The sequence below is a fragment of the Natronospira elongata genome (assembly GCF_034931365.1).
Lineage (GTDB): Bacteria > Pseudomonadota > Gammaproteobacteria > Natronospirales > Natronospiraceae > Natronospira > Natronospira elongata.
In genome coordinates, this window is record NZ_JAYGII010000015.1 from 1 (window position 1) to 57,671 (window position 57,671).

51 protein-coding genes and 2 tRNA genes (1 of these 53 running past the window's edge) are annotated in these 57,671 nt (G+C 61.2%); 12 read left to right on the forward strand and 41 right to left on the reverse strand.

Annotated elements, in window-relative coordinates; genetic code table 11:
- Positions 1-228 (forward strand): SDR family oxidoreductase (locus VCB98_RS08085; RefSeq protein WP_346051545.1); only part of this gene is annotated, 228 nt, incomplete at its 5' end.
- Positions 229-345: 117 nt separating this feature from the next.
- Positions 346-1,146: a hypothetical protein gene (locus VCB98_RS08090; RefSeq protein WP_346051547.1), complete on the forward strand. Its 801-nt coding sequence runs from the start codon at positions 346-348 to the stop codon at positions 1,144-1,146.
- Positions 1,147-1,167: 21 nt separating this feature from the next.
- On the opposite strand, the gene VCB98_RS08095 is transcribed toward VCB98_RS08090, so the two are convergent.
- The 3 genes from VCB98_RS08095 to VCB98_RS08105 form a co-directional block, all read right to left on the reverse strand.
- Positions 1,168-3,018 (reverse strand): choice-of-anchor B family protein, encoded by a 1,851-nt coding sequence (locus VCB98_RS08095; protein ID WP_346051549.1) that lies wholly within the window; start codon positions 3,016-3,018, stop codon positions 1,168-1,170.
- 68 nt (positions 3,019-3,086) lie between these two features.
- Positions 3,087-5,192, reverse strand: coding sequence for a prolyl oligopeptidase family serine peptidase (locus VCB98_RS08100; RefSeq protein WP_346051551.1), 2,106 nt, complete (start codon positions 5,190-5,192; stop codon positions 3,087-3,089).
- 28 nt (positions 5,193-5,220) lie between these two features.
- Entirely contained in the window at positions 5,221-5,934 is a 714-nt protein-coding gene (locus tag VCB98_RS08105) for an endonuclease III domain-containing protein (RefSeq protein ID WP_346051553.1), read from the reverse strand.
- 26 nt (positions 5,935-5,960) lie between these two features.
- On the opposite strand from VCB98_RS08105, the gene VCB98_RS08110 reads away from it, so the two are divergent.
- Positions 5,961-6,590 carry an FkbM family methyltransferase gene (locus VCB98_RS08110; protein ID WP_346051555.1) on the forward strand — a complete coding sequence of 210 codons (630 nt, stop codon included), beginning with the start codon at positions 5,961-5,963 and terminating at the stop codon, positions 6,588-6,590.
- Here VCB98_RS08110 and rluB read toward each other — a convergent pair.
- The 5 genes from rluB to VCB98_RS08135 form a co-directional block, all read right to left on the reverse strand.
- Positions 6,571-7,494 carry a 23S rRNA pseudouridine(2605) synthase RluB gene (gene rluB, locus VCB98_RS08115; RefSeq protein WP_445353995.1) on the reverse strand — a complete coding sequence of 308 codons (924 nt, stop codon included), beginning with the start codon at positions 7,492-7,494 and terminating at the stop codon, positions 6,571-6,573. The genes VCB98_RS08110 and rluB overlap by 20 nt on opposite strands.
- Positions 7,388-8,455: an SMC-Scp complex subunit ScpB gene (gene scpB, locus VCB98_RS13950; RefSeq protein ID WP_374729202.1), complete on the reverse strand. Its 1,068-nt coding sequence runs from the start codon at positions 8,453-8,455 to the stop codon at positions 7,388-7,390. Before scpB ends, rluB begins: the two co-directional genes overlap by 107 nt.
- Positions 8,456-8,477: 22 nt before the next feature.
- Positions 8,478-9,485 (reverse strand): segregation and condensation protein A, encoded by a 1,008-nt coding sequence (locus VCB98_RS08125; RefSeq protein WP_406672117.1) that lies wholly within the window; start codon positions 9,483-9,485, stop codon positions 8,478-8,480.
- A gap of 2 nt (positions 9,486-9,487) precedes the next feature.
- Entirely contained in the window at positions 9,488-10,705 is a 1,218-nt protein-coding gene (locus VCB98_RS08130; protein ID WP_346051557.1) for a tryptophan--tRNA ligase, read from the reverse strand.
- A gap of 98 nt (positions 10,706-10,803) precedes the next feature.
- Positions 10,804-11,427 carry an L-threonylcarbamoyladenylate synthase gene (locus VCB98_RS08135; protein ID WP_346051560.1) on the reverse strand — a complete coding sequence of 208 codons (624 nt, stop codon included), beginning with the start codon at positions 11,425-11,427 and terminating at the stop codon, positions 10,804-10,806.
- Between the two features lie 92 nt (positions 11,428-11,519).
- Between VCB98_RS08135 and VCB98_RS08140 the strand changes: the two genes are divergently transcribed.
- The 3 genes from VCB98_RS08140 to VCB98_RS08150 are packed head-to-tail and all read left to right on the forward strand — an operon-like array spanning position 11,520 to position 12,980.
- Positions 11,520-11,819: a YciI family protein gene (locus VCB98_RS08140; protein WP_346051562.1), complete on the forward strand. Its 300-nt coding sequence runs from the start codon at positions 11,520-11,522 to the stop codon at positions 11,817-11,819.
- A gap of 14 nt (positions 11,820-11,833) precedes the next feature.
- A complete protein-coding gene (locus VCB98_RS08145) occupies positions 11,834-12,112 on the forward strand; it encodes a BolA family protein (RefSeq protein WP_346051563.1) in 279 nt (92 codons plus the stop codon).
- Positions 12,113-12,155: 43 nt separating this feature from the next.
- Positions 12,156-12,980 carry a peptidylprolyl isomerase gene (locus tag VCB98_RS08150; protein ID WP_346051565.1) on the forward strand — a complete coding sequence of 275 codons (825 nt, stop codon included), beginning with the start codon at positions 12,156-12,158 and terminating at the stop codon, positions 12,978-12,980.
- Between the two features lie 90 nt (positions 12,981-13,070).
- On the opposite strand, the gene VCB98_RS08155 is transcribed toward VCB98_RS08150, so the two are convergent.
- From VCB98_RS08155 to smc, 4 genes are all read right to left on the reverse strand, one after another.
- Positions 13,071-13,538 (reverse strand): DUF1499 domain-containing protein, encoded by a 468-nt coding sequence (locus VCB98_RS08155; RefSeq protein WP_346051567.1) that lies wholly within the window; start codon positions 13,536-13,538, stop codon positions 13,071-13,073.
- A gap of 187 nt (positions 13,539-13,725) precedes the next feature.
- The gene (gene ligA, locus VCB98_RS08160; protein WP_346051569.1) at positions 13,726-16,053 is read right to left on the reverse strand and encodes an NAD-dependent DNA ligase LigA; all 2,328 of its coding nucleotides are present in this window, start codon (positions 16,051-16,053) and stop codon (positions 13,726-13,728) included.
- Entirely contained in the window at positions 16,053-16,988 is a 936-nt protein-coding gene (gene zipA / locus VCB98_RS08165; RefSeq protein WP_346051571.1) for a cell division protein ZipA, read from the reverse strand. The genes ligA and zipA overlap by 1 nt, the downstream gene beginning before the upstream one ends.
- A 125-nt stretch (positions 16,989-17,113) precedes the next feature.
- Complete coding sequence (smc, locus tag VCB98_RS08170; RefSeq protein WP_346051573.1) at positions 17,114-20,617, reverse strand: chromosome segregation protein SMC; 3,504 nt, start codon at positions 20,615-20,617, stop codon at positions 17,114-17,116.
- Between the two features lie 200 nt (positions 20,618-20,817).
- Here smc and queF point away from each other — a divergent pair, with 200 nt between their 5' ends.
- The 5 genes from queF to VCB98_RS08195 all read left to right on the forward strand — a co-directional run bounded on the left by queF (position 20,818) and on the right by VCB98_RS08195 (position 26,797).
- A complete protein-coding gene (gene queF, locus VCB98_RS08175; RefSeq protein ID WP_346051575.1) occupies positions 20,818-21,207 on the forward strand; it encodes a preQ(1) synthase in 390 nt (129 codons plus the stop codon).
- A 172-nt stretch (positions 21,208-21,379) separates the two neighbouring features.
- Positions 21,380-21,964 carry an RNA polymerase-binding protein DksA gene (gene dksA / locus VCB98_RS08180; protein WP_406672111.1) on the forward strand — a complete coding sequence of 195 codons (585 nt, stop codon included), beginning with the start codon at positions 21,380-21,382 and terminating at the stop codon, positions 21,962-21,964.
- An 86-nt stretch (positions 21,965-22,050) separates the two neighbouring features.
- Positions 22,051-22,974 (forward strand): tRNA glutamyl-Q(34) synthetase GluQRS, encoded by a 924-nt coding sequence (gene gluQRS, locus VCB98_RS08185; protein ID WP_346051576.1) that lies wholly within the window; start codon positions 22,051-22,053, stop codon positions 22,972-22,974.
- Positions 22,975-23,849: 875 nt separating this feature from the next.
- Positions 23,850-25,805: an acetate--CoA ligase gene (gene acs, locus VCB98_RS08190; protein ID WP_346051577.1), complete on the forward strand. Its 1,956-nt coding sequence runs from the start codon at positions 23,850-23,852 to the stop codon at positions 25,803-25,805.
- Positions 25,806-25,825: 20 nt separating this feature from the next.
- The gene (locus tag VCB98_RS08195) at positions 25,826-26,797 is read left to right on the forward strand and encodes a hydrolase (protein ID WP_346051578.1); all 972 of its coding nucleotides are present in this window, start codon (positions 25,826-25,828) and stop codon (positions 26,795-26,797) included.
- A gap of 60 nt (positions 26,798-26,857) precedes the next feature.
- On the opposite strand, the gene pnp is transcribed toward VCB98_RS08195, so the two are convergent.
- The 29 genes from pnp to rlmE all read right to left on the reverse strand — a co-directional run bounded on the left by pnp (position 26,858) and on the right by rlmE (position 57,333).
- Positions 26,858-28,951 carry a polyribonucleotide nucleotidyltransferase gene (gene pnp / locus VCB98_RS08200; protein WP_346051580.1) on the reverse strand — a complete coding sequence of 698 codons (2,094 nt, stop codon included), beginning with the start codon at positions 28,949-28,951 and terminating at the stop codon, positions 26,858-26,860.
- 25 nt (positions 28,952-28,976) lie between these two features.
- The gene (gene rpsO, locus VCB98_RS08205) at positions 28,977-29,246 is read right to left on the reverse strand and encodes a 30S ribosomal protein S15 (RefSeq protein ID WP_346051581.1); all 270 of its coding nucleotides are present in this window, start codon (positions 29,244-29,246) and stop codon (positions 28,977-28,979) included.
- Between the two features lie 201 nt (positions 29,247-29,447).
- The gene (gene truB, locus VCB98_RS08210) at positions 29,448-30,365 is read right to left on the reverse strand and encodes a tRNA pseudouridine(55) synthase TruB (protein ID WP_346051583.1); all 918 of its coding nucleotides are present in this window, start codon (positions 30,363-30,365) and stop codon (positions 29,448-29,450) included.
- Positions 30,355-30,750, reverse strand: coding sequence for a 30S ribosome-binding factor RbfA (rbfA, locus tag VCB98_RS08215; protein WP_346051585.1), 396 nt, complete (start codon positions 30,748-30,750; stop codon positions 30,355-30,357). Before rbfA ends, truB begins: the two co-directional genes overlap by 11 nt.
- A 10-nt stretch (positions 30,751-30,760) precedes the next feature.
- Positions 30,761-33,373, reverse strand: a complete 2,613-nt coding sequence (infB, locus tag VCB98_RS08220; protein ID WP_346051587.1) for a translation initiation factor IF-2 — start codon at positions 33,371-33,373, stop codon at positions 30,761-30,763.
- A gap of 96 nt (positions 33,374-33,469) precedes the next feature.
- The gene (gene nusA, locus VCB98_RS08225) at positions 33,470-34,987 is read right to left on the reverse strand and encodes a transcription termination factor NusA (RefSeq protein WP_346051589.1); all 1,518 of its coding nucleotides are present in this window, start codon (positions 34,985-34,987) and stop codon (positions 33,470-33,472) included.
- A 30-nt stretch (positions 34,988-35,017) separates the two neighbouring features.
- Entirely contained in the window at positions 35,018-35,458 is a 441-nt protein-coding gene (rimP, locus tag VCB98_RS08230) for a ribosome maturation factor RimP (protein ID WP_346051591.1), read from the reverse strand.
- Positions 35,459-35,646: 188 nt separating this feature from the next.
- Positions 35,647-35,723: transfer RNA gene (locus VCB98_RS08235), tRNA-Met, on the reverse strand.
- Between the two features lie 143 nt (positions 35,724-35,866).
- A complete protein-coding gene (gene nuoN, locus VCB98_RS08240) occupies positions 35,867-37,309 on the reverse strand; it encodes an NADH-quinone oxidoreductase subunit NuoN (RefSeq protein ID WP_346051593.1) in 1,443 nt (480 codons plus the stop codon).
- Positions 37,310-37,329: 20 nt separating this feature from the next.
- Positions 37,330-38,844 carry an NADH-quinone oxidoreductase subunit M gene (locus VCB98_RS08245; RefSeq protein WP_346051595.1) on the reverse strand — a complete coding sequence of 505 codons (1,515 nt, stop codon included), beginning with the start codon at positions 38,842-38,844 and terminating at the stop codon, positions 37,330-37,332.
- A gap of 24 nt (positions 38,845-38,868) precedes the next feature.
- Positions 38,869-40,821: an NADH-quinone oxidoreductase subunit L gene (gene nuoL / locus VCB98_RS08250; RefSeq protein WP_346051597.1), complete on the reverse strand. Its 1,953-nt coding sequence runs from the start codon at positions 40,819-40,821 to the stop codon at positions 38,869-38,871.
- 85 nt (positions 40,822-40,906) lie between these two features.
- Positions 40,907-41,212 carry an NADH-quinone oxidoreductase subunit NuoK gene (nuoK, locus tag VCB98_RS08255; RefSeq protein WP_346051599.1) on the reverse strand — a complete coding sequence of 102 codons (306 nt, stop codon included), beginning with the start codon at positions 41,210-41,212 and terminating at the stop codon, positions 40,907-40,909.
- 35 nt (positions 41,213-41,247) lie between these two features.
- Complete coding sequence (locus VCB98_RS08260; RefSeq protein WP_346051601.1) at positions 41,248-41,847, reverse strand: NADH-quinone oxidoreductase subunit J; 600 nt, start codon at positions 41,845-41,847, stop codon at positions 41,248-41,250.
- A gap of 55 nt (positions 41,848-41,902) precedes the next feature.
- Positions 41,903-42,391 carry an NADH-quinone oxidoreductase subunit NuoI gene (nuoI, locus tag VCB98_RS08265; protein ID WP_346051603.1) on the reverse strand — a complete coding sequence of 163 codons (489 nt, stop codon included), beginning with the start codon at positions 42,389-42,391 and terminating at the stop codon, positions 41,903-41,905.
- A 7-nt stretch (positions 42,392-42,398) separates the two neighbouring features.
- The gene (gene nuoH, locus VCB98_RS08270) at positions 42,399-43,457 is read right to left on the reverse strand and encodes an NADH-quinone oxidoreductase subunit NuoH (RefSeq protein WP_346051606.1); all 1,059 of its coding nucleotides are present in this window, start codon (positions 43,455-43,457) and stop codon (positions 42,399-42,401) included.
- Positions 43,458-43,491: 34 nt separating this feature from the next.
- Positions 43,492-45,870: an NADH-quinone oxidoreductase subunit NuoG gene (gene nuoG, locus VCB98_RS08275; RefSeq protein WP_346051608.1), complete on the reverse strand. Its 2,379-nt coding sequence runs from the start codon at positions 45,868-45,870 to the stop codon at positions 43,492-43,494.
- 59 nt (positions 45,871-45,929) lie between these two features.
- Positions 45,930-47,258 (reverse strand): NADH-quinone oxidoreductase subunit NuoF, encoded by a 1,329-nt coding sequence (gene nuoF, locus VCB98_RS08280; protein ID WP_346051610.1) that lies wholly within the window; start codon positions 47,256-47,258, stop codon positions 45,930-45,932.
- A 5-nt stretch (positions 47,259-47,263) separates the two neighbouring features.
- Positions 47,264-47,725: an NADH-quinone oxidoreductase subunit NuoE family protein gene (locus VCB98_RS08285; RefSeq protein ID WP_346051663.1), complete on the reverse strand. Its 462-nt coding sequence runs from the start codon at positions 47,723-47,725 to the stop codon at positions 47,264-47,266.
- Positions 47,726-47,760: 35 nt separating this feature from the next.
- Positions 47,761-49,014, reverse strand: a complete 1,254-nt coding sequence (locus VCB98_RS08290) for an NADH-quinone oxidoreductase subunit D (RefSeq protein ID WP_346051611.1) — start codon at positions 49,012-49,014, stop codon at positions 47,761-47,763.
- Positions 49,007-49,720, reverse strand: coding sequence for an NADH-quinone oxidoreductase subunit C (locus VCB98_RS08295; protein ID WP_346051613.1), 714 nt, complete (start codon positions 49,718-49,720; stop codon positions 49,007-49,009). Before VCB98_RS08295 ends, VCB98_RS08290 begins: the two co-directional genes overlap by 8 nt.
- 13 nt (positions 49,721-49,733) lie before the next feature.
- Positions 49,734-50,213, reverse strand: a complete 480-nt coding sequence (locus tag VCB98_RS08300; RefSeq protein WP_346051615.1) for a NuoB/complex I 20 kDa subunit family protein — start codon at positions 50,211-50,213, stop codon at positions 49,734-49,736.
- Positions 50,204-50,560, reverse strand: a complete 357-nt coding sequence (locus tag VCB98_RS08305) for an NADH-quinone oxidoreductase subunit A (protein WP_346051617.1) — start codon at positions 50,558-50,560, stop codon at positions 50,204-50,206. Before VCB98_RS08305 ends, VCB98_RS08300 begins: the two co-directional genes overlap by 10 nt.
- Positions 50,561-50,792: 232 nt before the next feature.
- Positions 50,793-50,879: transfer RNA gene (locus VCB98_RS08310), tRNA-Leu, on the reverse strand.
- A 92-nt stretch (positions 50,880-50,971) separates the two neighbouring features.
- Positions 50,972-51,343, reverse strand: coding sequence for a preprotein translocase subunit SecG (gene secG / locus VCB98_RS08315; protein ID WP_346051619.1), 372 nt, complete (start codon positions 51,341-51,343; stop codon positions 50,972-50,974).
- A 13-nt stretch (positions 51,344-51,356) separates the two neighbouring features.
- On the reverse strand, positions 51,357-52,121 hold the full coding sequence (gene tpiA, locus VCB98_RS08320) for a triose-phosphate isomerase (protein ID WP_346051622.1): 765 nt from the start codon (positions 52,119-52,121) through the stop codon (positions 51,357-51,359).
- A gap of 206 nt (positions 52,122-52,327) precedes the next feature.
- Positions 52,328-53,683 carry a phosphoglucosamine mutase gene (gene glmM / locus VCB98_RS08325; RefSeq protein ID WP_346051624.1) on the reverse strand — a complete coding sequence of 452 codons (1,356 nt, stop codon included), beginning with the start codon at positions 53,681-53,683 and terminating at the stop codon, positions 52,328-52,330.
- 28 nt (positions 53,684-53,711) lie between these two features.
- Positions 53,712-54,548 carry a dihydropteroate synthase gene (gene folP / locus VCB98_RS08330; RefSeq protein ID WP_346051626.1) on the reverse strand — a complete coding sequence of 279 codons (837 nt, stop codon included), beginning with the start codon at positions 54,546-54,548 and terminating at the stop codon, positions 53,712-53,714.
- 132 nt (positions 54,549-54,680) lie between these two features.
- Positions 54,681-56,618, reverse strand: coding sequence for an ATP-dependent zinc metalloprotease FtsH (ftsH, locus tag VCB98_RS08335; protein ID WP_346051628.1), 1,938 nt, complete (start codon positions 56,616-56,618; stop codon positions 54,681-54,683).
- Positions 56,619-56,706: 88 nt separating this feature from the next.
- Positions 56,707-57,333 carry a 23S rRNA (uridine(2552)-2'-O)-methyltransferase RlmE gene (gene rlmE / locus VCB98_RS08340; RefSeq protein WP_346051630.1) on the reverse strand — a complete coding sequence of 209 codons (627 nt, stop codon included), beginning with the start codon at positions 57,331-57,333 and terminating at the stop codon, positions 56,707-56,709.
- Positions 57,334-57,416: 83 nt separating this feature from the next.
- Here rlmE and yhbY point away from each other — a divergent pair, with 83 nt between their 5' ends.
- Positions 57,417-57,671: the 5' portion of a ribosome assembly RNA-binding protein YhbY gene (gene yhbY, locus VCB98_RS08345; protein WP_346051632.1), read on the forward strand. Its footprint extends 87 nt past the window's final position; the window shows 255 of its 342 coding nt (coding positions 1-255); it begins with the start codon at positions 57,417-57,419; the stop codon falls past the right edge of the window.

Here is a 57,671-nt window from a genome sequence, read left to right on the forward strand (position 1 = left end):
GGCACCGAAGGGCTGATGGAAGTATTGGCGGACGAGTTGGAGAACAAGGAAAATCTGCGCGTGAACGCCATCAACCCCGGCGCAACCCGTACCGCCATGCGCGCCGATGCCTACCCGGCCGAGGATCCCCAGACCCTGCCCACGCCGGAAGACATCATGGGCACTTATCTGTTTCTCTTCGGTGGTGAAAGCCGGGGCATCACAGGCCGCTCCTTTGACGCCCAGTAAGCGCTAAGATGATCCGCCCCGCTTGGCGCCGGGGTCTGGGCTGGGGTAGGATTTTCAGCAAGTTGATTGAGCACTCGGCCTTCGCTTGCCACCGGCGTCCTTGTCGAGGAGGGGTCCATGAAATCCACAACACTGTCCACCATCATGCTGGCCGCGGCTGGCCTGGCGATGTCGGGCTGCTTCGACAGCAACTACGGCAATGACATCAATCCCACCCAGGTGGGGTACTGGCCGGCGGAAATCAATTGCTTCACCATCGCCGAGGAGCCGGCCGATCTTGATGATGCGGATCCTGCCGCCACCCCCCGCAGTGACCGTACCGCCGAGCTGCTTGCCCTGCAGGCCACCGGAGAGCTGATCGCGCCGGAAGACGTCTACCAGCGGGTAGTAGTGGAATTGACCGGCATCCGCGATCGCTTCCCCAATGCCACCGACCACGAGGCTATCGGCTGCTGGGACCCCAGCCGCCTCCTGATTCGCTTCGAGGCCGAAACCCAGGCCGAGGTCAACGATGAGCAATACCAGGACTGGGATGATCTCAATGACATCTTCAGTCTTGGCGAGGTGGATTATCGGGAAGAGATCAACATCAATGTGCTGAAGTTTGACGGTCGCTTCAATCCCGGCCGTCTGGCCCGGGAGTACAGCAGCCTTGATGGAGCCATCTACACCGCACCTGCCACGGGGCTGGAGGATGGCAATGACATCTGCCTTTCTATCCGTGAAGACAAGCACTTCTATATCTTCAAACAGGGCTGGGGCAGTTGCCTGGGTGGCTGTGAGAACCGCAGTTTCCTGGGCGTGCAGGTGGACAGCTCCGGCAACATCGAACAGGTGGGGCAATGGGCCGGCGGCGGCCAGGCCCCCGGCTGGTTCAGAAACGCTCGGGACTGTCGGGCCTTCCTGCCCTGGGATTGAACAGGCGAAACAGGCCCTGATTCAGGGAAAAGCCGGCCCGCGCATGGGGGCCGGCTTTTTTCTTCGGCTCAGGCAATACAGGACGGCAATCAGGAACAGGCCGGGCAAGAGGGGATCCTGGCGTTGATTGCCGGCCAGACTGCAGCCGCTGCCGGACCCGGAGCCCTGCCCTTCACCGCTGATGGTGTCAGTGGCTTCCGGCAGCGATGAGTGAACCCGGCTCGCCGTCGTATCCGGATGCCGCCACTCACTGCTGGCCATGACGATCAGGTCGGGGTCGGGCGCCTCACTGGCACGGGCTTCCAGATCGAAAACCAGGGACGCCCCTGACGCCAGCTCACCGTCCCGGCAACGCAGCACATGATCGGCCAGTTCGCAATTTCCAGGCCCATCATCCACCAGCGATAACTGCCCACTCACCGGCAGACTGGCGACCACGGCCAGTTCACTGACGTCTTCCGGCCCTCGGTTCTCGACCGTGACACGGAATTGTCCCGCCAGGACCCGGCCGTCGCCCGCCACTGCGGTACCCTCGTCGATCTCAAGAAGAATATCGGCATGACCCGCCTGGGCCTCGGGCAAACGAGGCTGTGCGATGAACAGACCGTCGCCGATATCGGTAAAGACGACAATGCCACTCTCGAACCAGGGATAGTTGCTCCAGCTCCCCTCAAAGCGCGGCGAATCGGTCCCGGGCTGCACATCAAACCAGGCATACTCCACCGGACGCGACGGCGTGGAAATATCCAGAATACGCAAACCGCTGGTGTAATTGCTCTGAAAGAGATAATCGCCCTTTACGTAATTGTTATGGGCGATGGCGGCACTGGGTCCGTAATATTCATCCACCAGCTCGGGATTGCCGAGGTCGGAGACATCCCAGACCAGAGTCCGGGTTCGACTGTCGGAAATCATGTTCCCGGCCGCATCCCGACTCCAGTTGTCCAACTCATCGTTCATGTAGAACCAGTGCTGGTCTTCACTCAACCAGCCCTGATGGGTGTACCCCACCCTGGGATAATCCGTGCTGGAAATGATCTCGCCACTGGAGGCCTCGGTCATATCCACGATGGTCAGGTGGTCTTCGTTGCTGTTGAAACAGACCTCCTGACCCTGAAAGGCCATATCCGGCCCCTCATAGACCACGCACTGGGCATCATGGGTGTAACCGTCTGCATGAAACTCGCCGATTCTCTCGGGCGCAGAAGGATCACTGACGTCAATCACGATCGGACCGCCGCTGCGACCATCCGAGGTCGCACCCACCACATAGGCGCGCCCGCTGTCCCGATTGAGCTCGATATTATGGGCATTGCCGAAATCAGGCAGATGGGCGGTTTCCTCGAAGACATACGGCGGATCTTCAAGGGTGCGCAGCTGTCGCAGGTCGAAAACCTGCAGGCCGTGATCAGGCTCCTCACTGACGATGAAGGCATGGTCCTGAAAGACCTTGATATCTCGCCACAGCGAACCGTCGCCCGCGCCTTCCGGTGGATCGGTGCAGTCATCATGGCAAAGAATTGATCCGCCCTGCCCCTGTACCGTGAGACTTCTTGTGGGCAACTCACCCAGATAGACCGGATTGGCCGGGTCGTCGAGATCGATGAAGCTGGTGCCGCCAAAACGGCCGACGATGGCGTATTCACGGCCGCTTTCCGGATCCGTCCAACCCCAGACATCGTTCAGGGATGGCCCGCCCATGGCATCGGCCGGCATGAAGGCCAATAGATCGATTCGACTACAGGGGTGGCCCGCCGCTTCCCCGTCCACGCAGTCCGCCGGACCAACGATGCCTGCGGGCTCTTCATGGGCATGAAGGGAGAGCGGAAACAGAAAGGCGAGAGCAAGAAAGCCAAGCGGAGAACGCAACATGGTCATGGCCTCGTGGCAAGAACACCCCGTGCCTCGCCTGGACGAGACACGGGGCACTACTGACAGAATCAGTCCGACTGTTCGCCTGCGCCAGCGTCCAGACGTTCATGCAGATAAGCATAGATCAGGCCGGAGAGATGGGCACGCTGTTCCAGATTGGCGGCGCCGCCATGCCCCCCTTCGATATTCTCGTAATAGAGCACGTCGTGCCCCATGTCCTTCATCTTCGCTACCATCTTGCGAGCATGGGCCGGGTGGACCCGATCATCCCGCGTGGACGTCGTGAAAAAGACACGGGGGTAATCCGTCTCTGCATCCAGATTATGGTAGGGGGAATACTCGCGAATGTACTCCCACTGATCCGGGTCATCCGGGTCGCCATACTCGGCCATCCAGGACGCGCCGGCCAGCAGCTTGTGATAGCGCTTCATGTCCAGCAGCGGCACCTGGCAGACCACGGCATTGAACAGGTCCGGGCGCTGGGTAAAGGCCGCACCAACCAGGAGTCCGCCATTGCTGCCACCCTGGATCCCCAGCTTCTCGGCACTGGTGATACCTCGATCGATGATGTCCTCGGCAACGGCGATGAAATCATCGAAGGCCCGTTGGCGGTTTTCCTGCAAGGCCGCCTGGTGCCAACGGGGCCCGAACTCACCACCGCCTCGGATGTTGGCAAGCACATAGACGCCGCCCCGCTCCAGCCAGCTCTCTCCAATGACACCGGAGTAGAAGGGTGTGCGGGCAATCTCGAAACCACCGTAGGCGCCCAGCAGCGTGGGCATGGGGTCACCGTCCTCGTGGTCCTTGGGGCGGACCACAAAGTAGGGAATCCGGGTACCGTCGGCGGATTCGGCCTCGTGCTGCTCGACCCGGTAGCCTTCGGCATCAAAACGGGCCGGCTCGGCGCGGGCCACCTCGTGCTCATCACTGGCCGCATCGGCCTGATAGAGGGTCGAGGGAGTAAGGAATCCGGTGTAGTTGTAGAAGAAGGTATCGCTGCTGTCGTCGGTGGTCACCACCGACAGGGTCCCCATGTCGGGCGTGGACAATGGGCTCTTGTGCCAACCCTCATCATCCCGGTGAAAACTCAGCATGCGGCCCACCACATTATCGAGAATACCGACAATCACCCGGTTTTCGGTAGTACTCACACCCGCCAATGCCTCGCGGGGGCCCGGCTGGTAGAGGACATGGAAGTCCGGCTCACCGCTGCGAATGGCATCCATGTCCGTGGTCAGCAGGGCACCCTGGGCATAGGTCTTGTCACCCACTTCCCAGTCCGACTTCAGCTCCACCAGCAACTGACCATCAAGAATGCCGGCCAGTGTGGCATCATCCGGGACATCAATGCGGTGGGTTTCACCGTCTTCAAAAAGATAATAATGGCGGGTAAAGAAGCCCACCGAGCGAACGATCATGTCATAGGGGGTGTCGCCGTCCCAGAAACGAGTCCCGCTGACGGCCACATCGCTTTCCTCGCCTTCAAAGACCAGTTCGGCCTCTTCCACCGGCGTACCCCGTTCCCAGAGTCGCACCTGACGGGGATAACCGGAGCTGGTGAGACTGCCATCACCCCAGTCGGTGCCCACAAAGACACTGTCCCGGTCACGCCAGCTGATCTGGCTCTTCGCCTCCGGGAGCACAAAACCATCTTCCACGAATTCCCGCTTTTCCAGATCAAACTCCCGCCTTACCGCGGCATCGGCCCCGCCACGGGACAGGCCAATGATGCAACGATCATAATCCGGGTAGCGACAACTGGAACCGGCCCAGACCCAGTTTTCGTCTTCGGCCTCGGCCAGGGCATCGACATCCAGGATGATGTCCCAGTCGGTGTCATCACTGCGATAAGACTCACGGCTGGTGGTCCGCCAGATGCCGCGAACATGGTTGGCATCACGCCAGAAGTTGTAGACCTGCCCCCCCATCAGACTGGGATAGGCAATGCGATCATCCGAGGTCAGAATTTCCAGGGCCCGGTCGTGAATGGGCTCGAACAGCGGATGGCCTTCAAGCTCGGAAAGGGAGCGCTTGTTCTGCTCTTCGGCCCACTCCAGGGCTTTTTCACCTTCCACTTCTTCCAGCCAGAGATAGGGGTCGTCGTTTGCCATGAGTCCTGTGTTGAGCGTAAGGCCCGCCAGACCGGCGAGCAGTGAGAGTCGACTAAGGTTCATGCCTGTTCCTCAATTGGTTCCGTGACCGTCAGCGGGGCTGAGCGACGAGCTGACGATTGTAAGCACATTGTCTGCGCAGGGGGCAACTTTGACACAGGGGCCGTGGCTTGCAGGTACCACTGCAATGACGCACCACCAGGGCGTGGAGCTCATTGAAGAATGCGGTATGCGGGCCAATCGCGGTTTCAACGGCCGCTCGCAGGCTTTCATAGCGATGGCCCTCCTCAATCAAGCCCAGGCGCTGGAACAGCCGAAAGGTATAGGCATCCACCACGAATACCGGACGCTCGAAGGCATAAAGCAGAATGTCATCACAAGTCTCGGGACCGACGCCCTTGACGGCAAGCAGGGAGCGACGAAGGGTTGCCGTGTCCCATTCATTCAGGACCTGGAATCCACCGCCCTCCTGATACCATCGGCAGAGATGCTGCAGGCGATCGGCCTTGATGTTGTAATACCCCGACGGCCTGATCAGTTCGGCCAGCTCGCCCTGGGGCAGCGCCAGGATACGGCGTGCGGTCAGGGCCCGGGCCCGCCGCAGGCGCTCCATGGCCTTTTCCACATTCGTCCAGGCCGTATTCTGGGTGAGCACGGCACCGATCATGATCTCGAAGGGGTGACCGTCGTGGGGCCACCAATGCTGGGGGCCGTGGTGGGCCAGCAGGCGCTCGAAAACCCGTCGCAACCGTCGCCGGTCGATGGCCGGAGGGTGAGCTTTTCTGCTTGCTGGGTTAGGCTTCATGCCGGACCTCGACCAGGAGTCATCTCATGCCCGTGCGGGCCATTCAAAAACTGATCAAGCGACGCCGCCAGAAACGGGCGCGTCGTGCCTTCGAGCATTTCCCCATTGGCGAGGGCGATCTGGTCATCGATGCGGGCGCGAACTTCGGCAGCGTGACCCTGCGCCTGCTGGGCCAGGGCGCCCGGGTGCTGGCCTTCGAACCCAATCCCGTCGCCTTCCGTCACCTTGAGCGGGCCTTCGGCGATCACCCACAGGTCCAGTGCATTCCCAAGGGCCTGTCCGACCACAACGGCAAGGCCCGGCTCTATCTTCACAAGCGCCACGAAGACAATGCCCTGTTCTATTCCGAGGCCGCCTCGCTGATGGCGGACAAGCGCAACATCAACCCCGATGCGGGGGTGGAAATCGAGCTGCTGGATATTGCCGAACTGATCGAGGCCCAGGAGGGGCGAATCCGTCTGCTCAAGCTGGATATCGAGGGCGGCGAGTACGCGGTTCTTCATCGTCTGCTGGACACCGGACTGATCAAGCGGATCGACCAGGTCTTCTGCGAAACCCATGAACTGAAGATTCCATCCTGTCGCCGGGAGACCCGTCGCTTGCGACGCCGCCTGGCAGACATGGATATCAGACACGTCAATCTCGATTGGGTTTGAAGCGCCGCCCCGATTGAGCCTTCTTGTCCGAGGCTTCCGCCAGTGGCGCCTCGGGCTCCAGCCCGGCAGCATCCATCAGCGCCCGGACCTGCCCCGCACCCAGCTCCCGCCAGTGCCCCCGAGGCAGATCGCCGGGCAGTGACAGGGGCCCATAGCGAACCCGAATAAGGCGGCTGACAGTGGCGCCCACGGCTTCCCAGAGACGGCGGACTTCACGATAACGGCCTTCCCGCAGGATCACGTGATACCAGTGATTCTGGCCTTGCCCGCCGGTATCAACAATCTCCTCGAAACGGGCCGGGCCATCGTCCAGCTTCACACCGCTGCGCAGCTTGTCCAGCAACTCCGGCGCCACCTCGCCCCGCACCCGCACGGCATATTCGCGTACCAGTTGACGAGAGGGATGCATCAGCCGTGCGGCCAGTTGGCCATCTGTGGTCAGGATCATCAAACCGGCGGTGTTGAAATCCAGGCGGCCCACCGAGACCCAGCGCCCGCGTTGGGGGGCGGGGATGCGATCGAAAATGGTGGGCCGGCCTTCGGGGTCGCGGCGGGTGCTCATCTCTCCCACCGGCTTGTGATAGATCAGTACCCGGCGCTCGGGCATCATGCCGGCATCCAGACGCAAGGGTTTGCCGTCCAGGCTCAGACGATCGCCCTCGCCCGCCTTGTCGCCGGGGCCCGCCGGGCGGCCATTGAGCTGGATACGGCCGGCCGCCAGCCAGGACTCCACTTCCCGCCTGGAACCGTAGCCGGCATTGGCAAGCAGTTTCTGAATCCGCTGCAGCGGTATGGCCTCAGTGGCCGCGGCCCTGCTCGTCTTCTTCTTCGGCAGTCTCGGGTCGTGGCTGCTCGGATACTTCGGCCCCGGACCCTGGCGCTTGCCGCTCCGTTTCCGACTGATCTTCTTGCTGGCCACTTTCTTCTTGCGCTTCGCCATTGGCTTCCTCGGGAACCTCTTCAAAGTCGAGGTCTTCGCCCTCGTCTTGCGATTCGTAGGGACTTTCCTCGAATGGATCGGTCACCGGACGGCTGCCCAGCTCGCGTTCATCCACGCTTTCCCCGGTGTCGGGATCCTCAACCACCTGCTCTGCGTCGGCGGTGACGGCATCTTCCGCCTGCGGGGCCGACGCTGATTCATCTTCTTCGCTTGCGTCGATCGGCAATTCACGGTCTTCATCGGAGGCACCCTCCTCGGCTGCCTCACCGGCGGCATCCTGTTCATCCCTGTCCTCGCCTGCGGCCTCGCCATCGGCGTCGCCATCACCATGGGCATCCGCTTCCGCATCGTCGGCGGGCTTGCCCTCGGCATCCAGATCCAGCTCCACATTGATGCTGTCGATATCACGGATCTCGGACAGGGTGGGCAGTTCATCCAGGCTCTTGAGCCCGAAATAATCGAGAAACTCCCGGGTGGTGCCGAACATGGCCGGGCGGCCAGGCACATCCCGGTGGCCGACGACCTTGATCCAGCCACGTTCCTGCAGGGTCCGGACAATGCTGCTGGAGACACTGACCCCGCGAACCTCCTCGATCTCGCCACGGGTAATGGGCTGGCGGTAGGCAATCAATGCCAGGGTTTCCAGCAGCGCCCGGGAATAGCGCGTCGGACGCTCTTCCCATAGCCGGGATACCCAATCAGAGACACTCTCCCGCACCTGAATGCGGAAGCCGCTGGCGACCTGGCGAAGCTCCATGGCCCGCCCTTCGTAATCGGCAGTCAGCCCCTCCAGCGCTGCCCGCAGGGCGTTGCGATCGGGCTTCTCCTCATCACGAAACAGGCCTTCCAAGTCATCGATTTTGAGCGGCCGGCCGGCTGCCAGCAGTGCGCCTTCAACGATATTCTTTAGCTGTTGCTCGTCCATTCCTTCCCCGATTCCCGGAAGCTCAGGCTCCCTGTTCTCCACCGGCCTGCTCCGGCCCCGATTGCTCATCATCGCCAGGCGTCGTCTGTCCGGCATCCTCCGGCGCCTCGCCTTCGGTTACCGCCGCACTGGCGCGCAGATGAATGGGGCCGTAGAGCTCGGCCTGCACGATTTCCACCAGGCGCTCCTTGACCAATTCCAGGATGGCCATGAAGGTCACCACCACACCCATACGCCCCTCCTCGCGAGGAAAAAGGCCGGTAAAGTCCCGGAAGCGACCGTCATCCAGACTGCTCAGCACCTCGGACATGCGCTGGCGAACGGACAGGGCCTCCCGCTGGACCTGGTGATGCTGGAACATGTCGGCCCGCCGCAGGACTTCCTTGAAGGCCAGCATCAGCTCCTTGAGAGTCACCTCGGGCACCATCTCCACCACCCGACGGCCGACCAACTCGCCCTCGGCCTGGAACACATCCCGGCCCATTCGCGGCATGCTGTCGATGTCCTCGGCGGCAGTCTTGTAGCGCTCGTATTCCTGCAGGCGGCGGATCAGCTCCGCCCGCGGGTCCTCGCCCTCCTCCTCTTCACTGACCGAAGGTCGGGGCAGCAGCATCCGGGATTTGATCTCGGCCAGCATCGCGGCCATGACCAGATATTCCGCCGCCAACTCCAGACGAAGCTCCTTCATGAGCTCCACGTACTGCATGTACTGCTGGGTGATCTGGGCAATGGGAATGTCCCGGATGTCCAGATTCTGGCGCTTGATCAGGTACAGCAGCAGGTCCAGAGGCCCCTCGAAGGCCTCGAGAAAGACCTCCAGGGCATCGGGCGGAATGTAGAGATCCTTGGGCAGGTTGGTGAACGGCTCGCCCTGGACCAGGGCAAAGGGCATTTCCTCCTGACGCCCCTCGGCCGGATCATTGACCTGCCCATCGCCGGCTTCGCCCTGCGGGTTGTCAGGCTGCTGTTCTGCCGCCTCCGCCGGACGGTTGTTGTCGGCGTCCTGGGCCTGCCTGTCCTGCTCGTCCATCGTCACCGGTACTGCAACCCCATGATCTGACGCACCTCGTCCAGGGTTTCCCTGGCCCGGGAGCGTGCCGTTTCACAACCTTCCTGGATAATGCTGCGCACCGCGTCCGGGTCTTCCTCATATTCCTGGGCGCGGGACTGAATGGGCCGGAGCTCATTGCTCACCGCCTCAATGACCGGGCCCTTGCACTCGAGGCAGCCGATCCCCGCCGTGGTACAGCCTTTGTGGGCCCATTCCTGGGTGTCCTTGTCCGAATAGATCTTGTGAAATTCCCACAGGGGACATTTCTCCGGCGTGCCCGGATCACTGCGACGCACCCTGGCCGGGTCGGTGGGCATGGTGCGAATCTTCTGTTCCACCGACTCCAGCGGTTCACGCAGCCCAATGGTATTGCCGTAGGACTTGGACATCTTCTGCCCGTCCAGGCCGGGCATCTTGGGGGTCTCGGTGAGCAGGGCCTCCGGCTCCACCAGGATTTCCCGGCCCCCGCCTTCAAGATAGCCAAACAGGCGTTCCCGGTCGCCCTTGGTCAGGTTCTGCTGGGAGGACAGCATGGCCCGCGCCACCTCCAGGGATTCTTCATCGCCCTGCTCCTGCCAGCGCTTTCGCATCTCACGGAACAGACGGGCATTCTTCTTGCCGGTCTTGCGCAGGGCGGTCTCGGCACGACTCTCGAACTCGGGCTCGCGGCCGAAACTGTGATTGAAGCGGCGGGCGATCTCGCGGGTAATCTCCACATGGGCCACCTGATCTTCGCCCACCGGCACCAGGCCCGGCTTGTACATCAGGATATCCGCGCTCTGCAGCAGGGGATAGCCAAGAAAGCCGTAGGTGGACAGGTCCCGTTCCTTGAGCTTTTCCTGCTGATCCTTGTAGGTGGGCACCCGCTCCAGCCAGGACAGGGGCGTGATCATGGAGAGCAGCAGATGCAGTTCCGCATGTTCCGGCACCCGGGACTGAATGAACAGGGTCGCCGAGCCCGGATTCACGCCGGCGGCCAGCCAGTCAATGATCATGTCCCAGGCGCGGGAGGCCACGTCCCCGGTATCCTCGTAATGGGTGGTCAGGGCATGCCAGTCGGCCACGAAAAAGAAGCAGTCGTATTCATGCTGCAGCTTGACCCAGTTCTTCAGGGCGCCGTGGTAATTGCCGAGATGGAGGCGGCCGGTGGGCCGCATGCCGGACACGATCCTGTTGTTCTGACCGCTTGCGGAAACCAAATCTCTACTCCTGCGTAATGGACAAAAATCCCGTCGGGCGGGCAAGCCGGACATTATAAAGGGAAGCGAGGCCCCGGGTCTCGCCCTCTCGCACCCGATCAGAGCTCGAAGGGGGCCGGATCACCGCGACCATGGCGCAGGATCCGCGGCGGCAGCTCGCTCAAATCCACCACGGTGCTGGGCTCAAGGCCGCAGTTGCCGCCGTCGACCACCAGGTCCACATGGTGCTCCAGGCGCTCCCGGATATCCTCCGGATCGGTGAAGGGCAGCTCATCCCCCGGCAGTATCAGGGTGGAGCTCAAAATCGGCTCCCCGTGCTCCTCCAGCAGGGCCCGCACAATGGCATTGTCCGGGACGCGGATGCCAATGGTCTTGCGCTTGGGATTCTGCAGCCTGCGAGGCACCTCGCCGGTGGCCTTGAGTATGAAGGTGTAGGGCCCGGGGGTGTGAGCCTTCAGCAATCTGAAGACCGAGTTGTCCACCCGGGCGTAGGTGCCGATCTCGGAGAGATCACGACAGACCAGGGTCAGGTTGTGGCCCTTGTCGGTCTGGCGCAGCCACTGGATTCGCTCCACGGCGTTCTTCTCCTCCAGGGCGCAGCCGAGGGCGTAAATGGAGTCCGTGGGATATACGATCACGCCCCCATCGCGCAGTATGCGCACGGCCTGGCGCACCAGCCGCGGCTGGGGGTCCACCGGATGTATCTGGAAATACTGGCTCATGCTCCCTCCACTGCCAACCACGGGATGCTAACACGAGCCGGGCCGGCACTGGCTGTGATAGTCTTTTCGCTTTTCGACAGGGGGTCGAGTCGATGTGGTATGTGATCATTGGCCGGGACCGGCCGGACAGCCTGAGTGCACGCCAGAACGCGCGACCGGCGCACCTGGAGCGCCTGGAAGCCCTCAAGGAGGCGGGTCGCCTGCTGGTGGCCGGTCCCTGCCCCCGGGACGACGCCCCGGCACCCGGGCCGGCCGGCGTCAGCGGCAGTGTGGTGATTGCCGAATTCGATAGCCTGACGGCCGCCGAGAACTGGGCAAAGGCCGATCCCTACATTGAGGTCGGTGTCTACGAGTCCGTCGAGGTACGCCCCTTTATCCGCGCCCTGCCCTGAATCCGGGAGGATGCATGAGCGACAATACTGAACGCGTTAAACGCATGCGCCAGATACTGGAAAGCCGCTTTGCACCAGCGGAGTTGGTGATCCGTGATGACAGTCATTTGCATGTCGGCCATCCCGGGGCCCGCGACGGCCGCGGTCATTTCCATGTCCGCATTCGCGCCGAGGCCTTTGCCGGCAAGCGGCCCCTGGCCCGTCACCGGCTGGTTTTCGAGGCCCTCGGCGAGATGATGGAAAGCGATATCCATGCCCTGCAGATCGATGCGGCGGCAGAGGAAGATAACTGAAATCACGCCGGGTGCGCCCGGCCTTAGCCAAGAGAGGATGATCATGAAGAAACTACTGAGCAGTCTGATTGTGCTCGGTCTGCTGGGCCTGATGGCCTGTGAGACCGAAACCCCGGCCAATGGAGACCGTGACCGGAATGGAGAGGACCTGGGCGGCGAGACCCTGGCCACCGTGGATGGGAAACCTGTATCCGACCGCCTCCTGGCGGCCTTTGTACGCCAGTACCCGGGCTTTGACATGGATGGTCTCCAGCCCCAGCAACGGGAACAGCTCACCGACCACCTGATCAATCTGACGATCCTGAGCCGAGAGGCCGAGCGTCGTGGCATCCATCAGGAAGACGAGATCCGGGCCGCCATGGCCCTGGAGCGGATGCAGACCCTGGCCGATGCACTCATGCGCAAGCTGGAAGAGGATGAGCCCATCAGCGAGGACACCCTCCGCGAGCAGTACGAAGAACAATACTCGGACAGCAAGGAATACAGTGCCCGGCATATCCTGGTGGAAGATGAAGACACCGCCCGCGACCTGATTGCTGCACTGGACGAGGGTGCCGATTTCGCCGAACTGGCCCGCGAACACAGCACGGGCCCCACCGGTGAGCGGGGTGGTGACCTGGGCTGGTTCCCCGCCGAGCAGATGGTGGAGCCCTTCGCCAATGCCGTTCGGGCCATGGAAGCGGGCAGCTTCACCGCCGAGCCCGTCCAGACCCAGTTCGGCTGGCATGTGATCCTGCTCGAGGACACCCGGGAAACGGAAGGCCCGGCTTTCGAGGAAGTGCGTGAGCAGATCGCCGACAACCTGCGCCAGCAACGGGTGCAGCGCTATGTTTCCGAACTCCGGGAACAGGCCGAGGTGGAGCGGTAATCGTTCCCCCTGCAGAGAAAAGCAATCTGCAGCAACATGAAAAAGCGCCCCGCGGGGCGCTTTTTTTCGAGCCGGTTTCAGGCGCGACAATCAGAGTCGCAGGCTGCTCTGACCGCTCCGATCCTGGTATTCGCGGATCAGGGTCTGGAGGGCCCGGAAGCGATCACGGCCTCGATCACGATCGATGGGGCCGGCGCGGGCCGCGGCGCGGACATGAATGATGTTGCGTTGCGGCGGGAAGTAGAATTCCACCTCGTCGACCATGGTCTCGGACTGAAAGTAGAACTCATCGCCCTCGCGAAAGACCGAGCCGGTGAATTCCACCCGCAAATAGGTTCGATGGCTGGATACAATCCGAGCGCCAGGGAATCCCTGGATCACGGCCGCAAGGGCCGAACGCCCTTCCCTGCGGGTCCCGTCATACTCAAGCACATCCGCCTGCGCCACCTCCCGCTCATCGGGATGACTGGACAGACAGGTACGGGCGTCGGCGCACGGCGGCAGCTCGCCCTCCCGGATGCCGTAGGGGGGCACCTGGGTGCCGGCGCACGCTGACATGAGTATTGCCATGGCGGGCAGAAAAAGATTTACCCGATTATGTTGCAAGGCTGTCCTCCGCCGGGACACACACCAACTGAACAGACTACCCCCCAATGTATGGCCTTGCCAAGCATTTCGCGACAATCATTGCGTGACCGGGAATTCCCAAATCAACCAGGCTGACCAAAGGGGCTAGCCCACTGGGTCACTCTCCCGCCAGCAGGGCCTTGAGCTTGTCCTCGGAAAGCACGGGCACGCCAAGCTTCTCTGCCTTGTCCCGCTTGGAACCGGCCTTGTCGCCGGCTACCAGGTAATCGGTGCGACTGGAGACGCTGCCGGTCACCTTGCCCCCCGCCGCTTCAATGGCCGCCCGGGCCTCGTCACGGGTCATCTCAGCCAGGGTACCGGTGAGGACAAAGGTCTTGCCCGCCAGCGGCGACTCGTCTGCCGCCTGCTGATAGTCGGAGCGGTCCTGCGTCCAGTGAATGCCCCACTCCCGCAGCAAGGACTCAGTCTCATCCAGAATCGGACGCATATTGGCGTCTTCCAGGGCGCGACGGGCCTTGAGAATGGCCTGGTCGGTTTTCTCATCCCCGCTGTCGCCCGCCTGGAACTGCCACAGGGCGGTGAAATCCGGGCAGTGAGCCGCGATGGTCTCGACCCGCTTGCCGGTCGCCCCTTTGATGGACAGGGCCTTGAGCAGGGACTGCAGAGTAATGTCGTGGACGTAATCGGGACTGAAATCGGCCTCGTCGCTGAGAACAATGCCATCCGAGCGCTCAAACAGGCGGTCCACTTCCCGGGCATTGCCTTCATCGTCGAAGAAATCCCGGATGGCCCCGGCCACCCCCGGCCCGATATCCGGCACGCACAGCAGCAAGGGCATGGTGGCCTTGCGAATCGACTGGAAACGGCCGAAGGCATTGGCCAGCCCCTTGGCCAGGGTGGCGCCCACGCTGGGAATGCCCAGGGCGAACAGGAAGCGCCCCAGCGTCACTCGCCGTTTGGCTTCGATCTCCTCCAGCAGCTTCTCCACGGAGCGCTCGCCGAAGCCATCCAGGGCCAGCAGCTCGGCCTTTCGCTCGTGGAGCCGAAAGATGTCAGAAGGACGGCGCACCCATTCCCTCTCAAAGAATCGGGCCAGGCTCTTGTCACCCAGCCCCTCGATATCCAGCGCCGTGCGCGAGACGAAATGACGCAGGGTCTCCAGTTGCTGGGCGGCGCAGTTCATGCGTCCGGTACAACGATGAACCGCTTCCCCGGGCTCGCGGACCACATCGGCACCACAGACGGGGCATTGCTCGGGAAACTCGATTACTGCCGCTTCCGGGGGACGGCGATCGGTGACCGCTGCCACCACCTCCGGGATCACATCCCCGGCCCGACGGACAATGACGGTGTCGCCAATGCGCACGTCCTTGCGGCGGATCTCGTCCATGTTGTGCAGGGTGGCATTGCTGACCGTGGCCCCGCCGACGAAGACCGGCTCCAGGCGGGCCACCGGGGTAATCGCCCCGGTGCGGCCAACCTGGAACTCCACATTGCGCAGTACGGTAGTCTTCTCCTGGGCCGGAAACTTGTGAGCAATGGCCCAGCGCGGTGCCCTCGACAATTGGCCGAGTCTCGCCTGCCAGTCGAGGCGATCCACCTTGAAGACCACCCCATCAATATCGTAATCCAGCGACTCACGGCGCTCGAGAATCGCCTGGTAATAATCGAGGCAGGCCTTCAGGCCATCAAGACGACGACCTTCCGGGGAAACCGGCAAGCCCCAATCGGCCAGTGCCGAAAGCAAGTCGGTCTGGGTGTTAACCGTGGGCCCACCCTCGATGATGCCGATGCCATAACAGAAGATCTCCAGAGGCCGCCGCCGGGCGACCCGGGCATCCAGTTGCCGCACACTGCCGGCCGCTGCATTGCGGGGATTGACGAAGGTCTTCTCGCCCCGCTTGCGTTGTGCCGTATTGAGCTTCTCGAAACCTTCATGGCTCATGAAGATCTCGCCCCGCACCTCCAACCGACGGGGAATATACTTGCCTTCGAGAACCACCGGCACCTGGGCAATGGTCCGCACGCTGTGAGTCACATCTTCGCCGGTTTCACCGTCACCCCGGGTAGCCGCTCGAACCAGCTCACCGTCCTCGTAAAGCAGGCTGACTGCCAGCCCATCCAGCTTGGGTTCGCCGTGGTAGGACACCGCAGACGAATGCCCGAGGCGTTCCCGAACCCGGCGATCGAATGCCTCCAGGTCCTCCGCCCCAAAGGCATTGTCCAGAGACAACATGGGCTTTTCATGGCGGACCGGCGCAAAGGCACTGTCGGCTTCGCCACCGACACGGCGGGTGGGGGAATCGGCGCTTTGCAGGTCGGGAAACTCGGCTTCCAGGGCCTGGAGCTCGGCCATCAGCGCATCGTATTCGGCATCCGGGATTTCAGGTTCGTCAAGGACGTGATAGCGATGATCGTGGTGCTGGATCTGCTCCCGCAGCTCCGCCACGCGACGGGCGGCCGCCTCCCGGCTCCCCTGCTTCATCAGCGACTCCCGGCAGGTTGACGCTGCACCTGGCGGCGCAGCCGTTCGAACTCGGTGATTTCTTCTTCGATATAGGTGGCACGCTGCCGGGAGAAGGGGTTACGGGCTTCATCCCGGACATCGCCGCCGAGGGTTTCGGCAACCTGATGAGCCAGGCTCAGCATTTCATGGAAGGTCTCCACCCCCGGCCATGGCCCCGGCAGTACCGCGAACAGGGTAATACCCCGATAGTGACTGTAATCCATTTCCGCCAGATCGAAATGACCGGGCTCAACCATATTGGCCACGCTGAACAGCAGCGCCAGCTTGCCCTGCTCATCCCGCTCACTGCGATGAAAGATCTGATACTGACCGTGGCGAGCTCCGGCCTGTTCCAGCAACTGACGCAGTCCGGCCCCTTCCAGTCCTTGCTCTCCCACGGCTCTGACATGCAGAGAAACAATCTTCTGGGAATTCGGGTTGTATTCCGGCAGCTCGGGCTCATCCCCGGCCTGGGTATCCAGGGCCCCATCGGCTTGGTGATCGTCGCGGACATCCGGCTCCGGTGCTGATTCCTCCGCCGCCGCGCCCAGATCCCTCAGGCGCTCTCTAAGACGACCCAGGCCGCGGGCAAGTGCCCGGTCCGATCGTTCCGGGGATTCCGGTTCAGGGCTTGTAGCGGCCGCACGGCTCTCCCGGCGTAGCGCCGGCGTCTCCGGACGCAGACTGGGCAGTTCATCCTCCTCAACGCCCGACTTCGGCTCGGAAGGCACCGCCTCACCGGCCTCCGGCCGCAGCTTGACGCGAGGCAGTTCATCACTGTCCACCCGCTGCGAGGGACGCGGCGGCCGATGCAGCGACTGCTCCCGCTCACGGCCTTGCCAACGCGTGTAGGCATAAACCGCGATCACGAGCACGACACCCAGTCCGATCAGTGCCAGCCTAAGCTCCGGCATCCATTCTCCACCCTGGTTCACAGTTCAGCGGGCCACGCTCGAAGGCCGCATACCGCTGGGAAATCCCCAGGCCCCGGGTGCCCACACCTTGGGGCCCAGACCCTGGAACAATACGCATTCTCTGTTCAGGCCGTGGCCATTTCCACGGCTTCATCCACATCCACCGAGACCAGCCTGGAGACACCGGGTTCATTCATGGTCACACCCAACAGCTGATTGGACAGCTCCATGGTGATCTTGTTGTGGGTGATGAAAATGAACTGGACCCGTTCCGACATTTCCTTCACCAGGTCACAGAAACGACCCACATTGGCATCATCCAGGGGCGCATCCACCTCGTCCAGCATGCAGAAGGGTGCCGGGTTCAATTCGAAAATGGAGAACACCAGCGACACCGCGGTCAGCGCCTTCTCACCACCCGACAAGGCACTGATGCTGCTGTTGCGTTTACCGGGCGGCCGCGCCATCACGGCAACGCCTGCATCGAGCAAATCCTCGCCGGTCATTTCCAGGTAGGCGTGACCGCCCCCGAACAGACGCGGGAAGGTTTCCTTGAGCCCGGCATTGACCTTGTCGTAGGTCTCCTTGAAGCGGGTCCGGGTTTCCCGGTCGATCTTGCGGATTGCCGACTCCAGGGTCTCCAAGGCTTCGGTGAGATCGTCATACTGGGTGTCCAGATACTGCTTGCGTTCGGACTGTTCCCGGAACTCGTCGATGGCGGCCAGGTTGATATTCCCCAGTCGACTGATGCGGCGCTCCACGGCCTGCAGACTCTCATTCCAGTCACTGACCGAGGCATCCTCCGGCAGCGAGGCGGCCACCGTCTCCAGATCGGTCTCCAGTTCGTTGAGCTGCTCCACCAGGGTCTCCCGGCGCACCCTTGCCTCCTGGCTTTCCAGTCGCAGCTTCTCCAGCTCGCCACGCAGCTCGGCGGCCTTCTGCTCGTGCTCTACCCGCTGCTGCTCCTTCTCACGGATGTCCGCATCGATGGCCTCCATCCGGCGGCGAGCAGACGCCAGTTCCTCATCTACCTGCTTGCGCCGTTCCAGCAGGCGCTCCAGTTGCTCTTCCTGACCGGCCACCGGATTCTCATCCTGGTCCAGGGCTTCACTGAGGCTGGAGCGACGCTCTGACAATTCCTCAAGCTGGGCCTGCATGCGCTCCAGCCCACGCCGGGTGGACTCCAGGCTGGAGCGGCGGGATTCCACCTTCAGAGCCAGTTCATGGGCCGCCTGCTGATCCTCACGGGCCTTGCGCCGGGCTTCTTCCAGGGCCTCGCGAATCTGTGCCCGCTCGGCTTCCAGCTCACGACGCTCGTCCTCACCGGCCTGCATGGCATCGACACTGGTTTCCAGGCGCCCGCGGACCTCTTTCAACTGGCGATTCTGTTCCTCGAGCTGGCTTTCCAGCTCACTTTCTTCCCGGCTCAGGGCTTCCCGTCTTTCGTCCGCCTGAGAGATCCGTGAGCGCAGGGACTCCAGCCGGGCATCGATATCGGAGATGCTGCGGTGGAGCTGGTTGAACTCACGCTGGGCGTCTTCCAGACCGGCCTCGCGCTCCTTGACCTCACCACGGGCCGCCTCAAGGGATTCCGCCAGGGTCTCGCACTCGGCTTCCAGGGTCTCGTGATCGGCCTGCAGCGACTTCAGGGACTGCTCGCGCTTGAGCACACTGTCTTCAGACTGTTCGGCCCGCACCACCCGGACCCAGTGCCGGCCCAGCCAGGTGCCGTCGCGGCAGACCACCGACTCCCCGGCAGCCAGGGTGGGCAGTTGCTGTCGGGCCTGTTCCAGATTGTGGGCGACCCGAACGCCGGACAGCAGTTCGCCAATCACGGCCGGCCCCTCGACCTTGGCTGCCAGATGCTCGGCATCGGCGGCGGCCGACTGGCCATCAGCGGCCGAAACCAGACCCAGCTGTCCGGACTCAAGCCCCGGCAACTCGTCCAGGGCCATGGACACATCGTCCACGCTGACCGACTCCAGGTGATGGCCGAGCACGGTTTCCACCGCCCGCTCCCAGCCTTCCGAGACGCGGATACGCTCGGCCAGACGGGGCCGCTCTGCCAGCCCTTGCTGTTTCAGCCATTCGGCATTGCCGCCACCGTCCTTGTTGAGCGCTGCCTGCTGCAGGGCTTCGAGGGAGCTGATCCGGCCATTGAGGCTTTGCAACTCATTGCGGCGCTCATGCAGCCGACGACTCAGCTCCCGCTCCTGGCCACGGGCGCTCTCCAGGGCCTCACGGTGACCTTCCAGGGAGTCGGACAGGGCATCATGTCGCTCGCCCTGGCGATCCCGCTCCTCGCCCAGCTCCTGCTCCTGACGGCGCATGGCTTCGGTGGATAGCTGATCCCGCTGTTCGCGAATCTTCTCCACCCGCTCCAACTGACGCCGGACCTGGGTTTCCAGGTGTTCGATCCGGGTGCGCGAGACTTCGGCGGTCTGCTGATCTTCACCCGCACGGCGGCTGAAGCTGTCCCAGCGTTCCTGCCACTCGGCCAGCCGCTTCTCGGCCTGCTCCTGGGCGCTCACGGACTGCTCGGCGGCCTCCCGCAGGCGCTCCAGGCCCGGCTCCATTTCTGCCAGCCCGCTTTCGGTATCCTTGAGATACTCTTCGTCCCGGCGGATATGGTTGCGGGTCTGCTCCAGGGCATGCTCGGCGCGCTCCAGATCCTCCAACTGACGCTGACGCATCTCCCGGGCATGCTGGATGGCCTGCTCGACCCGGGTGATCTCCGCCCCCGTGCTGTAATAGCGCGCCTGTACCTCGTTGAAGGCCTCGCTGGCCTCGGTCTGACGCTCACGCTCTGCCTCCAGCTCCTTTTCCAGGCTCCGCTGGTGGCTGATCTCGGCCTGCATGCGGTTCTCGATCTCGGCCAGGCGACGGTCCTGGCTCTCCAGACCGCCATCCAACTCCCGCACCCGCAGGGCCAGCAGCTGAGCCCGCAGCTCCCGCTCCTCGGCCTTGAGCTGCTTGTATTTCTCGGCGGTGCGCGCCTGGCGGTCCAGGTGGTTGAGCTGCTTTTCCACCTCCTCGCGCAGATCACTGAGGCGTTCCAGGTTCTCGCGGGTATGGCGAATCCGGTTCTCGGTCTCCCGCCGGCGCTCCTTGTACTTGGAGATCCCCGCGGCCTCTTCCAGAAACACCCGCAACTCTTCCGGCTTGGCCTCGATGAGACGGCTGATCATCCCTTGCTCGATAATGGCGTAACTGCGCGGACCCAGGCCGGTCCCCAGGAAAATATCCTGAATATCGCGCCGACGGCAGCGAGAGCCATTGAGATAGTAGCTGGAGGTACCGTCACGGGACACCTGACGACGCACGGAAATCTCGTTGTAGCCGGCGTACTGCCCGCCCACGGACCCGTCGGAATTATCGAAGACCAGTTCGATGGAGGCGGTGCCCACCGGCTTGCGGCTGGTGGAGCCGTTGAAGATCACATCGGCCATGGAATCACCGCGCAGGTGCTTGGCGGAGCTCTCCCCCATGACCCAGCGCACGGCATCGATGACATTGGATTTGCCACAGCCGTTGGGACCGATGATGCCGGTCAACGGCGTGGGAAAGGTGATGGTGGTCGGATCGACGAAGGATTTGAATCCGGCCAGTTTGATCTTGCTCAGTCGCATGAATTTTCCGTCATTCAGGGGCCCCGCGCGGCGATGCTCGCGGCCGGGGCCGAAATAATCCGGGCTCTGGGGCCAAAACAATCCCGGCATTGTAATGTAAAGCCGGGTCCGGTTTAATCCCGTTCCGGGCGGGCGGCGAAGAATCCGATCACTGCCCCCGCTCAGCCAGTGACATCCATTTCCCGACAGCGGAGCACATCGTGAGCACCACTCCCAGCAAGACCCTGGAAACCTTTCCCAATCCCAGGCCCGGCCGTGACTTTACCATCCGGATGGAAATTCCGGAATTCACCTGCCTCTGCCCCAAGACCGGCCAGCCGGATTTCGCCACCATCGAATTGGCCTACGTCCCCGACGAGCTCTGTGTGGAACTGAAGTCCCTCAAGCTCTACATCTGGGCCTTCCGCGACGAAGGCGCCTTTCACGAGGATGTGACCAATCAGATCCTGGACGATCTGGTGGCCACGATTTCGCCCAAGTTCATGCGCGTGACCGGCGATTTCAACGTCCGGGGCGGCATCTGGACCAAAGTGGTGGCCGAGCATCGGGCGCCGGACTGGCAGGCCCCTGCGCCGGTTGAACTGCCCTGAGGCCTGAGCGGCCATGGCACCTTGCGTGCCCCGTGCCCTTTCTGTATAACCTGCCACTGATCGGCTATCGCCATCACTTGCATCGGAGATCAGGGATGAACCACCGAACCCTGCCCCGGGCCTGACCGGTTGCAGGGCTGAAAGCCGCTTTCAGCATGGGGAGTCAAGGGCCATGGCTGCAAAGAAATCCAGCAAGAAAAAAACATCGACCCGGAAAAAGGCCGCGAAAAAGACCGTGACGAAGAAAAAGACCGCCAAGAAGACCGCCGCGAAAAAGACAGCCGCGAAGAAGGCCGCCAGCAAGAAGGCGACCAGGAAGAAGACGGTGACCGCCGGTACCGTGGCCGCGGATACGGGCATCAAGCCCTATGAGCCTCGCAAGGGCGAGGAGTACATGAACGAGGACCAGCGGGAGCATTTCCGTCAGATTCTGCTGGCCTGGAAATACGATCTGATGGAGGAAGTCGACCGCACCGTCCACCACATGCAGGACGAGGCCGCCAACTTCCCCGATCCCAGTGACCGCGCCACCCAGGAGTCCGAGTTCAGCCTCGAGCTGCGGGCCCGTGACCGGGAGCGAAAGCTGATCAAGAAAATCGACGAGTCCCTGCAGGCGATCAAGGAAGACGATTACGGCTTCTGTCATTCCTGTGGCATCGAGATCGGCATTCGCCGGCTTGAGGCCCGCCCCACGGCGACGCTGTGCATCGACTGCAAGACCCTGGACGAGATTCGCGAGAAGCAGATGATCGGCTAGCAAGCCGGCAAGATTCTCAGGTCCTGCCCGGCCCCGGCAGTCGCCGGGGTCGGATCACCGAACCCGCCGGAGGCTCCGACAGCCGCATGTCAGACGCCGTTTCCCGGACCCCCTACACCGGCCGCTTTGCCCCCTCTCCCACCGGCCCGCTGCACTTCGGCTCCCTGCTCGCCGCCACCGCCAGCTATCTGGAAGCGCGCCGCCACGGAGGCCGCTGGCTGCTCCGCATTGACGACATCGACCCGCCCCGTGAGGCAGCCGGCGCCCGCGACGAGATACCCCGCACCCTGGAAGCATTTGGCTTTGAATGGGACGGGCCGATCATTCTCCAATCCACCCACCTGGACCGTTACCAGGCAGCTCTGGAGCAGCTGCTGGCGGGCGGCCTGGCTTATCCCTGCGCCTGCACCCGCCGGGAAGTGCGCGCCGTCGCCCGCGAGGGCGTGGACGGGCCGATCTATCCCGGCACCTGCCGAAACGGCATGCCACCGGGACGGGAAGGCCGCGCCATCCGCCTGTCCACTCATGAGGCCCAGATCGAATTCAAGGATGACTACCAGGGCCCGATAGCAGTGGACCTGGAAGCGCAGATGGGGGATTTCGTCATTCGTCGTGCGGATGGGCTGTTTGCCTATCATCTTGCCGCAGCGGTGGATGACGGTGATGGGGAGATCAGTCATGTGGTGCGTGGCATTGATCTGCTTTACAGCGCCCCGCGCCAGATTCACCTCATGCACTGCCTGGGCCTGACCCCGCCCTGCTACGCCCATCTGCCGGTTATCCTTAACCGGGAAGGCCAAAAGCTCAGCAAACAGACCGGCGCCACCGGCCTGGACACCGGCCAGGCCCCCGCCCTCCTCTTCCACGCCCTGCGCACCCTCGGCCAGGCGATCCCCGAGCCCCTGCAAGGCGCTACGCTGGAAGAGATCTGGGCGTGGGCGCTGGAGCATTGGGATAGTGAGCCGCTGCAGGGCCGCGATGTAATCGGCGAGGTGCCGGCGGTGGGCTGAGGGCTTGCGTTGGTGGGCATCGAATAGCTTAGTGCCCTTGGATGCTGGTGACGGGGGCGCTTCGGTCATTTCGAATGGCGTTGATTGGGGTCAGTACCCTGCGTTGCCGGTGACGGATTGCATTCCGGCCTAGGTGGCGACAGGCCTTTCCAGGAACGCCGTAAACCCATCCCTGGGGGCTCTGGGTTCGCCATCCTGGCTCACACAGTCCTGGAAAGGCCTGTCGCCACCTAGGCCTACCTTTGCTGGGGGTCACCTGGGCTGTGCTTGCTGAGGGTGTGTTCTGAAATGTGAGCAGATTGCCTTCGATTCGGCCGTTGAAATCGCGGATATACCCCCTCCCACGGCGGCTTTGGCATACGCTAATGCCCCCGTGGGAGCGAATTCATTCGCGAACAAGAGCTGCCAGGTGCCACCAAGGCGAAAGACTGAACAAAACTCTCCACTAGCACGGCTCAGGTGACAACCTCCAAAGGTAGGCCCAGGTTCTGGTGGCCTTGCTCAGGGCTGTGTGAGGCAGGATGCCGAACCCAGAGCCCCCAGGGATGGGTTTACGGCGTCCTTGAGCAAGGCCACCAGAACCTGGGCCGGAACGCCCCCGTCACCGATCTCGAAGGGCCTTAGACAGATCGAGGCCGCCCGGAAAACCTGTCATTACTCAAAGCCCACCCACGCAATCCATCGCTGACAGCGAAAGGCCCTAGCCCCATCGAAACCAATCGGCGTCGAAGCCGAGTCACATCTCACCACCGCCACTAAAGAACCCCTACGTTCGAAATCTGCCCTATACAGCCTAATGCCCAGAAGCTTGGGCCGAAGGCAGGCAGTGCGCTAAGCTTCAGGGCAGAGTCCCATTCACAGGCTTGGAGTCCCCCATGGCTAACGGCAACGACGAGCTCTATCCGGTACCGACGGAGATCGCTTCCAGGGCACATCTGGACAAGGCGGGGTACGAGGCCATGTATCGCCGCTCCATTGAAAACCCAGAGGCCTTCTGGGCCGAACAGGCCGAGCGATTCATCCACTGGTTCCGCCCCTGGGATCGCGTCATGGACTGGGACTTCAAGGAACCGCGAATCCGCTGGTTCGAAGGGGCCGAGCTCAACGTCAGCTACAACTGCATCGACCGTCACCTGGAAACACGCGGCGATAAGACCGCCATCATCTGGGAAGGTGATGAACCGGGTGACACCCGCCGCTTCAGCTACCGCGAACTCCATGAAGCAGTATGCCGCCTCGCCAATGGCCTGCGAGCCCGGGGGGTCCGGCGGGGCGATAGGGTTTGCATCTACATGCCCATGGTCCCCGAGGCCGCCATCGCCATGCTCGCCTGTACCCGCATCGGCGCCATTCACTCCGTTGTCTTCGGCGGCTTCTCACCCCACGCCCTGCGTGACCGGATTCTGGACGCCGACTGCAAACTGGTGATCACCGCCGACCAGGGTGTTCGCGGTGGCAAGATTGTCCCCCTCAAGGAAAACACCGACAAGGCAGTCACCGAATGTCCCGGCGTGGAAACCGTGGTGGTATTGCGCCGCACCGGCGCAGAGGTGCCCTCCAGTCCTGATCGAGACATTGACTACCATGAGCTGGTCGAAGACATGGAGCCCCACTGCGAAGCGGAACCCATGGACGCCGAGGACCCCCTGTTCATCCTTTATACATCCGGCAGCACCGGCAAGCCCAAGGGGGTACTGCACAGCACGGGCGGCTACATTCTCCAGGCCGCCATGACCCATCACTATGTCTTTGATTATCACGAAGAGGATATCTATTGGTGTACCGCCGATGTGGGCTGGGTCACGGGGCATAGCTATATTGTCTACGGCCCATTGGCCAATGGCGCAACCACCCTCATGTTCGAAGGCGTGCCGACCTATCCGGATGCCAGCAGACACTGGGACATTGTCGACCGCCACCAGGTGAACATTTACTACACCGCCCCCACCGCCATCCGTGCACTGATGCGTGCCGGCAATGAGCCTGTCCAGCAGTACAGCCGCAAGAGCCTGCGCATTTTGGGAACGGTGGGGGAACCCATCAACCCGGAAGCCTGGAACTGGTATCACCAGGTGGTGGGCGATGGTCGCTGCCCGGTGGTGGATACCTGGTGGCAGACCGAGACGGGCGCCATCATGATCGCGCCGCTGCCAGGTGCCACGGATCTCAAACCCGGCTCCGCCACCCGGCCCTTTTTCGGCGTCCAGCCAGCATTGATGGATGCCGATGGAAGAGAGCTGGAGGGAGAAGCCGCCGGCAATCTGGTCATCAAGGGCAGTTGGCCAAGCCAGATGCGGACGGTCTACGGAGACCATGAGCGCTTCGCTCAGACCTATTTCAGCGCCTACCCCGGCCTATATTTCACCGGCGATGGTGCCCGCCGGGACGCCGACGGCTACTGGTGGATTACCGGACGGGTTGACGATGTCCTCAATATTTCCGGTCATCGCCTGGGTACGGCGGAAGTGGAAAGCGCCCTGGTGCTTCACCCTGCTGTGGCCGAAGCGGCCGTGGTGGGCTACCCCCATGACGTCAAGGGCCAGGGCATCTATGCCTACGTCACCCTGATGGCAGGCAAGGAAGGCAGCGACGAGCTCAGTGATGAATTGATGGATCTGGTGCGCGACGAGATTGGCGCCATTGCCCGGCCGGATATCATTCAGTGGGCACCGGGTCTGCCCAAGACCCGCTCGGGCAAGATCATGCGCCGCATTCTGCGCAAGATCGCGGCCGATGAGCTTGATACACTGGGTGATACCAGCACCCTGGCCGACCCCGGTGTGGTGGACAATCTCATCGACAATCGAATCAAGCCCGACAGTGGCGGCTGATTGAATCAGGGGGACATGACGTGATCAAGGCCAGCCGCTTTCGGCCTGCCTGGTGGGCCCGCAATGCCCATGCGCAGACGATCTACCAGAATCTCCTCCGGCCCTATCCCCGCGTTGACACACGGCGCGAGCGAATCACGCTGGCAGACGGCGATTTTCTCGACCTGGATTGGGCCGGCCCGGACCACGGGCCGATGGTCATTCTTATCCATGGTCTCGAGGGCTCACTACAGTCCAAATATATCGCCGGCCAACTTCGGGCATTGGTGAATGCCGGCCTCCGCGGCGTGGTGATGCATCTTCGGGGCTGCAGCGAAGAGGCAAACCGTCTGCGGCGCGGCTACCACTCCGGCGCCAGCGAAGACCTGGAAGCGGTGGTCTCTCATGTGGAAAAGCACTGCCCCGGCGTCTCCCTGGCCGCCGTGGGTTACAGCCTGGGCGGGAATTTGCTGCTCAAATGGCTAGGGGAGCGTGGCGCTGATTGCCCCCTGACAACGGCAGTAGCCGTGTCAGTGCCTTTCCGCCTCTCCCAGTGCGCCCATGCCATTCGACAGGGCAGCTCCCGGGTCTACAACGCATTCCTGATGCGGCGTATGAAGGCCAGTTACCGGGCCAAGTTCTCCCGACGTGATGATGCGCCCTTCCCCCTTGACGCCCTGGATGGTTTGAAAAGCTTTCATGATTTCGACAATGCCATCACCGCGCCCCTGCACGGTTTCGACAATGCCGAGGATTATTATCAGCGCAGCAGCAGCATTGCCTTCCTGACTCGCATCCAATGCCCTACCCTGATTCTTCATGCCCTGGATGATCCCTTCATGCGCCCTGATATCGTCCCGAGCGAGCGGGAGATATCAGACCATGTGGAAGTGGAGATCAGCCCCCGGGGCGGCCATGTGGGCTTCGTTACCGGTCGCTGGCCCTGGCGGCCACGCTGGTGGCTGGAAGAGCGGGTAACCGGGCATTTGATTACGGCGTTTGAAATCAGCTAGCACAAAAAAACCGCCCCGGACAAAGCCGGGGCGGTTTCAGCTTCGATCCATGCAGTTGGATCAGGCGGCGTCGACCGCCTTCATGCTCAGGCGTACCTTGCCGGAGCGATCCACTTCCAGAACCTTGACCTTCACCACATCACCTTCCTGGACCACGTCCGACACCTTCTCCACTCGCTCTTCCGCGAGCTGGGAGATGTGCACCAGACCGTCCTTGCCAGGCAGGATGGTGACAAAGGCACCGAAGTCCATGATGCGGGCAACCTTGCCTTCGTAGATCTTGCCCACTTCCACTTCGGCCGTGATGTCTTCGATCATCTTCTTGGCGGCTTCACCGGCAGCGCGGTCCACCGAAGCGATCTTGATGGTGCCATCGTCGGCAATATCGACATTGGCACCCGTCTCTTCGGTAATGCTGCGGATGGTGGCGCCACCCTTGCCGATCACATCGCGGATCTTGTCCGTATGGACCTTCATGGTCAGGATGCGGGGCGCCCAATCGGACATTTCTTCACGGGGCTTGGAGATGACCTTGTTCATCTCGCCAAGGATGTGCAGACGCCCATCCTTGGCCTGAGCCAAGGCATCTTCCATGATTTCCCGATCAATACCCTCGATCTTGATGTCCATCTGCAGAGCAGTGACACCCGCTTCGGTACCGGCAACCTTGAAGTCCATGTCACCCAGGTGATCCTCGTCACCCAGGATATCGGTCAGAACCGCATGGCCGGCATCTTCCTTGATCAGGCCCATGGCCACACCGGCCACCGGGGCCTTGATGGGCACACCGGCATCCATCAGGGACAGACTGGTGCCGCACACGGAAGCCATGGAGCTGGAGCCGTTGGATTCGGTGATTTCGGAGACCACACGAATCACATAGGGGTACTCGTCCATGTCCGGCATCACGGCCTGAACACCGCGCTTGGCGAGCTTGCCGTGACCAATCTCACGCCGCTTGGGGCCGCCCATGAAGCCGGTCTCACCCACACAGTAAGGCGGGAAGTTGTAATGCAGCATGAAGGGCTGCTTGTGCTCACCCTCAATGGCATCAATGATCTGTGCATCGCGACCGGTACCCAGAGTGGTGACCACCATGGCCTGGGTTTCACCGCGGGTGAAGATGGCGGAACCGTGAGTCCGGGGCAGATCGCCAACGGTCACGTTGATGGGACGCACCGTACGGGTATCACGGCCATCAATGCGCTTCTCGCCGGCAATGATGCGACCACGGACAATCTTCTTCTCCAGATTGCCCACTGCCGACTTGACCTCACCCTCGGACCACTTGGGTTCATCCTCGCCTTCCGGAACCAGAGCGGCCACGGCCTTGGCGCGAATTTCACTCAAACGCTCGTTGCGTTCCTGCTTGTCGGCAATTTGATAGGCACCGTCCAGATCGGCATGAACCAGCTCTTCCACCTTGCCAGCCAGTTCGGTGTCCTCAGCCTCCGGCTCCCATTCCCAACGGGGCTTGCCGGCTTCATCGGCCAGTTCCCGAATAGCCTGGATGGCCGTTTGCATCTGCTCGTGACCATGAAGCACCGCACCCAGCATGACTTCCTCGGACAGCTCCTTCGCTTCCGACTCCACCATGAGCACGGCCTTATCGGTACCGGCCACCATCAGGTCCAGGTCGGATTCTTCCAGCTCGCTGGCATTGGGGTTGAGCAGGTACTCGCCGTCGCGGTAACCCACACGGGCAGCCCCGATGGGCCCGTTGAAGGGAATGCCGGAGAGCATCAGGGCGGCAGAGGTGCCGAGCATTGCCGGCACATCCGGATCCACTTCGGGATTCACGGAGATCACCGTGGCAATGACCTGAACCTCATTCATGAAGCCCTTGGGAAACAGCGGGCGAATGGGACGGTCAATCAGGCGCGAAGTCAGTGTTTCCTTCTCGCTGGGACGACCTTCCCGCTTGAAAAAACCGCCGGGGATACGGCCGGCGGCATAAGTGCGTTCCTGGTAGTTGACGGTGAGGGGGAAGAAGGGACGACCGGGATCGGCTTCCTTCTGGCCCACGGCGGTCACGAGGACCACCGTTTCGGACATGTTGACCAGCACCGCGCCATCCGCTTGGCGGGCAAGGCGGCCGGTTTCCATGGTCACCGCATGACCACCGTAATTGAATGTTTTGCTGATTGCTTTCACGATAATTTAACCCGTTGCCTGTAGTTCAGCGACGCAGATTCAGGCGCTTGATGAGGTCCTGATAGCGACTGCGATCCTTCCGCTTGAGATAATCCAGCAGCTTGCGGCGCTGATTCACCATGCGCAGCAGACCACGACGAGAATGATGGTCGTGCTTGTGCTGGGAAAAATGTTCGGTAAGCTCATTGATTCGAGTGGTCAGCAGCGCGACCTGCACTTCCGGGGAACCGGTGTCTTTCTCGTCGCGGGCATATTCACGGACCACTTCCTGCTTCTTTTCTGCACTCAGAGACATTGCCTGTTTAACTCCTGATTTACTTTGCGTTGCGCAAAGGGTTTCTGAATCCCGGTTCGGGCACATCCCGAAACCGCATTCACTACCCGGACCCCGCAGTGGCTGTCACGCCCACCGCCTGGGCCGTCCCAAGCCGCCTATTCTACGCCCGCGGCCCCTGGCGTCACAAGGGACGGCGCCCAGGCGCCGCCCCGAATCCTATCAACCGGTGTGAAGCAGGCGCTTCGGCGCCACCCGGCCATCATCCAGGATCTCGCCAATACCGAGAAATCCCCGATCTTCCGCATAAACGCGGACCCGACCGGCCACCGGCGCTCCGGCCACCTGAACCGCCTGCCCCTGGCGGAAATACCAATCCATGTCGGCACTCAGATTCACCGACTCCCACCCTGCCAGGGCAGTATCCGCCGGCTGCAGCAGGGCATCCAGGGCTTCCTGGCCCTGCTCGGCGGCCTCTTCCACCGCCTCCAGGCTGACCAGCTCGTCTTCAGAGTAGGGCCCGGCGCCAACCCGTCGCAGGCGACTCACATGGCCCACCGTGCCAAGCGCCGCGGCGATATCTTCCGCCAGGACGCGAATGTAGGTGCCCTTGCTGCACTGGGCCCGCAGGCTCAGCACCGGCGGATTGATCGCCAGGCAGCTCAGCGCGTGGATGGTGACCCGACGCGGCTCACGCTCCACCTCGACCCCTTCGCGGGCCAGGCGATAGAGGCGTTCACCCTTGTGCTTGAGAGCGGAATACATGGGCGGGATCTGTTCGATGTCGCCGCGAAAATCAGCCAGGACGCTTTCCAACCGCGCTTCATCCAGAGTCGGCACCTCGGCTGATTCCACCACCTCGCCCTCGGCATCGCCGGTGCTGGTGCGAGTTCCCAGCTGACAGTCGAACTCATAGGTCTTGTCCGCATCCAGTAGAAACGCAGACAACTTGGTGGCCTCTCCCAGGCACAGGGGCAAGACACCGCTGGCAAGGGGGTCCAGGCTGCCGGTATGGCCCGCCTTGCGGGCATCGAACAACCGTCGGACCCGCTGCAGGGCCTGGTTGGAACTCATTCCCAGCGGCTTATCCAGGGGCAGTACGCCATGAACGTCCCGCCCGCGCTTGCGACTACGACCCACGCTCGTCCTCGTCCTCGTCATCTCCACGCCGACGGCGATCACTTTCCACAGCCTGGTCAATCAGGGAACTGAGTTCCGAACCCCGCTCCAGACTGTCGTCATGCTTGAAGAACAACTCGGGTGAGCGACGGATATACATGGTCCGGCCAAGACGGGCACGCAATGGCTTGCGTGCGGCGTCCAGGCTTTCCACCAGGTCTTCCGGCGGATCGCCCAGGAAATCCACCCAAACATTGGCGCGGGAAAGATCCCTGGCCACTTCCACATCCGTGACGGTAACCTGCCAGGCAGCGTCATGATCCACTTCCTCACGGATGATCAGACTCAGCCGCCGCTTCATTTCCTCGGCCAGCTTGCGCTGCCTGGCACTCGTCGGTTCCTTCACTTCAGGCTCCTTACAGCGTCCGCTGAACTTCGTGACGCTCGTAACATTCGATCTGGTCGCCGGCCTTCACGTCGTTGTAATCCCGCACACCGATACCGCACTCGGTCCCGGAGCGGACTTCATTGACGTCGTCCTTGTAGCGCCGCAGGGATTCCAGTTCACCCTCGTAGATCACCACGTTGTCACGCAGGACACGGATCGGGTTGTGGCGACGCACCGCGCCATCCACCACCAGACAGCCGGCAATATTGCCGAACTTGGGCGAGCGGAACACATCCTTGACCTCTGCGAGGCCCACGATCTCTTCCCGAAGCTCCGGCGACAACATGCCGGACAGGGCCGCCTTGACGTCGTCAATGGCTTCGTAAATGACGCTGTAGTAACGCAGGTCCACGCCGGTCTCGCTCACCTGCCGCTTAGCAGAGGCATCGGCACGAACATTGAAACCGATGATGACCGCATCGGAAGCCGCTGCGAGGTTGACATCGGATTCGGTGATGCCGCCCACGGCGCTGGACACGATCTTGACCTTGACCTCGTCGGTGGAGATCTTCTGCAGGGATTCGGAAAGCGCTTCGGCACTGCCTTGCACATCCGCCTTGATGAGCACATTGAGGATGCCCACATCGGCGCCCTCGCCCATCTGCTGGAACATCTCGTCCAGTTTGGCCGCCTGCTGCTTGGCCAGCTTGGCATCCCGTTCCTTGCTCTGGCGGAACGCCGCCACTTCACGGGCCTTGCGTTCGTCTTCAACCACCACGACGTCATCACCGGCCTCGGGGGTACCGGACAGACCCAGGACCTCCACCGGGATGGAGGGACCGGCTTCCTTCACCTGTTTGCCGGTCTCGTCAAACATGGCACGAACGCGTCCATATTCCTGACCGGCCAGCAGCACTTCCCCCTGACGCAGGGTGCCATGCTGAACCAGCACCGTCGCCACCGGACCACGGCCCTTCTCCAGCTTGGACTCGATGACGATGCCATGGGCCACATTGCTGTCCACGGCCTTGAGCTCCATCAGCTCTGCCTGCAGGGCCAGCGATTCCAGCAGCTCATCAATCCCCTGGCCGGAATGGGCGGAAACATGAACGAACTGGGTATCACCACCCCAGTCTTCCGGGATCACTTCATGTTGAGCCAGCTCGTTCTTGACCCGATCAGGATCCGCTTCCGGCTTGTCCATCTTGTTGACGGCAACAACGATCGGGGTGCCAGCTGCCTTGGCGTGCTTGATGGCCTCGATGGTCTGGGGCATTACGCCATCATCCGCGGCCACCACCAGCACCACGATATCGGTGAGCTTGGCACCACGGGCCCGCATGGCGGTGAAGGCGGCGTGACCGGGTGTATCAAGGAAGGTCACCATGCCGCTGTCGGTCTGCACATGGTAGGCACCAATGTGCTGGGTAATGCCGCCGGCCTCGCCACTGGCCACCTTGGCCTTGCGGATATGGTCCAGCAGCGAGGTCTTGCCGTGGTCCACATGGCCCATCACGGTCACCACAGGTGCGCGGGGGATTTCCTGGCCCTCGGTGGGAACTTCCATCACCTTGGATTCCAGTTCATCCTCGCGCTGCAGCTTGACCTTGTGACCCAACTCTTCCACCACCAGGGCAGCGGTTTCCTGATCAATGGACTGGTTGATGGTTGCCATCACACCCATCTTCATCATGACCTTGATCAGCTCATTGGCTTTCACCGCCATCCGCTGGGCGAGATCGCCCACGGTAATGCTCTCGGGCACAACCACCTCGCGGACCACGGGGCCGGCCGGCTTTTCAAAGCCATGACGACCACCGGAGGACGATCGGGTCGGGCGGACCTGGCTGCCCCGTTTGCGGCGACCTTGCTTGTCCCGCGCCACATGCAGTTCCTGACGGCCACCCTTCTTGTCCTTCTTGGGCTTGGCCGCCTTGGCGCGCTGACGTTTTTCGTCCTCTTCTTCCTGCTTGCGAGCTTCCTGCTCGGCCTTGCGGCGCTCTTCCTCGGCTTGGCGCTCCCGCTCCGCTTCCTCGCGGGCGCGGACATCTGCCTCACTTTCTTCGTCGGCCGACTTCTCTTCCTCGGCGGTTTCTTCCACCGCCTCGGCTTCCACATCGACACTCTCTTCGGCCTCGGCGGGGGCTCCGGCTTCTTCCACCGTCTCAGCCTCGGCAGCCTGAGCTTCTTCAGCGGCCTTGCGGGCTTCTTCTTCGGCTTTCTCCTGCGCCTCACGCTCCTGGCGCTCGGCTTCTTCCCGGGCGCGCTTCTCCTCCTCCAGGCGACGAAGCTCTTCTTCCCGCTTCTTCTGCTCCTGCTCGAGGATATCCTTGCGCTTGACGTAGGTCCGCTTGCGCCGCACTTCCACATTCACGGTCTTGGCACGGCCCTGACCACCGGAGGTGCGCAGTTCGCTACGGGAACGGCGCCGCAGGGTGATCTTGCTTGGCCCCGACTCCTCACTGTCCGCGGCCTTGCCTCGGCTTTTCTGCAGGTGCGCCAACAGCTCCATCTTCTGATCATCGTTGATGGTGCCTTCAGGGTCGGTCACATCGATGCCCGCATCGCTGAGTTGGGTCATCAGACGGTCCACCGACACGCCCAGGTTGTTCGCAAATTCTTTAACGGTCACTTCCGCCATACGGCAAAGCTCCTCGTCTCAATATCCGGACCGGTCTGAACCGGTCGCATTCCCCGTCGCTCGAGCGGCGGGATGAGTCAGACTGCCTTCATGGGCTTACTGGGAAGACTGTTCCTCCTCACCTTCCTGCTCGGCGAACCAGGGCGCACGGGCTTCCATGATCAATTCCGCGGCCCGATCCTCGTCGAGTCCTTCGATATCGCTGATATCGTCCACTGCCTGCTCGGCAAGATCATCCATGGTGCGGATGCCCTTCTCAGCCAGCTTGCCTGCCAGGGCCTCATCCATGCCCTTCATGCCCAGCAGATCATCGGCCGGTTCCTCGTCCTGACCATCCTCGCCGGAGATGGCCATTTGCAGCAGGACATCCCGGGCCCGGCCACGCAGCTCGTCGACCACATCTTCATCGAACTCTTCCACTTCCAGCAGTTCGCTGGCCGGCACGTAGGCAATCTCTTCAATACTGGAGAAGCCTTCCTGCACCAGGATCATGGCGACTTCCTCGTCCACATCCAGCTTCTCCATGAAGCTTTCCTGGATGCTCCGAGCTTCGGATTCGCTCTTCTCGGTGGCCTGACTCTCCGTCATCACGTTCAGCTCCCAACCGCTGAGCTGACTGGCCAGACGGACGTTCTGCCCGCCGCGGCCAATGGCCTGGGAGAGCTGATCTTCCTCCACCGCGATGTCCATGGTGTTGGTGTCCTCGTCCATGACAATGGACAGGACTTCCGCCGGCGACATGGCATTGACCACAAACTGTGCCGGGTTATCGTCCCAGACGATGATGTCGATACGCTCACCGGACAGTTCATTGGAAACTGCCTGAACGCGTGAACCCCGCATGCCCACACAGGCACCCACGGGATCAATGCGATCATCATTGCTGCGCACGGCGATCTTGGCACGAAGCCCCGGATCACGCGCTGCACCCATGATGTCGATCAGGCCCTGACCCACTTCCGGAACTTCCAGCTCGAAGAGCTTGACCAGAAACTCCGGGCAACTTCGACTGATGAACAGCTGGGGCCCCCGCTGTTCGGAGCGGACTTCCTTGAGGTAACCGCGGACCCGGTCACCGGCCCGAACAGCTTCACGGGGAATCATCTCTTCACGCGGAATAAAGCCCTCGGCGTTGCCGCCAAGATCAATCCAGACGTTACCCCGCTCGACACGTTTGACCTGGCCGGTGAGCAGTTCGCCCACACGGTCTTCGAAGGCCTCAACCACCTGAGCCCGTTCGGCCTCACGTACTTTCTGGACAATCACCTGCTTGGCCGTCTGGGCAGCAATTCGGCCAAACTCCACCGACTCCAGAGGCTCTTCAACGTACTGCCCCGGCTCCACGTCATCGCCGTATTCATCCTTGGCGTCCATGAGACGAAGCTCCTTCTCGGGACTCTCCATCTCCGCGTCGTCCGGAATCACCAGCCAGCGCCGGAAAGTCTCGTAGGAGCCATCCGAGCGATCAATGCTCACACGAGCATCGATCTCGCCACCATGACGCTTTCGGGTGGCCGAGGCCAAGGCAGCCTCAATCGCCTCGAAAATCACTTCCTTGCTGACGCCTTTCTCGTTGGAAACGGCCTCAGCTACCAGCAGGACTTCTTTATTCATGTCCCCATCTCCAGTCGCATGACTTCCGACTCACTGCTTGGGCGCGAGTCGTGCTTTATCGATACGTTCAAAGGGCAGTTCGTAGACTTCATCGTCCACCTGCACTTTCACCAATTCGTCTTCCACCCCCAGGAGCAGCCCCTTGAAGCGGCGGCGCCCTTCAAAGGGGGCGTCCAACTGCACACGGACCCGCTCTCCGGCAAAATGCTCGAAATGGGCCAGAGTCCGCAGCGGGCGCTCAATACCCGGGGATGACACTTCCAGGGTGTAACGCCCCGGAATCGGGTCCTCAACGTCCAGGATCCCGCTGACCTGCCTGCTGACCGCCTCACAATCATCCACGGTGACGCCGCGCTCGATATCGATATAGAGACGCAGCAGATCACCGCCGGGCTTGAACTCCAACTCGATCAGGTCAAAGCCCATGCCCTTGATGGCAGGCTCCAGCAGTTCGATCAGTTGTTCTTTCATTAACGCCAAATTCCTCAAATTTTTCTGGCAGCCCATACGAAAAAGGGGCCGCAACGGCCCCTTCAGCATCGACCCCCTGCAGGGGTCCCGACTGTACGAAATGCGCCTGCATTCCGAACCGGACCCCGGAGGGCCGGTCGAGCCGCCGCCAACGAAAAAGGCCCCGGAGGGGCCTTTCACGTGGAAAGTGGTAGCGGGGGCAGGATTCGAACCTGCGACCTTCGGGTTATGAGCCCGACGAGCTGCCAGACTGCTCCACCCCGCATCCGGCAAGACGCCATTGTATGTAAGCGGCGCCTTTTTTTCAAGGCCTTCCTGGCATGGCAGACAAAAAACCTGAGTAATTTCCCGCCGTATCCGATAGACCGGACCAACGGGTTTTGGTTCCCCGGCGGCCCGGCCAGCGAATCAGGCAAAGGCGTAGACGCAGACCCCCATCAGCAAACCGGGGAACATGCCCAGGGCAAGCACAACCAGAGCGTTGGTGCTCAACAGCGCCCGCACACCCAGGCGCCCCTCGGGCACGGGCAGATCTTCGTTCTCGGCGCTGTCGAAATACATCACCTTGACCACCCGCAGGTAGTAGAAGGCGGAAATGATCGCAAACACCACCGCCGCCACAGCCATCCAGACCCAGCCCGCGTCAATGGCGGCGTTGATCACCGAGAGCTTGGCATGGAAGCCGGCCAGGGGCGGCACCCCCGCCATGCCGAACATCAGCATGGCCATGCAGGCGGCATACCAGGGACTACGCTCGTTGAGGCCGCGGAAATCGTCGATATTTTCCGCTTCCCGACCCCGGGCACTCATGAGGATGATCATGCCGAAGGCGCCGGCGGCCATGAGCACGTAGACCAGGGTATAGAACATGGCTGCCTGATAACCCAGGGAAGTCCCGGCCATTACCCCCATGAGAATGAAACCCATGTGCGTGATGGTCGAATAGGCCAGCATCCGCTTGATGTTCGTCTGCGCGATGGCCAGGAAGCTGCCCACGGCCATGGAGAGAACCGCAAGGACAATGAGCATCCCCTGCCAGGCCTCGTGGAAGCCACCGAAGCCGTCGGCCAGGAGCCGCATGAAGAGGGCAAAGGCGGCGATCTTCGGTGCCGAGCCCACAAACAGGGTCACGGCAGTGGGCGCACCATGGTAAACATCGGGGATCCACATGTGGAAAGGCACCGCCCCGATCTTGAAGGCCAGCCCCACGAGGATGAAGCTCAGCGCCAGAGACAGGCCAATATGGGAAATCTCGGCCTCGGACACATAAACGGCAATCTCGCCCACGTCCAGGGAGCCGGTCACGCCATAGAGAATGGACATGCCATAAAGGAGGACACCGGAAGCAATCGCGCCGAGCACGAAGTACTTCATGGCGGCTTCGGCCGCGTTGGCCGAGGCCCGGTTGAAGGCCACCATGGCATAAAGAGACAGCGACAGCAGCTCCAGGCCAAGGTAGATCACCAGCAGGTTATGGCCGGAGACCATGATCATCATACCCAGCAAGGCCGTCAGGCTGAGCAGATAATACTCACCCTTGAACATGCCCCGCTCTTCCAGATAGGCACGGGAATAGATCAGCACAACCGCCAGGGACAGATAGAGAAACAGCTTCAGCACATGGGCCAGGCTGTCACCGATGAACATGCCGCCAAAGGTGAAGGTGGCCGCCTCGCCCATGATCGTCCAGGTGAGAATGGCAGCACCGGCCAGCGTGGCCAGAGTCAACCAGTGGGTCACAACCCGGTTCCGATCCGAGAGGAACAGGTCCACCATGAGAACGAGACAGGCCATCCCGGCGACAAACATCTCCGGGATGACAGGCGTGAAATCTGGCACTTGGAAATTCATGTTCCCCACAGACTCCTGAATCAGATCTTGCTCTGCATCATGTGTTCGACGAGGGCCTCGACACTGGGCGCGATGACGTCAATCAGGGGCGATGGCCACACACCCAACAGCAGGGTGGGCACGGCCAGAGCCGAAAGGAGCAACACTTCCCGACGATTGATATCAGTGAGAGAAGCCACCTTCTCGTTGGCCACATCACCGAAGATCACCCGCTTGACCATCCAGAGGGTATAGGCCGCACCCAGAATCAGCGTCAGGGCAGCGATGAAGGCAATCCAGAAATCGGCCCGGAAACTGGCCAGGATGACCATGAACTCACCCACGAAGCCGGACGTGCCCGGCAGGCCGGCATTGGCCATGGCGAAGAGAACCATGAAGGCCGCAAACACCGGCATCTTGTTCACCACGCCACCGTAATCGGCAATCTCCCGACTGTGAATGCGGTCATACATGACGCCAACACAGAGGAATAGCGCGCCGGATATGAAGCCATGGGAGACCATCTGGACGATGCCGCCCTGAATACCGAAAGCGGCACCGGAGACATCACCGGTGGAGGCCAGAATCAGGTAACCCACGAAGAAGCCCAGCGTGGCGAAGCCCATATGGGCAATGGACGAATAGGCAATCAGCTTCTTCATGTCCGACTGAACCAGGGCCACGAAACCGATGTAGGCTACCGCGATAAGCGACAACACCACCAACAGCCAGGCCAGTTCGGCACTGGCGTCCGGAGTAATTGGCAGACTGAAGCGCAGGAAACCATAGGCGCCCAGCTTCAGCAGAATTGCCGCCAGGATCACCGAACCGCCCGTGGGTGCCTCAACGTGGGCATCAGGCAACCAGGTGTGAACCGGCCACATCGGGACCTTGACGGCGAATGCGAGCAGGAAGGCAATGAATATCCACATCTGCTCGGTCATGCTCAACGGCGCCAGATGGAAACTGAACACCGAAGTACTGCCAGTCTGGACATACAGGTAGATGAAGGCCACCAGCATGAAGACCGAGCCGAAGAAGGTATAGAGGAAGAACTTGATGGTGGCATAGACCCGGTTCGGCCCACCCCAGATGCCGATGATAATGAACATCGGAATCAGCAGTGCTTCCCAGAAGACATAGAAGAGCACCATGTCCAGGGCTGAGAACACGCCAATGGTGATCCCCTCCAGGAACAGGAAGGCTGCAAAATACTGGGCAGGCCGCTTCTGGATCGTCATCCACCCGGCAATGACCACCAACACGGTCATGAAGGTGGTCAGCAGAATCATGGGCATGGAAATGCCATCCACACCCAGGTGATAGTAGGCACCCAGGGTCTCGATCCAGGGCAGGCGCTCTTCAAACTGCATGGCTGCGGTGGTGGTATCAAAGGCAGTCCAGAGCGGAATACTGAGGATAAAGACCAGCGAGGAAATGCCCAGGGCCCACCAGCGCACGTCGCCGAGCCCGAAGCGGTCGGCAAACAGCACGGCGATCCCGCCGATGATCGGCAGCCAGATCAGGAGACTCAGCAGTGGCAGAGTTTCAAACATTGCTTGCTATCCCTTTTCGTCCGATCAGCGCAGGATAAGCCAGGCAACGAGCGCGGTAAGCCCGATAACCATGGCGAATGCGTAGTGATAAAGGAAACCGGTCTGGACACGACGGGCAACGCCCGACACCCAGCCCACCAGACGGGCGGAACCGTTGACCACCAGGCCGTCGATCAGGCGGACATCACCCACCTGCCAGAACAGCCGGCCCAGACCACGCCCGGCGGGCGCGATGAGCTTCTCGTTGAGGTGGTCAAAGTAGTATTTGTTCTCCAGCAGCTTGTGCACGGCCGAGAAGCGCTGCGCCATGGCCGCGGGAATGTCCGGCCGCTTGAGCCACAGGAACCATGCCAGTGCCACACCGGCAAAGGCGAGATAGACCGGCGGCGCCACCAGACCGTGCATGAGCAGAGCCATGGCACCGTCATACTTCTCGCCCAGCATGGCCAGAACATCCCGTTCGGCCGCAACGTGGATACCCTCGGCAAAGAAATCCCCCAGCAGCATGGAGCTGACAAAGGGCGCGCCGACAATCACTGACGGAATGGCGAGCAGAATCAGCGGCACGGTCACTACCCAGGGGCTTTCCTTGAGATCCTTGCGGGTGTGGTCATCCATGCGCTCTTCCCCGTGGAAGGTCAGGAAGAACATCCGGAAGGTATATAGCGCGGTCACAAAGACCCCGATCAACACCGCCCAATAGGCGAAGGTCGCGCCGGGAATCTCAGACAGGGCCACTGCCTCGATGATGCCGTCTTTCGAGAAGAAGCCCGAAAAGCCGGGGAAGCCGATCAGCGCCAGAGCACCAATCAGACAGGTCCAGTAGGTGATCGGCATGTATTTGCGCAGGCCGCCCATCTGCCGCATATCCTGGATGTGATGCATGGCGATAATGACCGAGCCGGCGGCGAGGAACAGCAGCGCCTTGAAGAAGGCGTGAGTCATGAGATGGAAAATGCCCGCAGCATAGGCAGACACGCCCAGGGCCACCGTCATGTAACCAAGCTGCGACAGGGTCGAATAGGCCACAACACGCTTGATGTCATGCTGGACCAGACCAAGGATACCCATGAAAAGCGCGGTGACCGCGCCAACGATAAGGACCACACTCAGGGCCGTGACCGAGAGCTCAAACATGGGTGACATCCGGGCCACCATGTAGATACCGGCCGTCACCATGGTGGCGGCGTGGATCAGCGCCGAAATGGGCGTGGGGCCTTCCATGGAATCCGGCAGCCAGGTGTGCAGCGGCACCTGAGCAGACTTACCCATGGCACCGATGAACAGCAGAATGCAGATCACCGTCATTACCGACCATTCCCAGCCGGCAATGATGGACATGGTCTCCCCTTCCACGCCCGGCGCGGCGGCAAAGACCTCGGCATAATCCATGCTGTTGAAATACAGGAAGATGGCGGCAATACCCAGGAGGAAACCGAAATCCCCTACCCGGTTGATCAGAAAAGCCTTGAGATTGGCGTGAATGGCCGAGGGCCGCTTGTACCAGAAGCCGATCAGCAAATAGGACACCACACCAACCGCTTCCCAGCCGAAGAAGAGCTGAAGGAAGTTGTTGGACATCACCAGCATGAGCATGGCGAAGGTGAACAGGGAAATATAGGCGAAGAAGCGCTGGTAGCCGGGGTCACCCTTCATATACCCGATGGTGTAGATGTGCACCATCAGGGAAACGAAGGTAACCACGGTCATCATCATTGCCGACAGCCGGTCAATGAGGAAGCCCACCTCGAAACGCACACCTTCGCTGACCATCCAGGTGTAGACAGAACCATTGAAGACCTCGGCACCGCCGAGCCACTGATCCCAGAAAACGCGCAGCGAAAGCAGGAAGGAAATACCGACACCAACGATAGTCACCCAGTGGGCACCGGTAGTTCCGATCTTGCGCCCAAAAAAGCCGGCAATGATGGCGGCAATCAACGGTGCAAGCACGATTGTCAGATAGACGTTTTCCATCCCTAACTTCCCAATCGGAATAATGGTCTCTTACGTTGGCCGACCGTTAGCCGGCGGCCCCGCGTCTGCTACTTCCGGGCGGAAATCAGCCCTTCATGGCATCAAGGTCTTCCACATTGATGGTGTTCTTGTTCCTGAACAGCACCACGAGAATGGCCAGACCGATGGCAGCCTCTGCCGCTGCCACTGTCAAAATAAAGAACACGAAGATCTGGCCAGCCAGATCCTGCAAGAAGTAAGAAAATGCGATGAAGTTGGTATTTACCGCCAACAACATCAATTCGATGCACATCAGCAACAACAGCACGTTTTTCCGGTTCATGAAGATACCGGCCACGCTGAGGCTGAACAGCACACCGCTCAGAATCAGATAATGATAGAGAGTAATCATCACAACCCCTGAAGTCTGTCCAGTCCCTGCGCGATTCAGTCTTTCTTCTCGGCAGGCATGTTAACCAGCCGTACACGGTCTTCCCTGCGGACCCGTACCTGTTTGGCCGGATCCTGGTGCTTGGTGCCCTCACGCCGACGCATGGTCAGGGCAATGGCCGCCACAATCCCCACGAGCAGAATGATGCCCGCGATTTCAAAGGGATAGACATATTCCGTGTACATGAGCTGACCCAGGGCACCGGTATTGTCGTAATCCGCCGCTGCTCGTTCGGGCCGCTCCATCATTTCAATACCCAGATCACGCACCCAAAACACATAGGCCAGCATGCCAATGAGCGCTGCCGCCACCGCCACGCCCAGGGGTGCATTTCGGGCGAATCCACTTCGAATCGTGGCGACATTGATATCCAACATCATCACCACGAAGAGGAAAAGCACCATCACCGCCCCGACGTAGACCAGAATCAGGGCAATCCCCAAGAACTCCGCCTCCATGAGAATCCACAGGCCTGCGCTGAAGACGAAGGCCATGACCAGGAACAACACCGAATGAACGGGGTTGCGGGCGGTAATGACACCCAGGGCCGCACCGACTACCAGGGCGGCAAATGTGTAAAAGATGACCAGTTCCATGCCTTGCTACTCTCCGCTGCCTTGTCTCAAGCGCGTATGGGATTCATTCCGCCAATCAGCGGTACCGGCTTTCAATGGCCCGGTCAGCCGCAATCTGCGGTTCCAGCTTGTCACCGATTGCCAGGAGCTTGTCCTTGGTCATGATCTGCTGACCCCGCTCCTCGAAGTGATACTCGGTGAAGCTGGTTTCCACGATGGCATCCACCGGACAGGCCTCTTCGCAGAAGCCGCAATAGATGCACTTGAACATATCGATGTCGTAACGGGTGGTGCGGCGAGTGCCGTCTTCGCGCACATCCGAATCGATGGTAATTGCCAGGGCCGGACAGACCGCCTCGCACAATTTACAGGCAATGCAACGTTCCTCGCCGCTGGGATAACGACGAAGGGCGTGCATCCCGCGATAACGAGGCGACTTGGGCGTCTTTTCTTCGGGATAGCGAATGGTGCTCTTGGGCATGAAGAAATGCTTGAGCGTCAGGCGCAAGCCCAGAAGCAGCTCCCAGAGAAACAGACTTTTTACGTAACTGCTAATTGCGTTCATGACTGCCTCAGCTGAACCATGGACCGATATCAAACAGGATCATCAGGCCGAGCACCACGATCCAGACGATGGTAATGGGAATGAACACCTTCCAGCCCAGACGCATGATCTGATCATAGCGGTAGCGGGGGAAGGTAGCCCGGAACCACAGGAAGACGAACATGAAGAAGAAGGTCTTAACCGCGAACCAGGCGATACTGCTCTGGCCCAGGAATGTGTCACCAACAAGAGGGACACCCTGGAAAGGGCTCAACCAGCCGCCGAAGAAGAACAGCGCCGTCAGAGCCGAGATCAGGATCATGTTGGCATATTCAGCCAGGAAGAAGATGGCAAAACCAGTGCCCGAATACTCCACATGGAAGCCGGCAACGATTTCGGACTCCCCTTCCGGCACATCAAACGGGGCTCGGTTGGTCTCGGCCACCCCGGAGATGAAATACACCACAAACAGGGGGAAGAGCGGAATCAGGAACCAATGCAGCACGCCCCCGTCCTGGCGCATGACAATGTCATTGAGGTTCAGACTGCCCGCAGCCATGAGCACACCGACCAGGGCAAAACCCATGGCAATCTCATAAGCAACGATCTGCGCCGCCGAACGCATGGAGCCCAGGAAGGCGTACTTCGAGTTGGATGCCCAACCGGCCAGGATGACGCCGTAAACACTCAGGGAAGTGAGCGCCAGCAGATACAGCAGGCCGGCATTGATATCGGCAATCACCATGCCGTCCTGGAAAGGAATCACCGCCCAGGCAGCGAAGGCCGGGGCAATGGACAGCAACGGCGCGATAACGAACAGGAAGCGGCTGGAATTGCTGGGAACAATGATTTCCTTGAGCACCAGCTTGATGACATCCGCAAACGGCTGCAGAAGCCCCCAGGGACCCACCCGGTTGGGGCCCATCCTGCCCTGCATGAAGCCAATCACCCGGCGCTCAGCGTAGGTGTAATAGGCCACCATGAGGATCAGGACCAGCAACAGGATGCCGATCTGGAAACTGGCGCTTAGCACCGTCTGCAGGGCCGGCGGCAAGGCCTCCCATTGTTCTATGAAGAAATCCGTCATCGCGCTCGTCATTCCTGTTATTCAGCCAGCCAAATCAGGCTTTCTTGACCTCGATGGTGCCATGACGGGGGCCCAGCCCCCGGGTCAGCTCACTACCAGTGGGGACGACCACCGAACCGGCGGGCAACCCTTCGTCGATCACCACTGGCAGTTCCCGTGCAGCACCGTTGGCACCGACGACCACATTGCCCTCGTCGGACACACCCAGCTTCTCGGCGTCCGCCGCTGACAGGCGAACGGCAATGCGACCATCCACCGTCCGCTGCAGGGGCTCGGCACGACGAACCAGGGGATCGCTGGCATAAATGGGCAGCTCACCCAAACGCCAATATCCCTTGGCCTGCGCTGCAGCAGTCAGCTTCACACTCCCCTGGGGGCGGGTATCCAGGGCCGGCTCACCGATTTCGGCATGGGCCTCGGCCAGTACCGTCTCGGCATCCATCTGCTCGAAACCGTCCAGCTCGAAGACGCTGCCAAGAACACGGAGAACCTTCCAGGCAGGACGGGACTCGCCCACCGGATTGATGATCCCTGCCGTACTCTGCCACCGGCCCTCGATATTGACCCGGGTACCGAAACTCTCGGCATAGGTCCCCACGGGCAGGATCACATCGGCATATTCTTTCAGGGCCGGGGTGTAGTAACTGGCCATGGCCACCACCATCGGCGCTTCAGCCAATGCCTTGGCGGCTGCGGCACTGTCCCAGGCTTCACGCTCCGGCTCACAATTCAGCAACAGATAGGCCTTGCGCGGCTGCTCGAAAACCGCTCGGGCATCGAGACCGGGCTGACCCAGACCTTGACCGCCGGGACCACGATGAGGCAGCACACCAGCCAGCCAGGCGGCGGGCGCGTTGCCCCCTTCCGGCAGGTGGCCGAGAGTCGCGCCGCTCAGGGCGGCAATGGCATCTGCCAGGGCCTGCAACTCCGACCACTGGGGATGGGAGCGGGCCAGCGGGCCCAGCAACACCAGTTTCCTGTCGCCCTCGGCGATGGCATCGGCGATGGCCTTGGCTTCCTCACCGACTTTGGCCTTCTCGGCCAATGCAAACACTGGCTCGGGCAGGGACTTACCGAGCTTGCTCGCCACTGCCGCGGCCACCTCGGCCAGGCCGTCAACCATCTTCGAGCCACCGGTCACCAGAGAGGCGGAAACCGGGAACAGAAACTCATAATCCGCCGGATTGACGAAGCTCACCCGCGAACCGGCGAGAGCCGCCTTGCGCAATCGATGCGCCAGCATCGGCGCTTCCTTGCGGGTATTGGAACCCACCACAAGGGCAGCATCCAGTTTTTCAATATCGGCAATCTTCATGCCCAGACCGGGCATCCGCGATTCGATATCATCGCTGCGAAAATCACCCTGCCCCAGGCGATGATCGAGATTGTTGGAACCCAACCCCCTGACCAGACGCTGGAACAGGAACAGCTCTTCCAGACTGGCGCTCGCACCTGCCAGGGCGCCAAGCTGCTCACCACCATCACGCTGGATGATGTCGCGCAGACCGTTGGCTGCGGCCTCAATGGCCTCATCCCAACCGGCTTCGCGCAGTTCGCCGCCTTCCCGAATCATGGGCTGGCGAACGCGTTCATCGCTGTAGATCCCTTCACAGCTGAAGCGGTCCCGGTCGGCCATCCAGGTTTCGTTGATGGATTCGTTTTCCCGCGGCACCGCCCGAAGGAAATCACCCCGGAGGGTATGGGCATAAAAGTTACTGCCCACCGGATCATGAGGCGAGACCGCTTCATGCTGGGTCATTTCCCAGGAGCGGCCACGGAAACGGAAGGGCTTGTTGTTGAGCGCACCCACCGGGCAAAGATCGATCACATTGCCGGACAGCTCATGGTCCACGGTCCGCTGGATATAGGTACCGATGCGCATGTTCTCACCACGCCCGGTCGCGCCCAGCTCCTTGAAACCGCCCACTTCCTCGGTGAAGCGAACACAACGGGTGCAGTGAATGCAACGCGTCATGTCGGTGGAAATTAGTGGGCCCAGGTCGGGGTCCTGAACCACCCGCTTGCTTTCCGTATAGCGGGAAATATCACGACCGAAGCCCAGGGCCAGATCCTGAAGCTCACACTCACCACCCTGGTCGCAAATGGGGCAATCCAGCGGGTGGTTGATGAGCAAAAACTCCATGGTGTTCTTCTGCGCCGACAACGCCTTGGACGAGTGCGTGAAAACCTTCATGCCCTCCCCAATGGGAGTGGCACAGGCAGGCATGGGCTTCGGCGCCTTCTCCACTTCCACCAGGCACATGCGGCAGTTGGCCGCAACCGACAGCTTACGGTGATAGCAGAAGCGCGGGATGCGCTCACCGTACTGGTCAGCCACCTCGATGACCATCTGGCCTTTCCGGCCTTCCACCGGCTTGCCGTTGATTTCAAACTTGACGGTGTCGTCACTCATATCCGTTCGCATCTATACAGGGACCCGTTGCATTGAGCGGGTCAGGCACTCTTTATGGTTCAGACCGCAAAACCCATGTTGTGCGGCCCGGCCTCGGGCAGGGCCGGACGAGCCGGACCCACCATGGGGCGGCCGTTCTCAACCAGATACTCGAATTCGTCACGGAAGCGGTCCAGGAAGCTCTTGACCGGCATGGCCGCTGCATCACCCAGAGCACAGATGGTGTGCCCCATGATGCCGTTGGCGGCACTCTCCAGCAGCTCCAGGTCCGAGGGACGCCCCTGCCCCGCCAGCATCCGCCGCAGCACCCGGTTCAACCAGCCGGTGCCTTCACGACAGGGCGTGCACTGCCCACAGGACTCGGCGAAGTAGAAGCGAGAAATGCATTCAAGGGCACGAACCATGCAGGTACTGTCATCCATGATGATAACCGCACCGGAGCCCAGCATGGAGCCTGCTTCCTGCACGGATTCATAATCCATGTTCGCTTTCAGCATGTCCTCGCCACGAACAACCGGCACCGACGAGCCGCCGGGGATAACCGCTTTCAGCTTTCGACCATCGCGAATGCCGCCAGCCATCTCCAGCAGGTCCTTGAACGGTGTCCCCAGGGGAATCTCGAAGTTACCCGGCTTGCTTACATGACCGCTGACCGAGAAGCACTTGAGCCCGCCACTCTTTTCGGTACCGAATGCCTTGAACCAGTCCGCGCCATTGCGAATGATGTCCGGGACCTGGGCAAAGGACTCCGTGTTATTGACCGTGGTGGGCTGACCATACAGGCCTTTCTGGGCCGGAAACGGGGGCTTGAATCGGGGCAGGCCCTTCTTCCCTTCCAGGGAATCAAGCAACGCCGTCTCTTCACCACAGATATAGGCACCAGCGCCGAGATGATCGTAAAGATCGAAATTCACGCCGGAGCCAAAAATATTCTTGCCCAGGAGCCCAGCCTCGTAGGCTTCCTTGAGCGCATCGACGAAGCGTCGATAGGGCTCATGCTCGAACTCGCCCCGGATGTAGTTGTAGCCCACGGTAGCGCCCATGGCATAGCCACCGATGGCCATGCCCTCGATCACGGCGTGGGGGTTGTAACGAAGGATATCCCGGTCCTTGCAGGTCCCGGGCTCACTTTCATCCGAGTTACAGACTACATACTTCTGCCCCTGAAAATCCCGAGGCATGAAGCTCCACTTGAGACCGGTGGGGAAACCTGCCCCACCCCGCCCGCGGAGACCGGAGGCCTTGACCTCCTCAACCACATCCTCGGGCGAGATCTTCTCCTTCAGGATCTTTTTCCAGGCCTCATAACCACCCAGCTTGAGATAGGTCTCAAGACTGTATGGCTTGTCGTGGCCCAGCGTCTTGTAGCAGATCGAGGTATCCGACATCCCACTTACTCCAGGGAATCGATGATCTTGTCCACCTTCTCGATGGTCAGATCTTCGTGGTATTCGTGGTTAACCATCATCATGGGCGCACCCTTGCAGGCAGCCAGACACTCTTCCTCACACTTGAGAAAGACGCGGCCGTCTTCCGTGGTCTGGCCAACCTTGACGCCCAGCTTGTTCTCTACATGCTCCACGATCTGATCAGAGCCATTGAGCATGCAACTGATATTGGTGCAGATGGAAATCTTGTTGCGACCCACCGGCTTGGTTTCGAACATGGAATAGAAGGTGGCTACCTCATAGACATCAATGGGTGGAAGCTGAAGATGATCCGCCACCGCATCCATCCATTCCTCGGTGAGATAACCACCGTTGTGATGCTGTGCTTCACGCAGGGCGTCAAGTACCGCCGAGCGCTGCTGCCCTTCGGGATACTTGGCAATGCAGCGATCAATATAGGCCCGCATGTCCTCGGGCAGGAATTCCTTGGTGGCCTTGTACTTCACCGGTCAATCTCCCCGAAAACGATATCCTGTGTACCAATCACGGCGACCAGGTCCGCCAGCATATGGCCCCGGCACATTTCATCCATGGCAGCCAGGTGGGCAAAGCCCGATGCGCGAATCTTCACCCGATAGGGCTTATTGGCGCCGTCAGAGACCAGGTAGATACCAAACTCGCCCTTGGGCTGCTCCACCGCAGCGTAGACCTCTCCCTCGGGCAAGACATAGCCCTCGGTGAAGAGCTTGAAGTGGTGGATCAGCGCTTCCATGCTTTCCTTCATTTCCCAGCGCTTGGGCGGGGCGACCTTGTGATCATCCACGATCACCGGCCCGGGATTCTCACGCAGCCACTTGATGCATTGCTTGGCGATCTTGGCTGACTGACGCATCTCCTCGATGCGCACCAGATAGCGGTCGTAACAGTCACCATTGGCGCCTACGGGAATCTGGAAATCCAGACGGTCATAAACTTCATAGGGCTGCTTCTTGCGCAGATCCCACTCAATGCCGGAGCCACGCAGCATGGGGCCGGAGAAGCCCAGCTGCAGAGCGCGCTCCGGGCTTACTTCGGCAATACCAACGGTACGCTGCTTCCAGATCCGGTTATCGGTCAGCAGGGTCTCATACTGATCAACGCAACCCGGAAAGCGATCAACGAAATCCTCGATGAAATCCAGCAGGGAACCTTCCCGTACCTCGTTACGGCGATCCACGTCCTTCTTGCTGCGCCACTTGGAATAATCGTACTTGGGCATGCTGTCGGGCAGATCACGATAGACACCGCCCGGACGGTAGTAAGCGGCGTGCATGCGAGCACCGGAGACCGCCTCGTACATATCCATAATGTCTTCCCGCTCGCGGAAGGCGTAGAGGAAGACCGTCATGGCGCCGATATCGAGGCCATGAGCACCAATCCAGAGCAAGTGATTGGCAATCCGGGTCAACTCATCGTAGAGCACACGAATGTACTGGGCGCGAATGGGGGCCTCGATACCCATCAGTTTTTCGATGGCCATCACATAGGCATGCTCATTGCACATCATGGACACGTAGTCGAGACGGTCCATGTAGCCGATGCTGTGATTGTAGGGCTTGTTCTCGGCCAGCTTCTCGGTCGCCCGGTGCAGCAAGCCGATATGGGGATCAACGCGGCGGATGACCTCCCCTTCCATCTCCAGGATCAGCCGAAGCACACCGTGAGCCGCCGGGTGCTGCGGACCGAAGTTCATTGTGTAGCTTTGAATCTCAGGCATCGCGGGACGACTCCTTGAAGCCTTCCACGTACTGGTGATCTTCACGGATCACCTTGGGCACCGTGGTACGGGGTTCGATGGAAACCGGCTGATAGACCACGCGCCGCTTTTCCGGGTCGTAACGTACTTCGACGTTGCCGATCAGGGGGAAGTCCTTGCGGAAGGGATGACCGACAAAGCCGTAATCCGTGAGAATCCTTCTCAGATCCGGATGCCCCTTGAAGAGGATTCCGAAGAGATCGAAGGTCTCCCGTTCAAACCAGTTCGCACCACTCCAGATTTCGCAAACCGAATCAATGACCGGCGGATCCTGAGGCGGGCACCAGCACCGAAGACGCAGCCGCTGATTTCGGGACACGGACAGCAGGTGGTAAACCACCGCGAAGCGCTTTTCCATGTCATCGGCTTCGTCGGCAGAGGCAAAAGCGTGAGTGGCAGTGCGCTCCACCCCACGGCTAAAGCCCATGGAGGTACTCTTGTCGGTAGCCCACTGACTCTTGCCATAGGCAAGATAGTCGACTCCACATACATCCATGGCCTGTTCGAAATTGAAAGGCTTTTCGTCCCTGAGAGCGCGACAGACTTCCAGCAAATCCTCCGGCGCCACCTCGTAGGTGAGCTCACCGGCGTGGCTGTCCACGCGCTTCAGTTTGTCGCCGAAACGGTCCGTAACCGCCTCGTGCAGGGAATCAATCCACTTGCTCATGATAGCGACCTGATCAGCGGGCGATGGTGTTGGTACGTCGAATCTTGTTCTGCAGCTGAATGATGCCGTACAGCAACTGCTCGGCGGACGGCGGACATCCGGGGACATAAATATCCACCGGAACAACTCGGTCACAGCCGCGGGTTACTGCATAGGAGTAGTGATAATAGCCGCCACCGTTGGCGCAGGACCCCATGGAGATCACCCAGCGGGGCTCGGCCATCTGGTCATAGACCTTGCGCAGCGCGGGGGCCATCTTGTTACACAGAGTGCCGGCAACGATCATCACGTCCGACTGCCTGGGACTCGGCCGGAAGAGCACTCCAAAACGGTCCATGTCATAACGGGCGGCGCCGGCATGCATCATTTCCACTGCACAGCAGGCCAGACCGAATGTCATGGGCCACATGGAACCGGTACGAGCCCAGTTGTAGAGCTTGTCAACCGAGGTGGTGACAAAGCCGCGTTCCATTACGCCGTTTTCTACTCCCATTCCAGCGCACCTTTCTTCCACTCATAAATGAAGCCGACAACAAGCACGGCAAGGAAGATCATCATGGCCAGGAAACCGAACATGCCGATCCCGTCCAGGGCCACGGCCCAGGGAAAGAGGAAAGCGATTTCCAGGTCAAAGATAATGAACAGGATGGCCACCAGGTAATAGCGGACATCAAATTTCATGCGGGTGTCTTCGAAGGCCTCGAAGCCACACTCATAGGGAGAGTTTTTCTCGGCGTCGGGATTCTGCGGGCCGAGGATGACCCCCACCAGCAGCAGCACCACACCAAGCCCCGTGGAGATTCCCAGAAAGATAAGGATGGGGATGTAATTTTCCAGCATGTTCCCGCGTCCCAGAGTCAGATGAAGGGGCTTATAGCTGAAGGCAGCAAAAACTACCTGCTTCAGCCCCGGGTAACCTTGACCCAGGTCAACCAGCACAGGAACCCGGGTGGATCCGGGTTCGGCTGATGGCCCTGAACTGGCGCCGCGGGTCGATCCATTGGGGCATCCCTTCAGGATCTTCCCTTGGCTCTTGCAGAAACCGCCCGGAGTTCGGGCGGCTTCCTGGAAATGGTGCCGAAGGCCGGACTCGAACCGGCACGGCCGTTAGGCCACTGCCCCCTCAAGACAGCGTGTCTACCAATTCCACCACTTCGGCATTTACTCTTGCTGGCTCACTGAGACAGGGTCTCAACGAAGGCCCGAATTCTAGCATGTTCGGACCGATTCAGGCACCCCTGATACAGCCTTTCAGTGACTATCCGGGGGCGGCAGATCCAGCTCGTCTTCATCGCGCTCGTTCTCGTCTTCCTCATCTTCGGGAACAAGCTCTTCCTGCAACTGCGGTACCGGCTCGATCCGCTCAAGCAGGGAACCAGGCTCACCCACATCACGGGCAGCAATCCAGGCCAGCGCCGTGCTGTTAAGCATGAACACCGCCGCCAACACCGCCGTCAGACGACTGAGAAAGCTGGCCGCGCCACGAGCACCAAACACGGTACCCGAAGAACCGGCACCAAAGGCGGCACCCGCATTGGCACCCTGCCCTTGCTGAAGAAGAACGGCCACGATGATGACGATGGCCACGATCACATGAAGCACTAGCAAAGCGCTGATAAGCATGTCGAATTCCAGATCATTTCCCGTCAGCCGGAATGGCTGACTCACAAATACTCAAGAAACTGTCGGCGTCCAGAGAGGCTCCACCGATCAGACCCCCATCGATATCAGGCATGGCGAACAACTCGTCGGCGTTACTGGCCTTGACACTGCCGCCGTAGACGATTCGCAACTTGCCCGCAATTGTATCATCCACTTCGGCCACTCGGGCACGAATCATGGCATGAACCGCCTGGGCCTGCTCCGGGGAGGCTGTCTGCCCGGTCCCGATGGCCCACACCGGCTCATAGGCCACAACCGCCTCGACGAAGGCATGCACACCGGCCGCCTCCAGCACAGCGTCCAGCTGCTCGCGAATGACCTGCTCGGTAACATCCTGTTCCCGCTGCTCGAGCGTCTCTCCCACACAGAGGATGGGACGAAGACCCTGGCGAGCGGCGGCCATGAACTTGCGCGCGACGATCTCGTTGCTCTCGCCAAACAGACCACGGCGCTCAGAATGCCCGACAATGACATAGCGGCAGTCGAAATCCTGCAGCATGGATGCGGCAACTTCACCGGTAAATGCGCCGGACTCCTCTTCGGAAACATTCTGGGCACCCAAGGCAATCTCGGAGCCCTTGAGAATGCGCGCGGCATCTGCCAGATAGACATAAGGCGGGCATACCACCACTTCCCGGGCTGCCGGGGTCAGGCCCTGCACCAGATCCTCCAACAAGCGACCGGCGTCGTCCCGGCTGCCGTTCATCTTCCAGTTGCCAGCGACAAATGGCTGTCGCATGCTGCCTCCCGATTCTGCTCTGCTGCCACGGCCCTGACCCGCGTACTCAAGAGCGGCGAAAGCCCTGGGCCGAAAGAAAAATACCGGGTTAAACACCCGGCCTGGCGTGGCCGGCCTCATCACCGCAAAAGCGGGCGGCCGGCGGCGCGAGACTTTACATGTTCAAGGGCGACAAATCAATCCAGGCCGCCTTCTGCTCCGCTGTTTCAGGCCGAAGCCGAGGCTTCCCCGGAGCCGGCGGCGACCGCCTCCGCCAGCTCATCGGCCAGACGGGCAACCATTTCCACGTCCTGCCCCTCCACCATGACCCGGATCAGAGGCTCGGTCCCGGAGGCGCGAATGAGAATCCGGCCGGAATCCCCCAGGGCCTGCTCCGCAGCCTTGCGCGCATCCGCCAGTTCACGACTCTCAAGCGCGCTGCCCTTGTGTTCCACTCGCACGTTCACAAGCCGCTGCGGGTACTTCTCGACCCCCTGACACAGGCTGGCCAGGGACTGCTCCGAGCGGACCATCTCCGCCAGCACCTGGAGGGCGGAAACCAACCCATCCCCGGTGGTGGTTCGATCCAGACAGATGATGTGGCCGGAGGACTCTCCACCAATCAGGCCGCCATGCTTGTCCATCTGGCCCAACACGTAGCGGTCGCCGACCCGGGCCCGGCGAAAATCAATCCCCAGGGCCCCCAGGGCATGCTCCACCCCGAGATTGGTCATTACCGTCCCTACCACCGGGCCGCGCAACTGCCCGGCCGCCTGGCGGCTGCGGGCAATGATGTAAAGCAGCTCGTCGCCATCACGAATCGTGCCGGTCTCATCCGCCATGATCACCCGGTCGGCATCGCCGTCCAGGGCAATACCCAGATGCGCACCGTGATCCCGAACGGCAGCCTGCATGGCGGCCGGCTCGGTGGAGCCACAACCACTATTGATGTTGTAACCATCGGGCTCATCACCCAGGGCAATGACCTCGGCGCCCAATTCCCGCAGCACTGACGGCCCCACCCGCCAGGCGGCCCCATTGGCACAGTCGAGAACGATTCGAAGCCCATCCAGGCGGAGCCCGGTGGGCGCGGCGTTCTTGCAGAACTCCACATAGCGGCCGCCGGCGTCTTCCACACGCTGGGCCATGCCCAGCCGCGCCGCCGGCACGGTCGAGAAGGCCTCATCGAGGGCCGACTCCATGGCCAACTCGGTCTGGTCATCCAGCTTTCGCCCATCGGGGCCGAAGAACTTGATCCCATTGTCCTCGAAAGGATTATGGGAGGCACTGATGACAATGCCGGCCCGCGCACCCAGGGCGCGAGTGAGATAGGCAATGCCCGGCGTGGGCAGAACGCCCAGCAGGCTTACTGAAACGCCGGCACTGACCAGCCCGGCCTCCAGGGCGGACTCCAGCATGTCGCCGGAGACCCGGGTATCACGGCCGATCAGCACCCGCCCGCCATGACCGCCCCCGAGCACACGTCCGGCGGCCCAACCCAGCTTGAGGACCAGGTCAGCCGACATGGGCCGTGGACCCACCGGGCCTCGAATACCGTCAGTTCCGAAATAGCGTCGTTCCATGCAACACCTCTGATTCAGGGCGAAGGTTTCAGGCCGGGGCGGTCGCTTTCACGGCCTGAATCATGGCCAGTGCGTCACGGGTGGCGGCCACATCATGAACCCGCACCACCGACGCGCCCAACCAGGCGGCCAGGCTGGCCACGGCCACACTGCCATGCACCCTCTCCTCCACCGGCCGATCGATGACCTTGCCGATCATGGACTTACGTGACATGCCCACCAGGACGGGAAAAGCACTGGCGGAAAAAGCCCCCAATTCACGCAGCAGGGTCAGATTGTGCTCCAGTGTCTTGCCGAAGCCGAATCCCGGATCAATCATGATTCGGTGTCGATCCACGCCGGCGTCCATCAGCACCGCCGCCTGGTCCATCAGGAAGCCGCGGATTTCTCGGACCACCTCCCGGTAGCGAGGATCGGACTGCATGGTGCGCGGTTCGCCGAGCATATGCATGATGCAAAGCCCGACCTGACTATCCGCCACCGCTTCGACAGCTTGCGGGTCCTGGAAGCCCCTGACATCGTTGATGATATCCGCGCCCGCCGCGATCACCCGACGCATCACCCCGGGCTTGCTGGTATCCACCGACACCGGGACATCGGTCTCCGATTTGAGGATTTCCAGGATCGGCAGCACACGAGCCAGCTCATCCTCTTCGGAAACGGCCTCCGCCCCCGGACGGGTGGATTCTCCGCCGATATCAATGATATCCGCGCCCTCGGCCATCATCTGCCGGGCATGATCCAGTGCCCTGGACGGCTCAATGAAGCGGCCACCATCCGAAAAGGAGTCCGGGGTGACATTGAGTATGCCCATGATGTGCGGGCGGCTCAGGTCCAGGCGACCCTTTCCACACTGCAGCATCATCCGACTCTCTCCCGTTCCGATAAACCGCCAATGATACCAGCCCCGGTCGCGGGTGACCTCAGGCAATAGAAAGCGGGAGTGGCTTGCGCCACTCCCGCTGCATCACATCAAATCCCGCTCAGCGCGCCGGCTTCAGTGCTGGCTGGCGGGCTCCCCTTCGGGATCATCGCCATCCCGGGAGGACTCCTGGTCACCGGCTTGCTGACCACCGTCACCGCCATCGCCGGAAGGATCGCTCCAGCCGGCCGGCGGGCCCGGCTCACGGCCAGCCATGATTTGATCAATCTGGCCGGCATCAATGGTCTCGTACTGCATCAGGGCCTCGGCCATGGTGTGAAGCTTGTCCTCGTGCTCCCGAAGCAGTTTCTCTGCCCGATCGTAGTTGCGATCTATGATGGCGCGGATCTCGGCATCAATGGCACGAGCGGTTTCATCCGACATGTTGCTGTGCCGCTGCTGCATTTCCCGACCCAGGAAGACCTCGCCGTCGTCTTCCTCGTAGGAAAGCGGGCCCAGCTTGTCCGACAGCCCCCATTTGGTGACCATCTTGCGGGCAATATTGGTGGCCACCTCGATATCGTTGGAGGCACCGGTGGTCACCTTCTCCGCCCCATAGATCTGCTCTTCCGCGATGCGACCACCGAACAGGCTGGAGATCCGACTTTCCAGCTTCTGCTTGCTCTGGCTGTATTCATCTTCCTCGGGAAGGAACATGGTCACACCCAGGGCACGCCCACGGGGAATGATGGAGACCTTGTAGACCGGGTCATGGTCCGGCACCAGACGGCCGACGATGGCATGCCCCGCCTCGTGATAGGCGGTCAGTCGCTTGTCTTCCTCGTTCATGACCATGGACCGGCGCTCGGCGCCCATCATGATCTTGTCCTTGGCCTTTTCCAGGTGCTCCATGGTGACGTACTTGTCATTGGCCCGGGCCGCAAACAGGGCGGCCTCGTTGACGAGATTGGCCAGGTCCGCACCGGAAAAGCCTGGGGTCCCTCGGGCAATGAGGCGCGGCTCCACACTTTCATCGGCCGGCACCTTGCGCAGATGAACGCCCAGAATCTGCTCACGACCCCGAACGTCGGGCAAGCCGACCACCACCTGGCGGTCAAAACGGCCGGGACGCAACAGCGCCTTGTCCAATACGTCAGGACGGTTGGTGGCCGCGATCACGATCACGCCCTCGTGGCCCTCGAAACCGTCCATTTCCACCAGCATCTGGTTGAGGGTCTGTTCGCGCTCGTCATGACCACCGCCAAGACCGGCGCCTCGCTGGCGACCCACGGCGTCCAGCTCATCAATGAAGATGATGCAGGGCGCATGCTTCTTGGCCTGTTCGAACATGTCACGGACACGGGACGCGCCCACACCCACGAACATCTCGACAAAATCGGAACCCGAGATGGTGAAAAAGGGCACGCCCGCCTCGCCGGCAATGGCGCGGGCCAGCAGGGTCTTACCCGTGCCGGGCGGACCGACCATCAGCACGCCCTTGGGAATCTTGCCCCCCAGGCGCTGGAACTTGCTTGGATCCTTGAGGAAGTCGACAAGCTCGGTGACCTCTTCCTTGGCCTCGTCACAGCCGGCCACATCCGTGAAGCGAACATTGACCTGCTCATCATTGAGCATGCGCGCCTTGCTCTTGCCAAAGGACATGGCGCCCTTGCCGCCGGCACCACCCCCCTGCATCTGGCGCATGAAGTAAATCCAGATGGCAATCAGCAATAGGAAGGGCGTCCAGGACAGGAAGATTTGCCAGAACACCGAGCCCCGCTCCTCTTCCTTGGCGGCGATCTCCACTCCGTAATCTTCCAGCTCGCCGATCAGGGCGGTGTTATCGCTCTCCGGATTGGTGGTCCGGATCTGGTCGCCGGTATAGAGCACACCTTGGATCTTCTGGCCCTCAAAGGTGACCGATTCCAGATTGCCCTGGCGCATCTCACTGCGGAACTGGGAATAACTCAGCTCCTCGACAGCCTCCTGTTCCGGGCCCATGTTGTTGAACAGGGCCATCAGGATCACTGCAATGATGATCCAGATAATCAGATTCTTGGCCAGTTCGCTCAAGCTCGACTCCACGCGCTCACGGCGCATTCAAAGACGTGAATTTGGGGCAAAACGCCGCAAAATGCGGCCTTTGACACCGTTTTAGACACTACACTACCCGGTAGTTCCGGGCCAATAGATAGACCTCCGGGGAACGATCCCGGGACGCCTTGGGCTTACGCACCTGCACTTTCCCGAAACGGCTGCGCAGATCCGCCAGAAATTCGTCGAAACCCTCCCCCTGGAAAGTCTTGACCAGAAAGTCACCGCCAGGGCGCAGCACCTGTGCGGCCAGATCCAGGGCCAGTTCGGCCAGATACATGGCAGCAGGCTGATCCACGCCCTTCATACCACTCATATTGGGGGCCATATCCGAAAGCACAAGGTCTACCGAGCGATCCTCGCCCAGTTCCGCCAGCAGGGCGTCCAGCACCGCCTGCTCGGTGAAATCCCCCTGAATGAAGCGGGTGCCTGTAAAGCTGTCCATGGGCAGACGGTCCAGGGCGAAGATCCGAGCCTTGCCGTCCAGTTTTCGGGCTACATACTGGGTCCAGCCGCCGGGCGCCGCCCCCAGGTCCACCACCGTCATGCCGGGCTTGAGCAAGCGATCCTTGCGGTCGATCTCCTCCAGCTTGAAGGCGGCACGGGAGCGCCAGCCCTCGCGCCGGGCCCGCAACACGTGCTCATCGCTGTGATGCTCCCGCAGCCACCGCCGGCTGCTACTCTTGCGTCCCATGATTTCATCCTGCGGGGTTTGCCAAAGCCCGCTGCTGGCCTCAGAATAGGCGCTCAGTTTCGCAACACGAGTCCGTCGACACCGTGAGCAATCAGAGCAAGCCCCTGGGCGAAGCCCAGAAAAAACACCTCAAGCGTCTGGCCCATCACCGGCGCCCCATCGTCCAGACCGGCGCCAATGGCCTTACCGAAGCGGTACTGGCCGAGATTGAGCGGGGCCTCAATGATCACGAGCTGATCAAGACACGCATCGTGGCCGGTGACCGGGAAGAGCGCAGCAACATGATTGCCGAGATCTGCGAGCGAACCGGCGCGACCCTGGTGCAACGCATCGGGCAT

What these genes read in the sequence shown, in the direction of transcription:
- VCB98_RS08090 (WP_346051547.1), top strand. Translation starts at nt 346, where the DNA reads ATGAAATCCACAACACTGTCCACCATCATGCTGGCCGCGGCTGGCCTG.
- VCB98_RS08095 (WP_346051549.1), bottom strand. Translation starts at nt 3,018, where the DNA reads ATGTTGCGTTCTCCGCTTGGCTTTCTTGCTCTCGCCTTTCTGTTTCCG.
- VCB98_RS08100 (WP_346051551.1), bottom strand. Translation starts at nt 5,192, where the DNA reads ATGAACCTTAGTCGACTCTCACTGCTCGCCGGTCTGGCGGGCCTTACG.
- VCB98_RS08105 (WP_346051553.1), bottom strand. Translation starts at nt 5,934, where the DNA reads ATGAAGCCTAACCCAGCAAGCAGAAAAGCTCACCCTCCGGCCATCGAC.
- VCB98_RS08110 (WP_346051555.1), top strand. Translation starts at nt 5,961, where the DNA reads ATGCCCGTGCGGGCCATTCAAAAACTGATCAAGCGACGCCGCCAGAAA.
- scpB (WP_374729202.1), bottom strand. Translation starts at nt 8,455, where the DNA reads ATGGACGAGCAACAGCTAAAGAATATCGTTGAAGGCGCACTGCTGGCA.
- VCB98_RS08125 (WP_406672117.1), bottom strand. Translation starts at nt 9,485, where the DNA reads ATGGACGAGCAGGACAGGCAGGCCCAGGACGCCGACAACAACCGTCCG.
- VCB98_RS08135 (WP_346051560.1), bottom strand. Translation starts at nt 11,427, where the DNA reads ATGAGCCAGTATTTCCAGATACATCCGGTGGACCCCCAGCCGCGGCTG.
- VCB98_RS08140 (WP_346051562.1), top strand. Translation starts at nt 11,520, where the DNA reads ATGTGGTATGTGATCATTGGCCGGGACCGGCCGGACAGCCTGAGTGCA.
- VCB98_RS08145 (WP_346051563.1), top strand. Translation starts at nt 11,834, where the DNA reads ATGAGCGACAATACTGAACGCGTTAAACGCATGCGCCAGATACTGGAA.
- VCB98_RS08150 (WP_346051565.1), top strand. Translation starts at nt 12,156, where the DNA reads ATGAAGAAACTACTGAGCAGTCTGATTGTGCTCGGTCTGCTGGGCCTG.
- VCB98_RS08155 (WP_346051567.1), bottom strand. Translation starts at nt 13,538, where the DNA reads ATGTCAGCGTGCGCCGGCACCCAGGTGCCCCCCTACGGCATCCGGGAG.
- ligA (WP_346051569.1), bottom strand. Translation starts at nt 16,053, where the DNA reads ATGAAGCAGGGGAGCCGGGAGGCGGCCGCCCGTCGCGTGGCGGAGCTG.
- zipA (WP_346051571.1), bottom strand. Translation starts at nt 16,988, where the DNA reads ATGCCGGAGCTTAGGCTGGCACTGATCGGACTGGGTGTCGTGCTCGTG.
- smc (WP_346051573.1), bottom strand. Translation starts at nt 20,617, where the DNA reads ATGCGACTGAGCAAGATCAAACTGGCCGGATTCAAATCCTTCGTCGAT.
- dksA (WP_406672111.1), top strand. Translation starts at nt 21,380, where the DNA reads ATGGCTGCAAAGAAATCCAGCAAGAAAAAAACATCGACCCGGAAAAAG.
- gluQRS (WP_346051576.1), top strand. Translation starts at nt 22,051, where the DNA reads ATGTCAGACGCCGTTTCCCGGACCCCCTACACCGGCCGCTTTGCCCCC.
- acs (WP_346051577.1), top strand. Translation starts at nt 23,850, where the DNA reads ATGGCTAACGGCAACGACGAGCTCTATCCGGTACCGACGGAGATCGCT.
- rpsO (WP_346051581.1), bottom strand. Translation starts at nt 29,246, where the DNA reads ATGTCTCTGAGTGCAGAAAAGAAGCAGGAAGTGGTCCGTGAATATGCC.
- infB (WP_346051587.1), bottom strand. Translation starts at nt 33,373, where the DNA reads ATGGCGGAAGTGACCGTTAAAGAATTTGCGAACAACCTGGGCGTGTCG.
- nusA (WP_346051589.1), bottom strand. Translation starts at nt 34,987, where the DNA reads ATGAATAAAGAAGTCCTGCTGGTAGCTGAGGCCGTTTCCAACGAGAAA.
- rimP (WP_346051591.1), bottom strand. Translation starts at nt 35,458, where the DNA reads ATGAAAGAACAACTGATCGAACTGCTGGAGCCTGCCATCAAGGGCATG.
- nuoN (WP_346051593.1), bottom strand. Translation starts at nt 37,309, where the DNA reads ATGAATTTCCAAGTGCCAGATTTCACGCCTGTCATCCCGGAGATGTTT.
- VCB98_RS08245 (WP_346051595.1), bottom strand. Translation starts at nt 38,844, where the DNA reads ATGTTTGAAACTCTGCCACTGCTGAGTCTCCTGATCTGGCTGCCGATC.
- nuoL (WP_346051597.1), bottom strand. Translation starts at nt 40,821, where the DNA reads ATGGAAAACGTCTATCTGACAATCGTGCTTGCACCGTTGATTGCCGCC.
- nuoK (WP_346051599.1), bottom strand. Translation starts at nt 41,212, where the DNA reads ATGATTACTCTCTATCATTATCTGATTCTGAGCGGTGTGCTGTTCAGC.
- VCB98_RS08260 (WP_346051601.1), bottom strand. Translation starts at nt 41,847, where the DNA reads ATGGAACTGGTCATCTTTTACACATTTGCCGCCCTGGTAGTCGGTGCG.
- nuoI (WP_346051603.1), bottom strand. Translation starts at nt 42,391, where the DNA reads ATGAACGCAATTAGCAGTTACGTAAAAAGTCTGTTTCTCTGGGAGCTG.
- nuoH (WP_346051606.1), bottom strand. Translation starts at nt 43,457, where the DNA reads ATGACGGATTTCTTCATAGAACAATGGGAGGCCTTGCCGCCGGCCCTG.
- nuoG (WP_346051608.1), bottom strand. Translation starts at nt 45,870, where the DNA reads ATGAGTGACGACACCGTCAAGTTTGAAATCAACGGCAAGCCGGTGGAA.
- nuoF (WP_346051610.1), bottom strand. Translation starts at nt 47,258, where the DNA reads ATGTCGGATACCTCGATCTGCTACAAGACGCTGGGCCACGACAAGCCA.
- VCB98_RS08285 (WP_346051663.1), bottom strand. Translation starts at nt 47,725, where the DNA reads ATGCGGGCCTATATTGATCGCTGCATTGCCAAGTATCCCGAAGGGCAG.
- VCB98_RS08290 (WP_346051611.1), bottom strand. Translation starts at nt 49,014, where the DNA reads ATGCCTGAGATTCAAAGCTACACAATGAACTTCGGTCCGCAGCACCCG.
- VCB98_RS08295 (WP_346051613.1), bottom strand. Translation starts at nt 49,720, where the DNA reads ATGAGCAAGTGGATTGATTCCCTGCACGAGGCGGTTACGGACCGTTTC.
- VCB98_RS08300 (WP_346051615.1), bottom strand. Translation starts at nt 50,213, where the DNA reads ATGGGAGTAGAAAACGGCGTAATGGAACGCGGCTTTGTCACCACCTCG.
- VCB98_RS08305 (WP_346051617.1), bottom strand. Translation starts at nt 50,560, where the DNA reads ATGCTGGAAAATTACATCCCCATCCTTATCTTTCTGGGAATCTCCACG.
- secG (WP_346051619.1), bottom strand. Translation starts at nt 51,343, where the DNA reads ATGCTTATCAGCGCTTTGCTAGTGCTTCATGTGATCGTGGCCATCGTC.
- tpiA (WP_346051622.1), bottom strand. Translation starts at nt 52,121, where the DNA reads ATGCGACAGCCATTTGTCGCTGGCAACTGGAAGATGAACGGCAGCCGG.
- glmM (WP_346051624.1), bottom strand. Translation starts at nt 53,683, where the DNA reads ATGGAACGACGCTATTTCGGAACTGACGGTATTCGAGGCCCGGTGGGT.
- folP (WP_346051626.1), bottom strand. Translation starts at nt 54,548, where the DNA reads ATGATGCTGCAGTGTGGAAAGGGTCGCCTGGACCTGAGCCGCCCGCAC.
- rlmE (WP_346051630.1), bottom strand. Translation starts at nt 57,333, where the DNA reads ATGGGACGCAAGAGTAGCAGCCGGCGGTGGCTGCGGGAGCATCACAGC.